General features: G+C 34.7%; 47 protein-coding genes and 2 pseudogenes (1 of these 49 running past the window's edge). 24 read left to right on the forward strand and 25 right to left on the reverse strand.

What is annotated here, in order from left to right; genetic code table 11:
- The coding region (locus AC1Q7L_RS00005) for a CinA family protein (RefSeq protein WP_492329365.1) at positions 1 to 454 on the forward strand (454 nt) is incomplete at its 5' end.
- A gap of 113 nt (positions 455 to 567) precedes the next feature.
- Here AC1Q7L_RS00005 and ccoG read toward each other — a convergent pair.
- From ccoG to AC1Q7L_RS00045, 8 genes and pseudogenes are all read right to left on the reverse strand, one after another.
- Positions 568 to 2,023: pseudogene (gene ccoG / locus AC1Q7L_RS00010) on the reverse strand (cytochrome c oxidase accessory protein CcoG).
- 62 nt (positions 2,024 to 2,085) lie between these two features.
- Positions 2,086 to 3,606 carry an FAD-dependent oxidoreductase gene (locus AC1Q7L_RS00015; protein ID WP_073174690.1) on the reverse strand — a complete coding sequence of 507 codons (1,521 nt, stop codon included), beginning with the start codon at positions 3,604 to 3,606 and terminating at the stop codon, positions 2,086 to 2,088.
- Positions 3,607 to 3,682: 76 nt separating this feature from the next.
- Positions 3,683 to 3,940: a GlsB/YeaQ/YmgE family stress response membrane protein gene (locus tag AC1Q7L_RS00020; RefSeq protein WP_073174689.1), complete on the reverse strand. Its 258-nt coding sequence runs from the start codon at positions 3,938 to 3,940 to the stop codon at positions 3,683 to 3,685.
- A gap of 190 nt (positions 3,941 to 4,130) precedes the next feature.
- A pseudogene (locus AC1Q7L_RS00025) lies at positions 4,131 to 4,973 on the reverse strand (transporter).
- A 23-nt stretch (positions 4,974 to 4,996) separates the two neighbouring features.
- A complete protein-coding gene (locus AC1Q7L_RS00030; RefSeq protein WP_139259964.1) occupies positions 4,997 to 5,959 on the reverse strand; it encodes a YihY/virulence factor BrkB family protein in 963 nt (320 codons plus the stop codon).
- Between the two features lie 151 nt (positions 5,960 to 6,110).
- Complete coding sequence (locus AC1Q7L_RS00035; RefSeq protein ID WP_073174687.1) at positions 6,111 to 6,578, reverse strand: PA2169 family four-helix-bundle protein; 468 nt, start codon at positions 6,576 to 6,578, stop codon at positions 6,111 to 6,113.
- Positions 6,579 to 6,875: 297 nt separating this feature from the next.
- Complete coding sequence (locus tag AC1Q7L_RS00040; RefSeq protein ID WP_073174686.1) at positions 6,876 to 7,283, reverse strand: hypothetical protein; 408 nt, start codon at positions 7,281 to 7,283, stop codon at positions 6,876 to 6,878.
- Between the two features lie 17 nt (positions 7,284 to 7,300).
- On the reverse strand, positions 7,301 to 8,575 hold the full coding sequence (locus tag AC1Q7L_RS00045; protein WP_073174685.1) for an NAD(P)/FAD-dependent oxidoreductase: 1,275 nt from the start codon (positions 8,573 to 8,575) through the stop codon (positions 7,301 to 7,303).
- 278 nt (positions 8,576 to 8,853) lie between these two features.
- Here AC1Q7L_RS00045 and AC1Q7L_RS00050 point away from each other — a divergent pair, with 278 nt between their 5' ends.
- The 4 genes from AC1Q7L_RS00050 to AC1Q7L_RS00065 all read left to right on the forward strand — a co-directional run bounded on the left by AC1Q7L_RS00050 (position 8,854) and on the right by AC1Q7L_RS00065 (position 12,094).
- On the forward strand, positions 8,854 to 9,849 hold the full coding sequence (locus AC1Q7L_RS00050) for an SDR family NAD(P)-dependent oxidoreductase (protein WP_073174684.1): 996 nt from the start codon (positions 8,854 to 8,856) through the stop codon (positions 9,847 to 9,849).
- Positions 9,850 to 10,697: 848 nt separating this feature from the next.
- Positions 10,698 to 10,754, forward strand: a complete 57-nt coding sequence (locus AC1Q7L_RS00055; protein ID WP_073174894.1) for a low affinity iron permease family protein — start codon at positions 10,698 to 10,700, stop codon at positions 10,752 to 10,754.
- A gap of 239 nt (positions 10,755 to 10,993) precedes the next feature.
- The gene (locus tag AC1Q7L_RS00060) at positions 10,994 to 11,590 is read left to right on the forward strand and encodes a Crp/Fnr family transcriptional regulator (protein ID WP_083536211.1); all 597 of its coding nucleotides are present in this window, start codon (positions 10,994 to 10,996) and stop codon (positions 11,588 to 11,590) included.
- 273 nt (positions 11,591 to 11,863) lie between these two features.
- Complete coding sequence (locus tag AC1Q7L_RS00065; protein WP_073174683.1) at positions 11,864 to 12,094, forward strand: hypothetical protein; 231 nt, start codon at positions 11,864 to 11,866, stop codon at positions 12,092 to 12,094.
- A 24-nt stretch (positions 12,095 to 12,118) separates the two neighbouring features.
- Here the strand turns inward: AC1Q7L_RS00065 and AC1Q7L_RS00070 are convergent, their stop codons facing one another.
- Positions 12,119 to 15,172: a DNA polymerase III subunit alpha gene (locus tag AC1Q7L_RS00070; protein ID WP_492305908.1), complete on the reverse strand. Its 3,054-nt coding sequence runs from the start codon at positions 15,170 to 15,172 to the stop codon at positions 12,119 to 12,121.
- Between the two features lie 7 nt (positions 15,173 to 15,179).
- Entirely contained in the window at positions 15,180 to 16,322 is a 1,143-nt protein-coding gene (gene dinB / locus AC1Q7L_RS00075) for a DNA polymerase IV (protein WP_073174681.1), read from the reverse strand.
- A 61-nt stretch (positions 16,323 to 16,383) separates the two neighbouring features.
- On the opposite strand from dinB, the gene AC1Q7L_RS00080 reads away from it, so the two are divergent.
- Together AC1Q7L_RS00080 and AC1Q7L_RS00085 are read left to right on the forward strand one after the other, a co-directional pair.
- Positions 16,384 to 17,160 carry an XRE family transcriptional regulator gene (locus AC1Q7L_RS00080; RefSeq protein WP_073174680.1) on the forward strand — a complete coding sequence of 259 codons (777 nt, stop codon included), beginning with the start codon at positions 16,384 to 16,386 and terminating at the stop codon, positions 17,158 to 17,160.
- A gap of 127 nt (positions 17,161 to 17,287) precedes the next feature.
- On the forward strand, positions 17,288 to 17,902 hold the full coding sequence (locus AC1Q7L_RS00085) for an alpha-ketoglutarate-dependent dioxygenase AlkB family protein (RefSeq protein WP_073174679.1): 615 nt from the start codon (positions 17,288 to 17,290) through the stop codon (positions 17,900 to 17,902).
- Positions 17,903 to 18,296: 394 nt separating this feature from the next.
- On the opposite strand, the gene AC1Q7L_RS00090 is transcribed toward AC1Q7L_RS00085, so the two are convergent.
- Positions 18,297 to 18,782 (reverse strand): DUF4385 domain-containing protein, encoded by a 486-nt coding sequence (locus tag AC1Q7L_RS00090; protein WP_492305907.1) that lies wholly within the window; start codon positions 18,780 to 18,782, stop codon positions 18,297 to 18,299.
- Positions 18,783 to 18,933: 151 nt separating this feature from the next.
- Between AC1Q7L_RS00090 and AC1Q7L_RS00095 the strand changes: the two genes are divergently transcribed.
- A complete protein-coding gene (locus tag AC1Q7L_RS00095; protein ID WP_492305906.1) occupies positions 18,934 to 20,262 on the forward strand; it encodes an exodeoxyribonuclease VII large subunit in 1,329 nt (442 codons plus the stop codon).
- A gap of 84 nt (positions 20,263 to 20,346) precedes the next feature.
- On the opposite strand, the gene AC1Q7L_RS00100 is transcribed toward AC1Q7L_RS00095, so the two are convergent.
- Positions 20,347 to 20,688 (reverse strand): DUF2511 domain-containing protein, encoded by a 342-nt coding sequence (locus AC1Q7L_RS00100; protein WP_073174675.1) that lies wholly within the window; start codon positions 20,686 to 20,688, stop codon positions 20,347 to 20,349.
- A 101-nt stretch (positions 20,689 to 20,789) separates the two neighbouring features.
- Positions 20,790 to 21,683 carry a cation diffusion facilitator family transporter gene (locus AC1Q7L_RS00105; protein WP_073174674.1) on the reverse strand — a complete coding sequence of 298 codons (894 nt, stop codon included), beginning with the start codon at positions 21,681 to 21,683 and terminating at the stop codon, positions 20,790 to 20,792.
- Between the two features lie 329 nt (positions 21,684 to 22,012).
- Between AC1Q7L_RS00105 and AC1Q7L_RS00110 the strand changes: the two genes are divergently transcribed.
- The 3 genes from AC1Q7L_RS00110 (at position 22,013) to AC1Q7L_RS00120 (ending at position 25,943) form a co-directional block, all read left to right on the forward strand.
- Positions 22,013 to 22,294, forward strand: coding sequence for a helix-turn-helix domain-containing protein (locus AC1Q7L_RS00110; RefSeq protein ID WP_073174892.1), 282 nt, complete (start codon positions 22,013 to 22,015; stop codon positions 22,292 to 22,294).
- 98 nt (positions 22,295 to 22,392) lie between these two features.
- On the forward strand, positions 22,393 to 23,844 hold the full coding sequence (locus AC1Q7L_RS00115; protein ID WP_073174672.1) for a DUF3945 domain-containing protein: 1,452 nt from the start codon (positions 22,393 to 22,395) through the stop codon (positions 23,842 to 23,844).
- Between the two features lie 20 nt (positions 23,845 to 23,864).
- Positions 23,865 to 25,943, forward strand: a complete 2,079-nt coding sequence (locus AC1Q7L_RS00120) for a type IA DNA topoisomerase (protein ID WP_492305905.1) — start codon at positions 23,865 to 23,867, stop codon at positions 25,941 to 25,943.
- A 46-nt stretch (positions 25,944 to 25,989) separates the two neighbouring features.
- On the opposite strand, the gene AC1Q7L_RS00125 is transcribed toward AC1Q7L_RS00120, so the two are convergent.
- Positions 25,990 to 27,111 (reverse strand): DUF4236 domain-containing protein, encoded by a 1,122-nt coding sequence (locus AC1Q7L_RS00125; RefSeq protein ID WP_492305904.1) that lies wholly within the window; start codon positions 27,109 to 27,111, stop codon positions 25,990 to 25,992.
- A 78-nt stretch (positions 27,112 to 27,189) separates the two neighbouring features.
- Positions 27,190 to 29,757, reverse strand: coding sequence for an AAA domain-containing protein (locus tag AC1Q7L_RS00130; RefSeq protein ID WP_492305903.1), 2,568 nt, complete (start codon positions 29,755 to 29,757; stop codon positions 27,190 to 27,192).
- A gap of 469 nt (positions 29,758 to 30,226) precedes the next feature.
- Between AC1Q7L_RS00130 and AC1Q7L_RS00135 the strand changes: the two genes are divergently transcribed.
- From AC1Q7L_RS00135 to AC1Q7L_RS00150, 4 genes are read left to right on the forward strand one after another with little or no spacing between them, the layout of a single operon-like run.
- The gene (locus tag AC1Q7L_RS00135) at positions 30,227 to 31,795 is read left to right on the forward strand and encodes a type I restriction-modification system subunit M (RefSeq protein ID WP_492305902.1); all 1,569 of its coding nucleotides are present in this window, start codon (positions 30,227 to 30,229) and stop codon (positions 31,793 to 31,795) included.
- Positions 31,795 to 33,369 carry a restriction endonuclease subunit S gene (locus tag AC1Q7L_RS00140; protein WP_492305901.1) on the forward strand — a complete coding sequence of 525 codons (1,575 nt, stop codon included), beginning with the start codon at positions 31,795 to 31,797 and terminating at the stop codon, positions 33,367 to 33,369. Before AC1Q7L_RS00135 ends, AC1Q7L_RS00140 begins: the two co-directional genes overlap by 1 nt.
- Positions 33,350 to 35,095, forward strand: coding sequence for a restriction system-associated AAA family ATPase (locus AC1Q7L_RS00145; RefSeq protein WP_492305900.1), 1,746 nt, complete (start codon positions 33,350 to 33,352; stop codon positions 35,093 to 35,095). Before AC1Q7L_RS00140 ends, AC1Q7L_RS00145 begins: the two co-directional genes overlap by 20 nt.
- A gap of 28 nt (positions 35,096 to 35,123) precedes the next feature.
- The gene (locus AC1Q7L_RS00150; RefSeq protein WP_492329366.1) at positions 35,124 to 36,128 is read left to right on the forward strand and encodes a hypothetical protein; all 1,005 of its coding nucleotides are present in this window, start codon (positions 35,124 to 35,126) and stop codon (positions 36,126 to 36,128) included.
- 163 nt (positions 36,129 to 36,291) lie between these two features.
- On the opposite strand, the gene AC1Q7L_RS00155 is transcribed toward AC1Q7L_RS00150, so the two are convergent.
- On the reverse strand, positions 36,292 to 36,597 hold the full coding sequence (locus AC1Q7L_RS00155) for a hypothetical protein (RefSeq protein WP_492305898.1): 306 nt from the start codon (positions 36,595 to 36,597) through the stop codon (positions 36,292 to 36,294).
- A gap of 523 nt (positions 36,598 to 37,120) precedes the next feature.
- Between AC1Q7L_RS00155 and AC1Q7L_RS00160 the strand changes: the two genes are divergently transcribed.
- The 4 genes from AC1Q7L_RS00160 to AC1Q7L_RS00175 all read left to right on the forward strand — a co-directional run bounded on the left by AC1Q7L_RS00160 (position 37,121) and on the right by AC1Q7L_RS00175 (position 44,604).
- The gene (locus AC1Q7L_RS00160) at positions 37,121 to 37,651 is read left to right on the forward strand and encodes a hypothetical protein (RefSeq protein WP_492305897.1); all 531 of its coding nucleotides are present in this window, start codon (positions 37,121 to 37,123) and stop codon (positions 37,649 to 37,651) included.
- A gap of 106 nt (positions 37,652 to 37,757) precedes the next feature.
- Positions 37,758 to 40,766, forward strand: a complete 3,009-nt coding sequence (locus AC1Q7L_RS00165; protein ID WP_492305896.1) for a SusC/RagA family TonB-linked outer membrane protein — start codon at positions 37,758 to 37,760, stop codon at positions 40,764 to 40,766.
- 11 nt (positions 40,767 to 40,777) lie between these two features.
- Positions 40,778 to 42,142: a RagB/SusD family nutrient uptake outer membrane protein gene (locus tag AC1Q7L_RS00170; RefSeq protein WP_492305895.1), complete on the forward strand. Its 1,365-nt coding sequence runs from the start codon at positions 40,778 to 40,780 to the stop codon at positions 42,140 to 42,142.
- On the forward strand, positions 42,142 to 44,604 hold the full coding sequence (locus AC1Q7L_RS00175) for an alpha/beta hydrolase family protein (RefSeq protein WP_492305894.1): 2,463 nt from the start codon (positions 42,142 to 42,144) through the stop codon (positions 44,602 to 44,604). Before AC1Q7L_RS00170 ends, AC1Q7L_RS00175 begins: the two co-directional genes overlap by 1 nt.
- A gap of 139 nt (positions 44,605 to 44,743) precedes the next feature.
- On the opposite strand, the gene AC1Q7L_RS00180 is transcribed toward AC1Q7L_RS00175, so the two are convergent.
- From AC1Q7L_RS00180 to AC1Q7L_RS00195, 4 genes are read right to left on the reverse strand one after another with little or no spacing between them, the layout of a single operon-like run.
- Positions 44,744 to 45,022, reverse strand: a complete 279-nt coding sequence (locus AC1Q7L_RS00180) for a DUF6520 family protein (RefSeq protein WP_073174664.1) — start codon at positions 45,020 to 45,022, stop codon at positions 44,744 to 44,746.
- A 20-nt stretch (positions 45,023 to 45,042) separates the two neighbouring features.
- Positions 45,043 to 46,542: a DoxX family protein gene (locus AC1Q7L_RS00185; protein ID WP_073174663.1), complete on the reverse strand. Its 1,500-nt coding sequence runs from the start codon at positions 46,540 to 46,542 to the stop codon at positions 45,043 to 45,045.
- A gap of 16 nt (positions 46,543 to 46,558) precedes the next feature.
- On the reverse strand, positions 46,559 to 46,726 hold the full coding sequence (locus AC1Q7L_RS00190) for a hypothetical protein (protein ID WP_156104456.1): 168 nt from the start codon (positions 46,724 to 46,726) through the stop codon (positions 46,559 to 46,561).
- A 17-nt stretch (positions 46,727 to 46,743) separates the two neighbouring features.
- Positions 46,744 to 46,980 carry a hypothetical protein gene (locus AC1Q7L_RS00195; protein ID WP_073174662.1) on the reverse strand — a complete coding sequence of 79 codons (237 nt, stop codon included), beginning with the start codon at positions 46,978 to 46,980 and terminating at the stop codon, positions 46,744 to 46,746.
- A gap of 277 nt (positions 46,981 to 47,257) precedes the next feature.
- Between AC1Q7L_RS00195 and AC1Q7L_RS00200 the strand changes: the two genes are divergently transcribed.
- Positions 47,258 to 48,961: an AraC family transcriptional regulator gene (locus tag AC1Q7L_RS00200; protein ID WP_073174661.1), complete on the forward strand. Its 1,704-nt coding sequence runs from the start codon at positions 47,258 to 47,260 to the stop codon at positions 48,959 to 48,961.
- Between the two features lie 46 nt (positions 48,962 to 49,007).
- Positions 49,008 to 49,853: an RteC domain-containing protein gene (locus AC1Q7L_RS00205; protein WP_073174660.1), complete on the forward strand. Its 846-nt coding sequence runs from the start codon at positions 49,008 to 49,010 to the stop codon at positions 49,851 to 49,853.
- Between the two features lie 49 nt (positions 49,854 to 49,902).
- Here AC1Q7L_RS00205 and mobC read toward each other — a convergent pair whose 3' ends face one another.
- From mobC to mobA, 3 genes are all read right to left on the reverse strand, one after another.
- Complete coding sequence (gene mobC / locus AC1Q7L_RS00210; protein WP_073174659.1) at positions 49,903 to 51,900, reverse strand: conjugal transfer protein MobC; 1,998 nt, start codon at positions 51,898 to 51,900, stop codon at positions 49,903 to 49,905.
- A 125-nt stretch (positions 51,901 to 52,025) separates the two neighbouring features.
- On the reverse strand, positions 52,026 to 53,279 hold the full coding sequence (gene mobB / locus AC1Q7L_RS00215) for a conjugal transfer protein MobB (RefSeq protein WP_073174658.1): 1,254 nt from the start codon (positions 53,277 to 53,279) through the stop codon (positions 52,026 to 52,028).
- Entirely contained in the window at positions 53,276 to 53,710 is a 435-nt protein-coding gene (mobA, locus tag AC1Q7L_RS00220; RefSeq protein ID WP_073174657.1) for a conjugal transfer protein MobA, read from the reverse strand. The genes mobB and mobA overlap by 4 nt, the downstream gene beginning before the upstream one ends.
- A gap of 635 nt (positions 53,711 to 54,345) precedes the next feature.
- Here mobA and AC1Q7L_RS00225 point away from each other — a divergent pair.
- Genes AC1Q7L_RS00225 through AC1Q7L_RS00235 form a run of 3 tightly spaced genes read left to right on the forward strand, consistent with a single transcriptional unit; the run spans position 54,346 to position 56,145 of the window.
- Entirely contained in the window at positions 54,346 to 55,113 is a 768-nt protein-coding gene (locus AC1Q7L_RS00225; protein ID WP_492305893.1) for a ParA family protein, read from the forward strand.
- Positions 55,114 to 55,117: 4 nt separating this feature from the next.
- The gene (locus AC1Q7L_RS00230; RefSeq protein ID WP_073174655.1) at positions 55,118 to 55,513 is read left to right on the forward strand and encodes a DUF3408 domain-containing protein; all 396 of its coding nucleotides are present in this window, start codon (positions 55,118 to 55,120) and stop codon (positions 55,511 to 55,513) included.
- A gap of 11 nt (positions 55,514 to 55,524) precedes the next feature.
- Positions 55,525 to 56,145 (forward strand): hypothetical protein, encoded by a 621-nt coding sequence (locus AC1Q7L_RS00235; protein ID WP_073174654.1) that lies wholly within the window; start codon positions 55,525 to 55,527, stop codon positions 56,143 to 56,145.
- Between the two features lie 32 nt (positions 56,146 to 56,177).
- On the opposite strand, the gene AC1Q7L_RS00240 is transcribed toward AC1Q7L_RS00235, so the two are convergent.
- Complete coding sequence (locus AC1Q7L_RS00240; protein WP_139259962.1) at positions 56,178 to 57,212, reverse strand: hypothetical protein; 1,035 nt, start codon at positions 57,210 to 57,212, stop codon at positions 56,178 to 56,180.
- A protein-coding gene (locus AC1Q7L_RS00245) for an AAA family ATPase (RefSeq protein ID WP_073174652.1) crosses the window boundary here: on the reverse strand, positions 57,209 to 57,671 show its 3' end. It continues 1,361 nt past the right edge of the window; 463 of the gene's 1,824 nt are visible here — the last part of the coding sequence; its start codon lies beyond the right edge, outside the window; it ends in the stop codon at positions 57,209 to 57,211. The genes AC1Q7L_RS00240 and AC1Q7L_RS00245 overlap by 4 nt, the downstream gene beginning before the upstream one ends.

The raw sequence follows: 57,671 nt of genomic DNA on the forward strand, positions 1-57,671 counted from the left end.
CGCTGGTGCGATGCAGCTTGCGTTTTCGGAAATGACTAATTCAAAATTATTTTATAAAGGCGGTATCACGGTACATACTCCTGATAAAATAGTGAAGCTTTTGAAGGTCGAGGCTTCTGAGATCAAAAATTCTAATTGTGTATCCAGCCTTATTGCTGACAAGTTGGGACTGTATGCATCCACAATGTTTGAAAGTGATTGGTGTATTGCTACATCCGGATACTGTACACCGGAAAGACATTCGGTATTTGAAATTTATGTCTATTACTCGATTCTGTATAAAAGACAGGTTGTCTTTTCAGATAAAATAGAGTTCAATAATTATAAAAATAAACTTAGCCCTCTTTCTGTAAAATTATATTACACGGAAGAGATTTTACGAAAATTTCTAAGCCATTTGAAACTGACCCTTATCCTAAACAGTAGAGAAACTAACGACAGATCAACATTATAAAAAGAAGAAATAAGTATAAGATCCAAGCCTGACTTTTAACTTACACCCTTTGCAAGACAGTCTTCAATTTTAAAGAATATGGTCTTAGAAAGTTCAATCCGTATCAATTTATTTTAAAATTGCAGTTTAAATGGACCTTCAAAATACGTTTCATACGTATCCAGGAGATTTCCTTCCTGATCATAAACTCCAAGTTTCAGATTTTGTTTTGACAGTTTTATCTGTTTTTCGGGAAAGCTTATGTTAATGGTTCCTTTCACAATTTTGTCACGTTCGACTATTATTTTACTGGAAGCGCTGAAGGTAATTTCACCATTTGCTGGTTCTAATATTCGAATACTGACTATTTTTTTGTCATTTGTCTTATTTAGAAAAGTAAAGTTATAAGTATTCATAATTTTTCCGTCGCGCACGAAAAAGGTACTGCCTGCGGGTTTAATAAATTTGGCTTCCATATCGGCACGGTTGTAAAGAAGATATCCCAATAAAAATTGTAAAGCAACTAAAAGAATAACAAAACCTTTCATTCGTGCATTAAATTTAACAGGCTTACCAGTCTCTATTTCTTTTTCTGAAGCATACCGTATTAGTCCTCTTGGTAATCCTACCTTATCCATCACTTCGTCACATGCATCAATGCAAGCTGTACAGTTGACACATTCAAGCTGCTGACCATCTCTGATATCAATCCCTGTGGGGCAGACCACAACACATTGATAACAATCAATACAATCACCTTTTCTCGCTGCTCTTCTGTCTTCACCCTTTCTCCATTTCGCTCTGTTCTCCCCTCTGTTAAAATCATAAAAAACATTGATCGTTTCTTTATCTATCAGTACTGCCTGTAATCTTCCATACGGGCAAACCAATGTGCATACCTGTTCCCTAAACCATGCGAAAACAAAAATAAAATGCAGCCGATAAGAGAATTATAATTATGAAATTGGTCGGATGTTCAAAAGGCCCCTCCTGAACAATCCTGAAAACCTCCTTATATCCTACAATATACATAAACATAAAATGGGTGAAAATTAAAGAAAGTAAAATGAAGATAGACCATTTCAAGCTTCTTTTCCCTATTTTTTCAGCATTCCACTCCTGCCGGTCAAGCTTCATCTGTCTGTTTCTATCACCTTCTATAGCATATTCAATTTTTCTGAAAACGTTTTCCAGAAAGATCGTCTGAGGACAGATCCATCCACAGAATATTCTCCCAAATGCAATTGTAAATATAATAATGCATATTAATGATACGATTGCGCCCAAAGTGAGTATGAAAAAATCTTGAGGGTAAAAGGGCTGACCGGCAATAAAAATCTGACGGTTAAAAACATCAAATTGTAATGAGGGGTTACCATTTATCGTGATAAATGGGAGTGTAAAATAAAATAGCAGTAAACAATAGGCTACTAAATTCCTGTAATTGGTATATCTGCCTTTAGGCTTTTTGGGAAATACCCACTTTCTTTTACCGGATTGTTCCATTGTACCAATGGAATCCCTGTAAGTTTCCGGCTCTAATACCTGTCCCTCGCCACCTTTAAAATCTGATATATTATGATCTTTCATGTGCTGTTTTTTATTTGATTACGGCTGAAATAAATGTTCACCAATGTTGAGGTAATTGTCAGCTATTGAATTTCATTATCAATTTTTTTTAAATCCGACATGGCGGGTCCGTTGAGCAATTTGCCTTCAATATCAAAACGTGATCCGTGGCACGGACAGTCCCAGGAAACTTCGGAAGGATTCCATGCCACATTACAGCCCGTATGGGGACATATGGGGCTCAGCAGATGTAATTCATTTCTATCATCGCGATAGGCCGCATACGTATTGCCGTCATGCTTGATTATTCTTCCCTCACCACTGCTTATCTCATTGAGTTCAGTAATTTTATCTGCCGAAAATTTATCTTTTACAAAATGCATAGAAGCATTGACCACTTCATCGAGAATGTTTCCTGCGCTAGCTATAGGCTTGATCCGTGCCGGAGACAGGAGTTTGGCTAACTCTGTTATTTTATTCTCCATTAAATCGGGAATAATCAGTGAGCTCATCGATCCGAAAGTCATTCCATTGCCTGTGAAACCTGTAGAAATATAAATATTGTCTTCACCCGGCATTTTTCCAATATAGGGTAAGCCATCTGCAGACTGATAATATTGAGATGACCATTTTGCCGTAACTTCTTTATATTTAAAATTGTTATCTACATATTCCATGAGATCTTCAAAATGTTTTTCGGTATCATTTTCATCACCGGTTTTATGGTCGAAACCTCCCACAATTAGGAAGTAATTATTGTCTGATTTATGATAACGGGCATAGTGATATGGATCATAAAGATCGGCAGTTTGCGCCATGGATTTTACAGGGTTGGCAAGCTTCAGGGTAACTGCATAGCTTCTATAAGGAGCCAAAAGAACACTGAAACGGTTGTTTCCTGGGGGAATATGGGTAGCCCAAACTAAATTTTTTGCCGTGAATATTGTTTGATCGTTGGTTGTAACCGTAACGATTCCGTCTTTATTTTTTAAATCTGTAACTTGTGCTCCTGTGATAATTGCTCCGCCTTGTTTAATGTATTCTTTGAGTAACTTATTGATATATCTGAGCGGGTGAAATTGTGCCTGACCTTTAATTTCAATGGCTTTTTCAAATTTCAGGGTAAATGGAATGCTGTAAACCTGTTGAGTATTTATTCCTACTTGATGATGGGCTTCTAAGATATCATCCAATTTTTTTGATTGCTTTCCATCAGTACTGAAAAGATAATAATTACATTCGTTAAAGTCACAAGAAATATGGTATTGCAGAATATTATGTTTGATATACCGCACTGTTTCTTTTGCGGAATTGGCCAGTAATACCGCTGAGCTTTCCCCAAAATTTTTAATGATTTCGTCGTAAGATGAATCAAAAAAATTATTGATATGTGCAGTGGTTCCACCGGTTGTTCCAAATCCAGGATTTTCTTTTTCAATGAGAAGACAATTACGACCTCTATTTTGAAGTTCCTTTGCTAAAGTCACTCCTGTTATTCCTGCACCAACAATGATGGTGTCAAAGTCATTTGCGGTATAAGTCTGTAACGCTTCTTGCTCTATGTTATACTGCCATAAGCTTTTATTATTACCGTCTCTGTTCATAATAATTTTTTTAGTGATTGGTGTAAAAGAAAAGTGCCGGCATACTTTTAATGAACCGACACCCAAGTGTAAATAATTATCTTTTTTTAGTAAAGGCTCCATAAATGATCAGAACAAGAATGGCTCCTAGAACAGAGATTCCTATAGTTCCCAAATCCCAGGGATTTCCATCATCCCCAATTCCGAGTACCCCTGCAATAAAACCTCCTACCAATGCGCCCACTATTCCAAGAATAATGGTTATAATCCATCCTCCGCCTTGGTTTCCAGGCATTAAAAACTTGGCGATTGCCCCTACTATTAATCCAAAAAGGATCCATGCTAAAATTCCCATAATATATTTTTTTGTGATAGTAATGTGGTTTGTGTTAGCAGGCAGAGAACCAAATGTATACCAATTAGATCCATCAACAGCAGCGGAAAATTAATAATTATTATACTATGATTATGGTCATAAATGAGTCGAATTATAACGGAAACTTTGCGATTTTCAAAGAATTATAAACGCTTTAAAATAATAGAATTTAATGACGGTAAGAAGCACCGATGAAATAATGTTTCGCTGCGGTATCTTGTATTCCATAATTAATTCCGATATCTAATTTAAAGTCTTTGACAACTTCCATTTGAATTGCAGCATTAATAAAATTGGAAAGCTCATGGGCTTTAAAATTATAGGTGTAATAAGTTTCAGCTATCCAGTCTATTCCTTTTGATAATGGATGACTAATTGTCAATGTTTGCAGGAATTCAGTATGCATTTCCGGTTGATCCAGATCCTTAAGCCTATCTACTTCCACCTGTAGACCCAATTTCCATTTTCCAGGTAACTTATAGGACATAGGTACAATTAGTCCACTTTCCAGGCAGCTCTCTTCATCATATTTTGAAGTAGACAATTTGACCTAGGGAATGATTGCCAGAGCAAAGTCACCATGGTCGTTTCCTATTACATTCTGTTTGATCCTGAATGTAATATCACCTATTCCGTCAGTTTTTACTACAGAATTTGAAATTAGGTCTGTTTCCTTTTGCCGGCCGTAGGTTTCGAAACCAACCTGTATGGCTGTGCTTCCCGTAATTCCAATTTTTAAGTTGGCCTGATTGATTAGTAATGTGCTTGTTTTCAGAATGTCTGATTTTTCTTTTATCAGCCTTATTACATCCGTTTCATATTGAATATGCCCTGCATCGATTGTGTAGGGAGATTCGGTAACATCCGGACGGTCAGTTTCCATTTCTCTCATATGCTCCTTTGGTACAGGATGAAAGAGTGAATAGTTCAGATGCTTTTGCTGGGCAAGGCACACTGCTGGCAGGTATACAATACTAAACATTAACTTTAAAAAAAAGTAAAAACTATTCATGGTTTTTATTTTAAGTTTCGAAACTAAATCGTCGAATCTTTCACCGTTTTATCAGGAGTTTTTTCAGCAGTTACTATATTTTTCGAATCTTCTTTAGATACTATTTGTGGACTCCATTTTGCATGTTTTGAAGGTTTAAGTTGATGCCCCATTTTTTTAGCGTAGACTTTAGTAAATTCTGCACCAAAGAAAATGATCTGACAGGTGTAATTGATCCACAACAAGAGTAAAATAACGGTCCCGGCGGTACCAAATGCAGAACTCGGATTGAACGTTTCAAAATAAAAAGTGAGGATATACTTTCCAAGTGTAAACAGTGCAGCTGTTACTGCAGCTCCAACCCACACGGATTTCCATTGTAACTCAACATCCGGCAGAATTTTGAACATGGCTGCGAAAAGAAATAGTGTAACCAGAAAGCCTACAACAATATTAATAATATTCACCAAAACCAGGGTTTCCAACCCGAAACGGTGGATAACCCAATCGTTAGCAAGACCGATGAAAGAACTTAGCAGCAAGGTAATGAGCATAAGAAATGCAATGACAATAATCATCCCCAGAGAATTCGCACGGTCGAGAAGATATTTTTCCCAAGCCTTTTTTGGAGTTGCCACGATATCCCACAGCTTATTGAGGGATTTTTGAAATTGGAAGAAAAGTGAAGTTGCCCCAAAAACAAGCGTAACGATTCCAATGATTTTCATAACGATGTTCTTTTTATCCACCATGCCGGCTACGACCATTTCTTCAAGACTTTTACCAACATCTTTCCCCATCATGCTCCCGATAAGTTTAGTGATTTCTCCCCGTACCGCTTCTTCACCAAAGAATATACCCGTGAGCCATATCACTATGATTAAGAGCCCAGGAATCGAAAAAATGGCGGTATAGGCTAAGCTGGCAGCCTCGGTTCCCAGATCCCGTGCACTCCAGTCCTTGTATGTACCTTTAAGTATTTCCCAAAAATTATTAATTGCTTTCATGATGTATAGTATTACCGGTAAAAATCAGGTATATAATTTTTACTTACCAATTTGAAACTAACAGAATCAAAACGTTATTACATGGATTTCACTTCCGATTCTTAAATTAGTCTGTGAAAATTATGATAGAACTTGTTAGATACGAAACAGATTATTCATCTTTCTTTTTATAATGTTCAATGTTATTGAACTGATGACAAGAAATGCGCAGTTGTCTCAGCTGTTCCGCAATTATCTTTGAACTTTCGCTACAAAGATCACCGCTTTTCAATGTATTATCGTATGCTTCAATGGCATGTTTTTCACCAAAAACTACATTCTCCAAGGTTTCTTTATCACTATTACTTGTCGGTATGGAATTTTTAATATCGATCCAGGTCCGGTGTAGACTACCAGCCAGTGATGATGTTTCTTCATCAGGATTTCCACCTCTTTCAGTAATGAGATTAATAATTTCATTCTTCATTATTTTTGACTGAGAGATCATTTTATCATACTCACCCTTTAGATCAGAATAGCTTTCCCAAACTTTTCCTTCTACGCTTTCAAAACCTTTAATTCTGTCATTGGTAATATGAAGTAATTCATTAAGTGCTGAAATTGTTTTATTATTTTCCATACTGATTATTTTTGAATGATTGAACAATAAATATGCCTATACTATTTGGTTTGTGGTATGTTATGACTTTATTTTTATAAAATTCACAAACGTATAATGTGTAAATCCATTAGATCTGGGATTTAATTATTTGAACAGCAGTTTATTAATTATTGTCATACACAAAAAAGTGTTATTTTTAAAAACACAGTATTAAAATGTTAATGATAATTTGCTGTCTACTGAAGTATTTATAAGCCTTATTCATATATTTTACATGGTAAAAAAATTACCCCTGCGAGCAGAGGTAAATGAGTCTTACTTAATTTTATCATAGATAAATTTGGTAACCATTGCACCGAAAATATAATATCCGACGGTCATAAATTTCTTTTTATTATTCTCTGCTACAGGATGATCATTCAAACCCATTTTTTGAGGAAGAACAATGGCTCCTATTCCGGCTGCAATTCCGCTTGCGAAATTATGATTTGTTGCTGTGGTTCCATAGTAAATAGCGTTGCTCACAATGTCACCAGCTAAAGTTGCTGCATACAATTTATCAGGATCAGAAATTTCAAGTGCTGTAGAATCGGTTACTTTTTTTAAAGCTTCTTCTCCCACCTCATTGATATGGGGTACGTTGTCAAAATTTTTTCTGACGATTTCGTGGAGTAGGTTAAGTGCGATGGCTCCGCCTAAACCTGCTAACATTTTCTTAAGCATAATATGTATTTTAAAAGTTAATTTTTATTATTCTGACCATTTTTGCCAGGTTGCAAAATCATTCTTATAGAAGGATTATTGGTTATAAATAATCTGAACCATTCCAAGGCAAGTCTTACTCTGTTTCTAAAGCCTGTCAATGGAATGATGTGTATAAAAAGCCAGGTAAGCCATGCGAAAAAACCTGTATAAGAGAACTTAGGCAGATCAACCACAGCTTTATATTTTGAAATAATGGCCATGCTGCCTTTGTCTTTATACACAAAAGACTGTAAAGGTTTCTGATGATGGAGTTTTATAAAATTTTTAGCGGCTAATTTTGCTTGTTGAATAGCAACCTGAGCAAGCTGAGGATGTCCTTTAGGATAATTTTTATCTGTTAACTGCAAACAGATATCTCCTAATGCCCAGACATTATTAAACCCTAAAACTCTGTTGTATTCATCAACTAATAATCTTCTTCCTTTACCTATACTCGTTTCGGGAATTCCCAATACTTCACGGCCGATTACCCCGGAAGTCCAGATGAGTGTTTCTGTTTTTATTTTTCTTCCGTCTGATAGTATTACGTTTCCCTCAACGTAATCTTTTACTGAAACGTTCAGAAGAATATTAACGCCGAGTCTTTTTAAATTATCATAAGCGGTTTTTTTTGCAGCATCGCTCATAGGAGCGAGCAATGAGGGGAGCGCATCGATCAGATAAAGATGGGAGAGATTAAGTTCAATTTCAGGATATTCCTTTTCTGCGACAAAAGCACCCATCTCTGCGATCATCCCTGCCAGTTCAACTCCGGTAGGTCCACCCCCTGCAATCACGATATTCTGTAACCTTTCTGCTTTATTCTCGTCATTGTTTCTTGAAGCTTTTTCAAGGTTCAGCAGTAAATGATTTTTGATATATAAGGCTTCATTAATGGTTTTCATAGGCAATGCACACTCTTGTACATGATCTAGCCCAAAAAAATTAGTTTCGGTTCCCAACGCAAAAATGGCATGATCATATACTATTTTACCGTTGTCAGTCTCTATAATCTGAAGATTTGTATCAATACTAAGAAAACTTCCCATATAATAATGAACATTATCGTAATTTGAGAATAACTTTCTGAATGGATAACTGATGTGTGAAGGTTCAATAAATGCAGTAGCTACCTGATAAATTAAGGGAGGAAAGAAATGGTAATTATTTCGGTCAACTAATGTGATGCTAAATTCATTCGATTTAGCAACGGCTTTGATGAAATTAATACCTGCAAAACCTCCTCCTATGATGACAATATGTTTTTTCATAAAAGGATATTTTTGTGATTGGTGTATTAAAATGCATCCAATAATAAGACCAATTACATTAAAAAGTGGATTTGTGGTACTTTTTATAAAAACGGAGATACACAAACATTGATAATCCTAATTAGAATTTATAAACCGATTGATTCTAAATATCCGCCTTTGCTAAAATCACTATTATTCTTGCATGTAAAAATTTGGATGAATGTAATGTGTTTTAAAAATTGCACATCTGGCATAATACATGTTCTATTTGTTACTGAATCTAAAAAAAAGAAGACATGAGAAAAGAAGAACAATTTCAACAGACTTTATTGCGAAAAACAGTCGTAATAACAGGCTCTAGCAGTGGAGTAGGAAGAGCTGCTGCAGAGGCTTTTGCATTGGAAGGATGTAATATAGTTATCGTAGCCAGAGGACAGAAAGGTATAGATGAAGTGGTTGAGCTTTGCAAAGGAATGGGAGTAGAGGTACTAGGGATTTCCGCCGATACATCCGTTGCTGCAGATATAGAACGAGTAGCAGATGAGACCTTGTCAAGATTTGGCAGAATTGATATTTGGGTAAATAATGCGGGGGTAATGGCGAGTGGAAAATTTGAAGAGATTCCAATGGAGATCCACGAACAGGTTATTAAGACTAATCTATTTGGATATATGCATGGCGCTTACAATGCCATTAAAATTTTCAAAAAACAAAATAAGGGAATATTGATAAATAACGTTTCTATAGGGGGCTATATGCCTGCACCGTACAGCTCGGTGTACTCAGCAACTAAGTACGGGATCAAAGGGATGATGGATGGTCTTCAAGGTGAGATTTCAAACTACCAAAATATTCATATCTGTAATTTGTACCCTCAACTTCAAAAATCTACTGGGAATCTTCATTCTGCAAAATATTCTGGGTTCAAAATGGGTATACCACCTATTGCTTCAGATCCACGGGATACCGCTTCAAAAATGGTTGAATTAGCTAGGAAACCGAGAAAAGATTTATTTCCTGATTTCAGGTCTTATGCAATTACTACAATGTACAGGCTGTTTCCCAAATTAGTAATCAATACAGCATCAGCTGGCGTACGTTTAATGATGAAAATTAAAAAGGGTCCTGAGGTACCAGGGAATATACTTGAGCCTTCTCAAGACCCACTCAAAATATATGGTACCCCTCCTTTAAATACTTCCAAAAACTTTAAGGTGGCTATACTAATTGGAATTGTAGCTGGCTTTGCCATAATAGGATTAAAAAAAGGTATCGTAAATAAAAGCAGTTAGTAGTATTGAATAATTATATCTTGAAGTTTTACAGAAATTAACTTAAGGAAATATAAGTAATCATGCTATAGTAAATAACGAAAGATAAAATATGTTTTGTCCGATTTCGGATAAAAAGGGCATTGATGTTTTTTATTTCCATTTCATAATTAATAATATATCTCAAAGCCAAGTTAATTGCATAAGAAAAATTTCGAAACCCAGTAGATTTATTGAGACTTTAAATTGATAATTTATGTCTGAATTTAATTATTCATTAGCTAGAATAAATTCTTGATTAGTAACCGTTTTAAAATGTAACCCGAGTATCATCTTTAAAATTGGTGATAGCAATATTGACCATTTTAGAATCAAAAGTTACTTCATGCCAGTTCTATATTTTCAGGAATATTGACAATTCCCTTTTTAGACCAGAACAGACATTTAGGAAAATATTTAATTGCTCTGTTGTCTTGATGGTTGGGCATTTCAGATTTGCTATATAAAAAAATAGCAATCTTTTAAATTCATCAATGTGTAAGCTTAGGGAAAAAGTAAACAGCCAGCTATCTAAAAATAATGTCGACTGCTTTTTCATACGACGGTATTAACCATATCAGGTTCAACGAGATTCTCTCAATTCTGTAAAATAGAATACCCTTAAGGCGTATGCAGATATTAATATAAATTGATAACGAATTGATAAAATACATGGGGTGATAAAAAGTTGAATTATGGAAAGAATCTATCTGACAGGCTTGTAGATGGGCGGTCTGTTTTACAGGCAGTGCAGCTCGCTTTTATAGAAGCAAGTTTACCAGTATTTATTTAGTCAGTTACCGTTGTTCAAATTTTCAGAAGTCTTGCAAATGGTTATTAATACGGGAAATACTATTATCACCTTTCTGATGGTATTTTTGATCTAAAAAAGACAGAATAACGATTCAAAGCAATCCACATCAAACTCAATAAACTGATTGCGACTTTTGAATGGCAAGTGGTAAATTATTTGGTATTCAAATTCTTACAGAAGATGAACTTGATGAACACTATAAATTTTATGAAAGAATTGCGACAGTTCTTCAGTGGTCTAAAATTTGTATATGAAGTTATTGCCAATTTTTACTTAGATATTCATTCAAAACCATAACAAAATATAGATAATATGATCATTGATGAAAATCTTTTGCTCGAAAATGGAGCAGTTTACGAGGATTATCCCGCAAAGGAAATTATTTATGAAATGGGAAGTATTCCCCATTATTATTTCCAGATTGTTAAGGGGACAGTAGAACTAAATAATTACCATGAGGATGGAAAAGAATTTACTTTTAATATCCTCTCGGAGGGTCAGAGCTTTGGAGAGTCTTTATTGTTTGGAAATAAAAACTATCCTACGAATGCCATCGCAAAGACTAACTGTAGAATCTTGAAATTGTCAAAAGCCAATTTTCTGAGTATGCTGAGTGCAAATACAGAATTAATGTTTAAAATTTTCCGTTATCTTTCAGATCGTCTTTTTTACAAATATGTAATGCTCTTCAATAACTCATCCATTGATTCGGCATCGAAAATAAGATCTTTAATGAATTATTATAAAGAAAGTTCATTAAAGCATAGTCCTTATTCTTACCAGGTTCCGTTTACCAGACAGCAAATTGCCAATTTAACTGGTTTGCGTGTCGAAACAGTAATACGCACCATTAAAAAAATGGCAGATGAAGATCTTCTAAAACTAGAGGGGAGACATATTCTGTATTGAAAAAATTTAGAAACAGCCTTCCATCAATGAAGGTTGTTTTTGTTTTATTGAAATTATAGCCGGAAGTCTATCATAGTTTTGTTTCATTCTTACTAATAATTTTAGGTGCAGTCAACAATTGATACAAGGAGAACGGATATTCAGGTGGTAACGGAAAATGGACTTTCTGTAATTTTTGCATAATTATTATTTATTATAGTGGATGCTAGAAATGATTCAAGTCATAATTTTTAGTCAGGATTGTCAGTAATTTACTGTATAAAATAAATTTATATGACATTTAACGAGGCAATACAATATAAAAATGAGGCTGTAAAAAATGCGGATCAATCTGTTCTGGAAAACTATTATATTATTGTTGTTCCAGCTAATACTGAAGAAAGTACTAAATATATTGAAGAGTATTCGAAACAGCCCGGTAAATTCAAAGATGAGAGTTGCAAGAAGTATTGTTCAAATGGAGAATATTTAGTGGTTAGTTTTAAAAAAAAATGTGAATCATAAATTACAATAGTTGATAATTATTCTTCAAAACATCTTCTGCCTTGGTAGCCCTATTTCATGTTCCTGTGGATAAGGCTTTCGCCAGGTCATACTGATATCTTCATGCAGATTACGCTGAGCTTCCAATGATTTTTCTTTATCCATAGAATATCTTGGATCCGGAATAAAAGGCATTTTTGCCATTTTATGAATAGTAACAGTAGGGAAGTGAAAATCTACTTCTACCGTTCCTAGTAAGAGATAGCAGCCACCACCCTGAAAAGGATATTCTTCAAGGCAGTTTGGAAAATGAGCGGTGTCAAAATATTCTCCTTGAGCATCGACCCAGGTACCGAAATACATCGTTCCTTTTTTGGTAGGAACATGTTTTCTTGAAATGAGATAAGCGAGCATTTTAATTTGTTTTTTGTGAAACCCTGTAAGGTCTTTGGCCATTACACTGCCTCTGTACCGGGTTTGTAGCAAATCAAAAGGACTGAAAGAAACGGGAAAACCTAATATCTCTATTTCATCAAAAGCATCCTCAAATGGGTTTCTTTCTATAGAAGGAAGCTGATAATCTTTCTGAGGCTCCTCAAGTAAAGTCAGATGCCTAAAGTAAGCCTTATGAGTTCCCAAAAGAAATCTTGATTCGATCAGCAGTTCATGTTTTTGTTTTCCGGTAAAGCGGAATGCACCTATAAAGATTAAAATTTGCAATGTTTCGATGCCCATAGGAATTCTCTTAATAAAATCTTCCAGGGAAGTATAATTTCCATTTTGAGCTCTTTCTTTAGGAATCAGCTGTGCTAATTTTGTTTCCAGTCTTTCAATATGCATCAATCCCAAATAAACATCCGAACCATAAACCGTTGTCTGATATTTACTTAAATTGACACAAGGATTATGGATGGCAGCTCCCGACATTCTGGCTTCATGAATATAGACTTCAGTTCTGTAAAACCCTCCGCCGTTATTAATGGCAGAGACCATAAATTCGATAGGATAGTAGACCTTGAGAAATAAACTCTGATAACTTTCCACAGCATAAGAAGCAGAATGTGCTTTACAGAATGAGTATCCTGCAAAAGATTCGATCTGCCGGTATACTTCCATGGATAACTGTTCAGGGTGCCTCAGCTTTTTACAGGATTCAAAGAAGTTATCTTTTACTTTCTGTAAAGCTGATAAAGAACGGCCTTTACCACTCATGGCCCGTCTTAGTACATCACCAGCAGGAGCAGATAATCCTCCGAAATGCAGTGCGATTTTAATAACATCCTCCTGATATACCATAATACCGTAAGTTTCCCCCAGTTCTTTTTCAAAAACCTCATGGAAGTACTCAAATTTTGTGGGATTATTATGCCTGAAAATATACTCCCGCATCATTCCGCTTTGAGCCACGCCGGGTCTAATAATGGAAGAAGCAGCGACCAGCACTTTATAGTTGTCGCATTTCAGTCTTCGGAGTAATCCTCTCATAGCAGGAGATTCAATATAAAAACAGCCAATCGTTTTTCCGGAACTTAAGAATTCATTGCATCGGGCTTCGTCTTTTGAGAGAGAAGTGTCCCGGATATTAATATCAATTCCTCTTTTTTCTTTTACCAGCTTTACCGTGTCATTAATGGTACCTAACCCTCTTTGTGAGAGAATATCAAATTTTTCAAGGCCAATCTCTTCAGCAGTGTACATATCGAACTGTACGATCGGAAAACCTTTAGGAGGCATTTCGAGTGCTGAATAATTAGTAATAGGTTCTTCTGATATCAGAATTCCACAGGAGTGCATGCTTCTCTGGTTAGGAAACTTTTCTAAAAGCTTTCCGTAGTAATGAACATGTCTGGATACCGAATTAATATCATGTTCCTGGATGGGTTTTGTTGCCAGTGTATCGAGTTCCTCTTTCGGAAGGCCAAATACTTTTCCTACTTCCCGGAAAATAGAACGGTATTTAAATTCAACATTGGTTCCACAGAAGGCAACATTGTTCTTACCATATTTATCAAAAATATATTCAAGGATAATATCCCTGGTCTGCCAGCTCCAGTCTATGTCAAAATCCGGAGGCGTTTTGCGGTTGAGGTTTAGAAACCGTTCAAAATACAGATCCAGCTCCAAAGGACATATGTCAGTAATTCCGATGCAGTAGCTGACAATGGAATTGGCTCCACTGCCTCTTCCTACGTGCATAAATCCCATTCGGTTGCTGTATTGGATAATATCCCAGGTGATGAGAAAATAAGCACAGAAATTAAGCTGGTCAATGACCCCCAATTCTTTATCCACTCTTGTTTTCGCCTGTAGATTATCATCGGAATATCTTTTAGAAAGTCCCTGATATGCTAACTTTTTTAAAAGCTTAGAATCATTTTCTTTGCTGTCTGTGAAATGCTTTTTGTTTTTAGGTGTTGAAAAATCAAAATCAAAATGACAGCTATTGACAATATACTTTGTGTTTTCAATAATCTGTGGCTCATGGTAAAATTGAGCCAGAAGCTCTTTTTTATCAGTAAACATTTCGTTGTCTTTACAGTAATCAGCTTCTGTAAGCTTACTGATCAATGTATTGTGATCAATAGCCCTTACTATTTTATGAAGCTCATATTCTTCAGGGGTGGTAAAGGTAACCGGATGAAGAATAACCATTTTATGAATGAACTGTTTTAATTCCGGTTTAATCAAAAGATTTAACTGGTTCTGTCTGATGCCTATAAATTCATGATCTGCTAATTTTTCAGGAATATTCTCCAGTGGATAAATAACAAAAGTATCTGTAAAATCAGGATTTGCTTTAGGAATTTCAATGTTTTCACAGTTATATGTGGTTAAAAGCCTGTTGACTTCTGCAATGCTTTTTTGATTTTTGGCCAGGCAGATATAATACAGTTCATCCTGAAGCCTTATTTCCACTCCGACGATCGGTTTGATATTATGATCCTGACAAAGTTTGTAGAAATCATAGATCCCGGTAATGGTATTGATATCTGTAAGAGCCAGGGTTTTAATATTAAAATGTACAGCCTGCTCAACCAGTTCTTTAATAGAAATGGTTCCATACCGAAGGCTATGATAAGAATGACAATTCAGAAACATCTTGTATTTATTTTAATAAACCTGAGGCTCTTCCTACACTTGAAGTTCCAAACCTGTTTTTGATTTTATCCATTGTCTGATACAGTGATATCAACTCTTCAGTATCTTCAAAGAGATCCATTTGATGGCATCCGTGAACCAGTCCGCTAAACTTTACGCCTACCAATCTTATTCTCATCCGTCTGGTATATACTTTTTTAAATAGTTCCAAAACATACCTGAGCATGGTATGGTCAGCTGAAGTGTAAGGAATCCTGCATTGTTTGGTTTCCGTATCAAAATTCGCATAGCGGAGTTTTACCACCACTACTGATACCAGCCATTTCTCAGCGCGGAGCTGATAACAGAGCTTTTCAACCATTCCGGAGAGTATACTTTGAATACCTTGAATATCTATGCTATCCTGAGCAAAAGTATCTTCTGTAGAAATAGATTTTCTTTCCGAATAAGGGACCACAGGATTTTCGTCAATTCCGTGTGCTTTTTTCCAGAGTTCATTTCCATTTTTACCAATCAGCTGCTGAAGAACGTCAACAGGCATTTCTGAAAGGGTCTGTATGGTTCTGATGCCTAGCCTTGACAGCAGCTGAAAGGTAACGTCGCCGACCATAGGAATCTTCTTTACCGAAAGTGGGTTCAAAAACGGTTGGATGTCAGGCTGCTTTACTTCCAGTCTTCCTGTCGGCTTCGATTCTCCGGTTCCTATTTTAGAGACGGTTTTATTGGCAGACAACGCAAAACTTATAGGTAATCCTGTGTTTTTCTGTACGTTTTCTGCGATTTCATATGTCCACTTATAGCATCCGAAAAACTTATCCATTCCAGAAAGATCCAAATAAAATTCATCGATACTTGCCTTTTCCACAACAGGAACTTTTTCCTGGATAATTTCCGTTACCATATGGGACATATTGGAATACATTTCCATATCTCCCTTTATAACTTTAGCTTCGGGACATAACCGTAAAGCCATTTTAATCGGCATGGCGCTTCTTACTCCGAAAAAACGGGTTTCATAAGAGCAGGACGCCACTACACCACGGTCTCCACCTCCTATGATGACAGGCTTTTTCTCCAATTCGGAGTTTTTCAGCCTTTCACAGGAAACAAAGAACGTATCCAAATCCATATGTACAATTGCTCTTTCCATGTGACAAAATTAGTCACGTTTTGAAACAAATTTTGTATTTTTGTTGTCTAAAATTGTAACAATGTCAAAATTCTCTGATAACATCGTGTTTTTGAGAGGAAAGAAAAATATGACTCAGCAAGAACTTGCAGATCTATTAATTCTTACCCGATCCAGATATGTCGCCTATGAATATGGCAGGACAGAACCTCCTATTGAAATATTGCTTAGAATTTCAAAATTCTATAACATAAGCATCGACTTATTGTTGACTGTAGATGTCAGAAAATTTTCTATCGAGGAACTCATGGAGCTTCCTGAGAATAGGATTGTTCTGCCTATAAAGGTTGATCAAGATGGAAACAATCAGATTGAGATTATCCCCCAAAAAGCTTCTATGGGCTACTTGAATGGCTATGGAGATCCAGAATATATAGAAGGTTTGGAGACCATATCATTACCTTTTTTAAAAGGGGGTAAGTTCAGAGCATTTCCAGCTGACGGAGATTCAATGCCCCCCTATAAGAACGGAACCTATATCGTAGGAAAATATGTAGAAAATCTTTCGGACTTGAAAACGGACAGAACGTATGTTTTTATTACCACCAATGATGGTATCAGCTACAAAAGATTTCAGTTTCATGAAGCAGATGGGATATGGGTAAAGGCTGACAATCAATTTTATGAACCGTATAAAATTCCATTGCCTGAAATTAAAGAAATCTGGGAGTTTGCCTGTAGTATTAATACCAAAGAATATGAGCCTGATGAATTTGCAGAACACCATATTCAAAATTTTATCACAGAAATTAAAACTGATATCAGACAGATCAAAGAAAAAATGGGAGATAAGAATTGAATTTATTTTGAGTACGCGGTATAATTAAAAAACTTCCCCGAAGGGAAGTAAAAACACAAATGATGAAAAAAAATTATTCCGTAGAAACGGAATAAGACAAAGTTAAATGATTTAAAGAAAAATTACAATGAGTCAGCTTAGTTTATTTGATGCAGAAGAGTTGTATGAGTTTCCAAAAGACCTTTTGGAATACAGAGAGAGTTTTCTGAGTAGGGAAGAAGCCGATCTGCTTAAAAACAAATTGTTGGAAACTGCTCCCTGGGAACAGCGTACTCAAAAAATGTATGATAAGATTGTGCTTACTCCAAGATTGACCGCTTGGTATGGGGATTCAAAATATAATGATTCTGAAGCAGAGAAAAAGCCAACCAATCCATGGACTCCTGAATTGTTTTCATTAAAACAAAGAATTGAAAAGGAATTTGGCTGCCAATTCAATGGGGTTCTGTTAAATCTATACCGTGATCATAATGACTCCGTTGCCTGGCATCGGGATAAGGAAAGCCGATATGGAAAACGACCTGTCATCGCATCCATCAGCCTTGGACAAACCAGAAACTTTGATTTCAGAAAGAAAGACCATCATCAGAGCAAATACAGTTTACCATTGCCTCATGGTTCCTTACTTATTATGAAAGGCGATCTTCAGGAAAGTTGGGAGCATCGGATCGCTAAGTCTACTGTTCCAATGAAAGAAAGAATTAATCTCACATTTCGATTCATCCGAATGTTAGGTCAATAATATTTAAATGTATTAACTTCCAACTTAACGTCTTGTTTGCAAAGAGAAAATTCATGCTCTCCGGCAGATATAAAATTAAAAACCAACCCTATGTCCATTACATATTACGATTTTAAAAATCTATCAAAGGAATCTCAATATAAACTTGTTAGTGCTGAGGGAGTTGTAATCAGTGAAACTCATAAGAATAAACTAAAGTTTATATTGTATAAATTATCATCCTTTTCAGTTGAAATTGTTTATAATGTTAGCAATGAGAAGATGGAAGGTTTAAATGTATTTCAGAATAACGCAGCGTATGAAAAATAGCATCTATAAATTATTACAATCGTTATAACCCAGTTAAAGTCCTGCTGTTTCAAAAAAGAGAATATAATAAAGTTGTCAAAACAATTTATCCATACTTCTCTTTCCATATTTTTTTTAATTGGGTGTATTTTTGATTTTTCTCTGCTTCTTTCCATTTTTTATAAAAAATATCCGCAGCTTTAGCTTTCTCTGGGTCACCCGTTCCTTTTTCCAACTGCTGATATCCTTTTTCAGCATTGTATTTTTTGCCTCCTTTAAAATTAAAGTACCGCCTTGCCCTTGTAAAGCCCATTTGAAGATATTTTCTTGCCATATCTGCTCCGACAAAGTCATCCTGTTCCAGATAATCCAAAAATATAGAAAAGATCATTTCTGAACTTACTTTGGCAATTTCTGTATTTTTGAAAAGCCAGTGTTTTCCTATTTCTGATTTATAAGGTTCACAGATCAAAACGCCCTGTTCACCTTTACCAACTTTATATTTCTCAGGATACAGACGGTAGTCTATATCGGACTTCCAGGCATAGTTGTCCTTATCGAAATTGAGGTAAGTTGGTTTGTCGCTGATCATTTAAATGAAGAAACAAACATGATGCCCTTGACTTGTTATTGTCTGTTATTTAATGAAATCCTTTATGGTCCAATACACTTTCAGTTCTTCAATAGCATTATCTTTGTGTGAATTTTGATTTAAAATATGATTATCCATGGAAGGCAATGAAGTGAGTTATCCAGTTTATTCTCCGGCGTCGGTAATAGGGATTTTCAGCAATGCGCTGAAGCTTAATGCGATGGTAAACCTCATTTATCTCAAAGGAAGATATTCCTATGGTGCAGGTAAGGCTTATGGTAATTATTACTATGACCAGCTTTTCTCGGAAGGGGATAATGTATCTATTGGAATCCGTATCTCTTCGCTGCTTAGAAGCAAGATCATAAACAATGAAATCTATATTTTGAGAGGCTTTATTGAGAAAAGTATCAAGAATTCATCTATTGAACTCCGTTTTGTGGTTGATGAGATCGTCCAGCAGGAGGAAAAATCGATATCGGAAGATGAACTGGAACGATATGGTCTGATCCAAAAAAAGTTGGAACAGGGATCAAAGAACCTTGAGACAATGATCAGAAATAAAATGCTAAAAGATGAAAAAATCAGAATCATCAACATTTATGGTAACAATGCTATTGTCCAAAAGGATTTTTACGAAGGGCTGGATGTTTCAGTAAAGTACTTCGATATTTCAGATGATAGCTGCAATATCACTTCCTCAACGGCCATTATCTCAAAACTAAAAGAAATTTCAGCATTGGATTACGATATTGTAGCCTTGGTAAGGGGAGGTGGTGATCGCCAAAGTATGGAAACTTTCAATAACATCAGCCTCTCAGAGGTCTTCATTACAATGGCTCCTATAACCGTAACAGCAATCGGCCATACCGTCGATGAAACATTACTCGATAAACTTGCCGATAAAAGATTTCACCTTCCCCACGATTATGGTGCCGGACTTCATTCCATCACCGAAAAGTTATCACATGAAAGATCCAATTCTAGGGCATTATTAATCGATGAGGTCAAAAAAGATGTGACAAAGCAGTTTTCGGAGCAGGTGGAAACCCTGGAAAAACAATTGAAGAAGAAAAATGAGGAATTTACAGAGGCTCAAAAAACCTATAAAGAACAGATAGAAACCCATAACAAAACTTTTGCGGATCAGCTAAAGGTCAGAAATGAAGAATTTCAAAAGCTTCAAAAATCTTCTACTGAACAGCTGGAAGGTATGCAAAAGAGTTTCCACGAGCAACAGAAACAGCGACAGCAAGAAATGGAAAACTACAAAAAAGAGATGGCAGTTTTATACGAAAAGAATGTTCAATCTTCAATCAATGAAAGAACGGCGTCTTTAAATACCACAGTGGAAACTTTGAGACAGGAAAATGCCAGATTGAATCAAGAAGTTCATAGCAGTAAAAATGATTACGTTAAAATTATCATCGCATTTTTATTGGCACTGGTAATTGGTTTTATGCTTGCAAAAATTCTTTAAAAGATAGGAATATATCCTTTTTACCTAAGCTGAGTGATCGGGTAACCTCTTAATGAATACATAGATAATGACGGATTGTCATTATTATTTATTCGCACAGAGTGTAAGGCCCTGCGTTACAAAATCTCCGTAAGAAATTTTTAATCCTTTCCAATTAGGGTCATCCAACCAGATCTCTTCAATCTTACTGATAGACGGATCATTATGTGAAGCGCCTTTTGCAGAACCATTTAGCGCATAGACCTTACCATTGCTCGCCCTGCCATAGATCTCTTTGTAACCTGAACAGTAGACCTCTAATTCATTAACGGAAAAAGGCCATTCTCCTATATAGTTCTGTTTGGTAAATGTAAGGGTGTTTCCTGCCTGAGGTGAATTGCAGGAGAAGATCAAAATAAAGATTGAAAATAGAATAAGATTTTTCATGGAACAGTATATATTTCTGACAAATGTAGAAATGTCAGCATTCAGATTTTTACGGAATTCCGTAAAAATTAAAAATTCTCAAGATCATACACTATAATGAGTTATTCCGGCTGAATGATAACGAATCTTACGAATGGGAATTCATTTTTAATATGGTCACGAATACGGTGTATGGCCTCTGTGATCTCTTCTGTATCCAGATGATCTTCGAAATCGATGATCAGCATCAGTACAACTTCTTCAGGTGACTGGTACGTAGAGAGTATACTTTTTGTTCTGACGACAGCAGTATCTTTTTCAGCCAGTTTAGCAATCTTTTCTCTTGTTTCAGGTGCTATGCCTTCACCCATCAGCAGGCTCCTGCTTTCCCTGGCCAGAATAAGCGAGACAAAAACCAGTATTAAGCCTACGATTACCGATGCCAGACCATCCAATGCTGGAATTTGTAACCAATGGCTGATCCCCATTAATATCATAACAACAAGCAGACCGGCAACTGCGGCACCATCTTCAAAAACTACAAGAAAACTTCCCGGATCTTTGCTTTTGATGATTGCATCCCACCATCTCAACCCGTTGCGGGTCTTGTTAAATTCTTTTACAGCGATAAACAAAGAGGTCCCTTCGAAAATAAGGGAAAGTATCAATACAATATAATTCCAGAATGGATCTTTCATCACCTCGGGTTCCATAATGTGCAAAATTCCCTGATAGATGGATAAAGCACCTCCTAAACCAAATATAAGAATTGAAACCACGAAGGACCAGAAATAGAGCTCCTTGCCGTACCCAAATGGATGAGACTCATCTGCGGGCTTCCTGCTCCTTTTGATTCCATATAAAAGCAGCAGCTGATTCGCGGTATCTACTGTTGAATGAATTCCTTCGGATATCATTGAAGAACTATTGGTAAATGCCCCTGCAATAAACTTTGTCAAAGCGATCAGTAGGTTAGCGGCAAGTGCACTGTAAATTGATTTGCGATTATTGGCCATTAATGATGGATATTAATAAGAGAACAATAAAATTACTTCAATACATTAAAACAGATAGATTCCCTATACGAGCTGATGTACTTAAATCATTAATAAAATTATGGCTTTTGTTTCAAAATAAAAAATATCTGAACAGATACTTAGAATTGAATTTTGAATTAAAACAATTTTATCTCTTCCATTATTATCTCATGGATCAACATATCGATCATTTTTAAAAGCTATTTAAAAAAATCAGTAAAAATCTTTTCGTTACTATGAAAAAGTAGTGATTTTATATGATTTCTGTTGATCAATTTTACATCACCAACAATCATAAAATCACCATTATGAATATTGAAAGAACAGAATTTATAGCCTGGATGGAGAGAATCATGGAAAGATTTGACCTACTGAAAGAACAAATGATTAAGAACCAATCCAGGTTTATAGAAGTAGACGGAGAGCAGCTTCTGGATAATCAGGATGTTTTACAGCTTTTAAAAATAAGTTCCCGATCATTACAGCGGTACCGGACTGATAAAAAGCTGCCTTACTATACCATCAGTGGAAAGTTGTACTATAAGCTTTCGGATGTCCATCAATTGATCAGAGAATGTTTAAACTCTTGATAGTAACAAGACATCTACAGCCAAATCATTCACCACCGTTCCAACCTTCAGGATTCTCTTAATTGAGCCTATATCTTGGTTCCATTAAATGAAATACAATGGAAAATGAATTGATAAACCCTCAGGAACCCAATGAACTCAAACCGGCAACAGACACACTCCTTGTCCTGAACATTCATACCAACCAGGTTGAAATGGTCAAAGGAATTGATCAAGATGGAAATCTTCAAAAGGTTCCTCCACAAGAAAAAAAGGATAATGAGCCGCTGATCAGAGTTGATAAGCACGGCGATCTATTTTCCAACTTCTTTTCCAATTTTTACCGGCAGCTTAAAAATCCCACGCATTTCAACTTTTTCAAAGTTTCAGAATATGATGCTGTTAATACCGCTAACGATCTTCAAAAATATGTCGATCAGGCATCACCCGAAGAAAAAGAAAAGCTGAAAGACTATGAAGTTTTACCTCAACACAACAACAATCCAAAAAATCAAAATATAATGGACAACAACACAGACAATCAAGAATATCGTTTTAAGCCTGAGCAAATCGACTGGAAAACGATGGAAAAGTTCGGACTTAATCAGGAGAAGCTTGAAAAAATGAATGCGATGGATTCATTACTCAGAGGTTTTAAAACCAATACATTAATTCCCATCACCATTAATCTGGGAACGGCAGTGAGCAAAATGGATGTCCGGTTATCCCTTCAAACAGGAGATACAGGACAGGTTGCCGTTCATTTGCATGGTATCCGAAAAGAACCTAATCTTAACAGTAAATTCTTAGGTCATCAGTTCAGTGATGAAGATAAAAAGAATCTAAAGGAAACCGGGAATATGGGCAGGGTAGTCAATCTGGTTAATCCTAAAACCGATGAAATCATTCCATCTGTCATCAGCCGTGACCGTTTAACCAATGAATTGGTAGCCTATAGAGCGGAGTACATGAAAATCCCTGATGAAATAAAAGGAATTAAGCTTGATGAACATCAGAAACAAACCCTACTGGAAGGAGCACCATTGTATCTTGAAGGCATGACCTCTAAAAAAGGTGAACTTTTCGATGCCACCGTACAGTTCAATGCGGATAAGCGGTATGTGGAATTTCTGTTCAATAATAATCAGAATCAACAACAAAGTCAATATCACCATAACCAACAGCAACCCCAACATACGGATCAAGAAGCGCCCAAAATATTCAGAGGAAAAGAACTGGACGATTCACAATATGAAAAGTTCAAAGCCGGGCAAACCGTGTACGTTGACGGTCTTACCGATGCTAAAGGTAAAGCCTATCAAGGTTATATTACCTTCAACAAAGAGACTTCCAAAACCGATTTCTCCTTCAATCATCCTAATAAACTTAAAGAGGAGGCAAAACCTACAGAAGATCATAAGACCCAAACTGCTGTGAACACCCAAGGTAAAACCAATGAAGCTACTAAAAGTGTGAAGGAGGCTTTAGAATCAAAACAGCAGCAGCCTGTTAATAAGCAGCAGGAAGATCAGCAAAAAAAGGTTAGAAAACCAAGAGGACAAAAACTATAATAATCATCTAAATCCATCATATGAAAGCAATCATCGCAGAAAAACCGAGTGTCGCAAGAGAAATTGCACAATTATTAGGAGCCCATGAAAAGAAAGATGGTTATTTATCCGGTAATGGCTATTGTATCACCTGGGCATTAGGACATCTGATCGCATTAGGAATGCCGGAAGATTATGGTATAAGAGGCTTTAACAAAGCCTCTTTGCCTATCTTTCCCAAGCCCTTTATTCTGACTCCCAAAAAACTAAAGAAAGCAAAAGGCTATGAGCCTGATCCTTCAGCTTTAAAACAACTCAACACCATACAGCAAGTCATCAATCAATGCAGCAGTATTATTGTCGCAACAGATGCAGGAAGGGAAGGAGAGTTGATCTTCCGCTATATCTATCACTACATACAGTGCAATAAACCTTTTGAAAGACTCTGGATAAGCTCCCTTACCGAAAAGGCAATACAGGACGGATTTAAAAACCTTCAGCCAGGCGATACCTTTGAAGGTTTATATCAAGCTGCTAAAGCCAGAAGCAAAGCGGACTGGCTGGTAGGAATCAATGCCACCCAGGCATTAACCATCGCAGGAAACCAAGATGTTTATTCATTAGGCAGAGTGCAGACACCGACCCTTGCTTTAATCTGCCAACGGTTTCTTCAGCATCAAAACTTCACCAAGCAAAAGTACTTTCAAATCCAGCTGAATCACAGAAAAGAATATACAGACTTCATTAGCCTTTCATTATTACAATGGGAAGAAAAAAAACAGGCAGAACAAATCCAAAAATCTATAGAGCGGGAGGGAAAAGCTGTTGTAGAAGATGTATCCATTACAACAGTGCAGGAACAGTCTCCATTACTTTTCGATCTCACGGAATTACAGAAAGAAGCCAACCGAAAATTGGGACTTTCTGCCGATGAGGTTTTACAGATTGCCCAAAGTTTATATGAAAAGAAATTCATTACCTATCCCAGAACCGGCAGCAAGTATATTCCTGAAGATTTATGGCCTGAAATTCCTGAACTGGTCAGAATCCTCAATGCAACCCATCATTTCAAGCCACCCATATCAACTTTAAAGTTCGGAAATTTCAATAAGCGGATTGTCAATGATCTAAAAGTTACCGACCATCACGGATTACTCATAACAACCAAAACACCTTCCGCACTTAGCGCTACGGAAAAAGCCATTTATGATATGATTGCTTACCGTTTATTAGAATCCTTGTCCCATGCCTGCACCAAACAAGTCAGCCACATCATCATCAAAGTACATCATTATGAATTCCAGATCAAAGGCTCTACAATCCTAGAGAAAGGCTGGAGAGCCATCAAAGGAATTCTATCTGACAATGAAAATTCCAATAATAAATATGAAGTCCTTACTGAGCTTCCGGAATTCAAAATAGGAGATGAGCTGAAGATATCAAAAACCGAACTACTGGAAAAAGTAACGCAACCTCCCAAACTTTTTACTGAAGCTGACCTTTTATCAGCCATGGAAAATGCAGGCCGATCTATTGAAAACAAAGAAGAACAAAAAGCACTCTCCAATATCGGCATTGGAACCCCAGCCACCAGAGCTTCCATTATCGAAACGCTGCTCAGCAGAAACTATATCACTAGAAAAAGCAAAACATTAATTCCCACAGATAAAGGCTTGCAGGTTTACAATCTTGTCAAAGACAAAAAAATAGCCAATGTCCAAATGACCGCAGAATGGGAAATAGCACTGGATAGAATTGAAAAAGGTGAACTCAGTAAAAACCAATTCATCAACGACATCCAACACTATACAACTGAAATCACCAACGAACTTTTATCACTTCATATTCCCCAAGAAAATATTCCACAATTAATATGCCCCAAATGCCAACAACATCATCTTATGATCAAAGAAAAAATTGTCAAATGCCCAGATGAACAATGCGGTTGGATTCTCTTTAGAACCATATGCGGAGTACAACTTAGCATAAAAGATCTTGCTTTACTATTAACTCAAAACAAAACATCACTCATTAAGAATATGAAAAGCAAAAACGGTAAAAAGTTTGATGCTTATTTAAGTTTTGATGATAAAGTAAATTTGATTTTTAAATTTTGTTAGATGATTAAAGATCATATTTTTAATCTTATTGTTTCTGAAATCGATTTTAAGCTAATTCCTTGCACAAACTTTTGTACTCTTGAAATGAATTTGCAAACTCTTGGGCGAATTCAAAATTACTTATTTGATATTCCTCATTAACACCACTACTGGAAGAAATCCTCAGCCTTGCGTATTGAACAACAGGTATCTGATAATTGCTCTTGAATCTTTTGTCGGGAGTTCCGTTTTTATTGACTTTCGCCCATGTTTTTCTAATAACTTTTGAATCACGAGGAACACTGCTGGTTTCGGTAAAACTTACAGAAGAAAATGTAACATTAAGTTCATCAAGCCCAATAATTGCAAAGTTCTGATCATTTTTATACATCAGTATAAATGTTGGATAAAAATATATATCCGCTCCATTCACATTTTGAAAATATATAGCTTCATAGTTTGATGTGATGATGGGAAGTGATTTAAAACCAATTCTTGCATCTTTTCTGTTGACCAACGTGCTGGCGCTAGATCGGGCAGCCACACGATCCTGAAAATGCGCTCCGGTAATATCCCATATTTTATGTGCTGTAGTTAGATTTTTAAAAGAATGCTGTAATTGTTCATACTTTCTCTTAGAGGGATCATCGAACTGTATGTCTATATTAACAGCCGAGTTATCAATTACAATCTTGGTTTCTTTAAGAGCTTCTTTTTGTGCTTTAATATCCTCATTTATCTGTTGTACAATATTTTTGTTTACCAACCCATATATAAAGATATAACTTGCAACTTTCTTGGTCTTGGTAAAGGTTAACGCTTTTTTTATTTTCTTCAGATCCGTCTTCAATTCCGCTTTTTGCTGTTGAGCCATTAAGATAGATTCTTTGATACCTGCCATATTTTGAGATGTTATCTCGTGAATATCGGCACTAAAAATGTTATCTGATAACTCAGTGTAAAAAGGTTGTGGATCAGGATAAGATTGCAAGGAAGTCCTTGATGATGAAGAACCGGAAAGCCTGTATGAATTTGAAAAACCTGAAAAATTGGTATTAAGTCTCGTGCCTGACGAACTCAAATTTACACTCATACCTTTAACCCCAATACTCGTAGAAATTCCTCTTTTGCTGAAATTCAAATGTACACCGGGAATTATTTTGATTCTCTTTCTGTATGACCAAGCCATGATATAGTTTTTAAGATGATTGCAATCACAAATCTAAACTACTACAGACAGAAAAGTTTACGGAAAACCGTAATCTCATCAGGAATTATTCTTCGCTATTTCATTTAGTTTGCTAATCAACCTCTCTTTCTCACCACTTCCTGTAGTGGAAAATCGTACAAAAGGTATTCTATACTTCTCTAAAATCTCATTCTTCATACGATCTCTTCCAGCTTGCTTGCTTTCCGTTTTATGATACTCATAACCATCAACTTCAATAGCCAATGCAAGGTTTTTCCCCAGCTTATTATAGATCAGAAAATCAAGGTGTGTAGCATGATGTCTTGCGTAGCGTTCTTCTTCAGCACTTAATCTCGAAAAATCTAACAGTAAATTTCTTAATGGATGATGCAGAATAACGCCATATTTTGAAAATTGATCGTTGGATAACACTTCCGTTATTAACGCATACATTAGATTTTCACTGTCGAAAACAGATTCCTTTTTTTGATATGATAAAAGTGTTCTTCTTTTTTCTTCATACCCTTTGTACAGGTAGTCAAAAATAGAGTGTACCTCACTATTTATTGTAGTGAAATTATTGTAATCAATATAACGGATCAGATCTGAGATATTCGTGTCATTGTCACTTTCATTTCCGTTCACCAATAGAATCAGCTGATCTTTGGCTCTGGAAATGGCTACATTCAGACGGTTAGGATTGTCGGTGAATTCTGAGATTTCATTATCTACAGTAGAGAGAATGATTACATCATTTTCTCTTCCTTGAAATTTATCCACCGTATCGGCTTTGATATCTGTTCCGTGAAATGTTCTTTGCAGTGCTAAGGTCTGATTACGGTAAGGCGTTACAATTCCCAGATTCACACCCTCCAGCTTTTGTTGTGGAATGATTTCCTGAATAATGACATCAATCTGTCGCTGATTCTCTCTTTGGCGAGCATGGTTACCTTCAGCTGTTTTATATACCAGTAAAGGTTCTCTTTCCGTCTGTCCTTCCGAAAGGATGATCAACTGATCGTTATAAAACTTACGGTTACAAAAATTAATGATTTTAGGATGACAGCGATAATGTTCTTTTAACAGTGTTTTAGGTACTTCCGGGAATACTTCTGTGATAGAAGAAAGCAGGCTATGACTGGAATACCGATAAGGTTCCGGAATATCATAGTTCTTAAAGATCTGATCTGTATTTTCTACTGTTTCCGAATCCACTACATTGGGAAGCTGTTTTAAATCTCCAACAATGACAGCCCGTTTTGCGCAGGATAATGCGAGTACACCCGTTGCGAGATCCACTTGTGAAGATTCATCAACAATCACATAATCGTAGACTACGTTTTCAGCAAGACTTCTTCTCAATGAGTAGGTTGTACTCATAATAACAGGATAATCTTTAATAAACTCTTCTGATTTAAAACGAAGATCCCATTCGGTATATTCTGAACGTTTTTCTTCTTTATATTTTTGGTAGAGTTTGTTTTTAAACAGCTGCATTGATCCTTCCGTATATTCTTTCATTTTATCATGGAAGGAAAAATGCTGTAATGTATTTTGCAGTTCCTGCTTTCTGAAATCAAGCTCTGAAATTTTTACTCCATAGTATTTTGCCTGGACAATTCTGATCATTTCTTCATACGATAAGGTATAAAAAATCTTATCTCTTACCCCATACAGAAAAGGAAATATCAGTTTACGCCACCAGTAAAATTTCTTGCCTGTTTTCTCATAGTCTTCCAAGGTAACCCATAAAGAAAGCAGCTGATCTGAACTGACATTCTTTTTAAAACGGATTTCAGTTGCCAAAGTGACATCATTTGTAAAATGCTGATGTTCTGTTTTGATCTTATCTATTTCGAGTGTAAGTAAAGCCAGTTCATTCTTAAGTTCCAATTTTTCAGCAAGTTCAGCAAAAAGAAGTGGAGTAGATTGAATAAGAGATTGTTCCTGTTCTTTCTCTAATCTAAAACCTGATAAATCCGGAATTTCAGTCTGAGCATCGATAAATTCTTTTTTATTCTGACTGCTTCCCAATAATGCCGCTATAAAAGAAACTCCCTTACTCTCCAGCTTCTCAAAAACATTTTTTGTTGCCGAATTATTGCTTGAAACCACAGCCACACTCTGATTATTCATTACCGCATTGGCAATAATATTAAGAATAGTCTGTGTCTTTCCTGTTCCAGGAGGACCTTCAATAACGCTTAGCGGATTTGAAAACGCATTGTCAACTCCTGCTTTCTGACTTAAATTAAAACCAAAAGGAAAGATTTCAATAGGAGAGGTGTGGTAATTCTTATCGGGTTCTTTCCCGTTAAGATAATTGTAAAGAATAGAAGTTTCGGGGATAACAGATATCCTCTTATAGCTATTGGCCAGAATATTATTGTCTGGTTCTATCTTTAAACCAACGCTTTCCGCGATCGCCTTTATGTAAGAAAAAATATTTCCTGCTCTCTCACTTTGAAGAGCAGATCTAACAATCTTAATTCTGCTTTGAGGATAAGAATAAGCCCTACCATTACTTTTATACACCACTACACATTTATTGTCATCAAAAGAGTAAGATTCTATTTCATCAGTTCTGTCTTTGCCATCGATATTGATAGTCTGTTTTTTGAGGATATGTGAATATTTTTTTTGCATGTGCTATTAGTTGTTTACAAATATAATAACTTGACATCAAATTTTTCTGGTAAGAATTAGTTATACCTTAGAGAAAGAAAATGTCATTGGATATAAGAAAATTGAGAAATACTAATTACATTTAAAACTAATAATTATTGAAAAGTCTCTGAAATCGTGATATAGCAATTGACGGAATTTATCATTCTAGAGAAATAAAAAGTAAATATTTAGATTTAAGTAAATGATTATTTTGAATTAATAAAAGATTTAAAATTGGATGAGATTGAATTAATAAGCCTAATAAATGTTACTGAAAATTTTGCAGAACAATCTTAAATAAAAGTATGTAAGTCATTTTAGTTTTGCTTTTGTTTTTTAATCTACAATTAAATGGATCAATAAGGTCTGTAAATACAGATAATCGGTATATTTGTAGGCTATTTAAATTTCTTGAATCAAGGAGTTTCAAATTTTAATCTAACTTTTTATGCTACATAATAACCCAATATTAAAGGCTTTAATTGACCGACTTTGGAATAACTTCTGGAGTGGAGGTATTAGTAACCCACTTACTGCCATTGAACAAATTACCTACTTGATTTTTATGAAACAAATGGATGATTTGGAAGTCAAACGCGAACGAGATGCTGAAATTACAGGAATAACTTATGATTCCAAATTTGTTGGAAAATACAAAGTGCCAGGTAGTAATGAATTTGTAGACAAACAAGACTTGCGTTGGAATAACTTTAAAGGTATGCCAGGGGAAGCCATGTTATTGCATGTTCAAACCAAAGTATTTCCTTTTTTAAAAGAATTTGATGGTGGTACTAAATTCACTAAGGCGATGGCTAATGCTGTTTTTATCATGCCAAAGCCCTCCTTATTAAAAGAAGCTATTAAAATCATTGAAGATATTTTTTTAGAGATCAAAAAGGATGCTGTTAAAGGCGGCCATGCATTTCAAGATATACAAGGTGATGTGTATGAAATGTTGTTGGGTGAAATTGCCAGTGCAGGTAAAAATGGACAATTTAGAACACCTCGTCACATTATTAAATTGATGAATGACCTTGTGCAACCACAATTGGGACAGCGAATTGTTGACCCAGCTTGTGGGACAGCAGGTTTTTTATTGGGTGCTTATCAGTATATTTTGACAGATCTGGTACGCAAAGAAAACCCAATTGCTTTAAAGCCAGACGAAGACGGCTTTATGCGTGCGACAGTTGCAACTACTTTGAATGAAAATTTAAAGCATATTGTTGAAGATTCTTTATTTGGGTATGATATTGACACTACCATGGTGCGTTTGGGATTAATGAACTTGATGATGCACGGTATTGATCAGCCCAATATTGACTATAAAGATACCCTTAGCAAATCATATAATGAAGATGTCCAATTTGATATTGTGTTAGCTAATCCACCTTTTACCGGAAATATCGATAAAGGTGACATTAATGAAATCTTAAAACTGAATACTACAAAAACTGAATTACTTTTCATTGAGCGTATACATAAAATGCTTAAAATAGGTGGAACCGCTGCTATTGTGATACCTCAAGGCGTATTATTTGGTAGTGGAAAAGCTTTTGTAGAATGCCGTAAAATAATGGTAGAAAAAAGTGAGTTAAAAGCTGTGATTAGTATGCCTGCTGGTGTTTTTAAACCTTATGCAGGGGTCAGCACGGCAATTTTAATTTTTACTACTGGTAGTCAAACAAGTAATGTTTGGTTCTACGACATGCAAAATGATGGGTATACTCTAGATGATAAACGTAATAAAATTGAAAAAAGTGATTTATTAGATATTGTTCAGCTGTATCATAAAAGAATTAATATACCAAGCACTGACGAGCAGCGTGAAACTAACTACTTTACAATAGCAAAAAAAGAAATAGTTGAGAACAATTATGATTTAAGTTTTAATAAATACAAACGTGAGGTCTATCAGGAAATAAATTATGAAGAACCAAAAGTAATATTTGAAAAACTAGAGGCTATTGAAGTTAATATTATTAAAGGGATTAGTGAATTAAAAGATTTGATTTAATGAAGTTTGAAAAATTAGAAAAATTAATAACCATTCTTTCTGGATATGCTTTTAAGTCATCATTTTTTAATGACACAGAAGACGGCTTACCTTTAATTAGGGTTCGAGATGTGAATTCTGGATTTGCTGGAATATATTATTCAGGAAAATATGATGAATCATTTGTTATTAAAAATAATGATATTCTGATTGGATTAGATGGCGATTTTCGATGTATAACATGGACAATGGGCAAGGCTTTGCTAAATCAACGTGTTTGTAAAATTGTTCCTGATACAAAGTTAATAAATGAAAATTATTTACTTCATTTTTTGCCTTCTGCCTTAAATAAAATTCATCGAAATACAAATTATACAACAGTAAAGCACTTATCAACAAAAAGTATAAAGGACATTAGAATTCCTTTGCCCTCATTAAAAGACCAGATACGTATTGCAGAAATTTTAACACAAGCAGACTCCTTAATCAAACAAAGGAAAGAAAGTATTTCGCTTTTAGATGAACTTTTAAATAGTAATTTTTTGGAGATGTTTGGAGATCCTATTAAAAATGAAAAAAAGTATAACTCAGTAATATTAGAAGAAATTTGTAACAACATTTTTTTAGGTCTTACTTCTAAGGTAGATTATGTTGATGAAGGGGGGTATCCTCTCATTAGAGCAACTGATATCAATTCGGGAAAATTATCTTTTGATAATGTCAAATATATTTCTGAGAAACAGCATAAATTAATTACAAAAAATAGGATTACTAAAAGAGGTGATTTACTTGTAAGCAAATCAGGTTCATTAGGAACTTGTGCGATTGTTGATAGCGATAGAGAATTCACAACGTATGAAAGTATAATCACAATTCAACCCAAAAAAGAATTTTTAAATAATTATTACCTAATTTATTTATTAAGAAATCAGAATTTTAAAACTAAGATGTTAGGGCGTAAAGTTGGGGGAACAGTTGGACATTTAAATCTTCAAATGTTTAGAAATATGGTTATTAATTTACCACCTATTGAATTCCAAAACAAATTTGCCTTAATAGTTGAGAAAGTAGAATTTCTAAAAAAGGAGTATGAGGCTATTTTGAGGGAGTTAGAAAATTTGTATAAGGTTTTGAGTCAAAAGGCCTTTACAGGTGAGTTGAATTTCAGTAAAGTTAGTTCAAAAATATATAAAGAAGAAATAAAAACACCTGTTGCTGGTTCTGTAGAGCCGCAAATTGAAGTTGAAAGCCTTCCAGTTTTTCCAGAAAAAGAGAAACAATTCAAAGATATACAGCTTGATAAATATTATGAAATTCCAACGGAAATAATTGCAAAGTATGGAAGCATTGAAGGTTATCAGCAAGACTGGGAATTTTTACTTAAAAAGTTTTTTTACAATATCCCAGTAGATTTATCTAAACTTGAAGATATCTATCATAAATTGTATTATCAGCGTGGTGATGATTTCGAATTTGAAGATTTGAAAGAGTTTATTTTCGAAGAACTGTCAAAACCTAAATCATTTATAAGACAAAAATATAATTCAGAAACTAAACAACTAGAACTAGTAATAAATGAAGTTAAAACGTCTTAAATTACATTCTCAATTTAGAAGCTTGCAGGCAGGTTTTGAAATAGACTTTCTTAATGAGTCTAATTCAGCAAAGATGTGGGATTTTATGCCCTATTGTTTTGTAGGTAGAAATGGTTCAGGAAAATCAAATATACTTGAAGTTTTAGCAGAAATTTTTTATCACATTGAATGTATCTATTTAGATTTTAGACCCGATGGTTTTAATGGAGAAGGTAAACTCGATACGGGAGGATTTCTTGCTGAAAGTTGTAATCCTGATGCCTTTGAATTAGAATATTATTATTATATCAAAGGAGATTATTCCAGAAAGCATTATAGTTCTTCTTATAATATTGGTTATGACGCACATATAAAGATTGAAAAGAAAAGTAATGAATCTCCAAAAGTCTATTGGTTGAATAGAGCAGAATGTGTTAAAAGTGGAAATATATTATTGGAAAGAATAGAGGTTAAAGATTTTTTGCCTGACTTTATAGTAGCTTATTCCTCTGGTGAAAATCAAATAATTAATCTTCCCTTTTTTAAAATGCGATTTATACAATATGATGAATATTTGTACCGATTAATTAAGGATTTCGATTACATTAAGCCTGAAAGTCGTTTCGTACATTTAGACGAATACTACAATCAAGCCGTTTTGTTGTCCATTTATTTATTACGTGAAAAAGAATCTCTCTTACAGTTTAAGAAAGAATTAGGACTTGATGATATAAAGTCTTTTAGGCTTATTATTAAACAAGATCAATTTGAAAAAGTTCACAATGATGTTTTAAAAACAATTCCACAACAGGATAAGAAAGATAAAACTAAAATTACTCGTGAATTGACTTCTTTGATTAGTAAATCAATTGAACGTTTAAAAGCGTGTTGTACAACATCCTATTTTAAAAATGATACCAAAGAACTTATATTAGATTATTTTGTCGATAAAGAATGCAGAGAAGCTTTTAAATTTCATTTTGCAGATGATGCTTTCGAGTTGTTTAGAACATTCCAAGTTTTACTTAATTTGAATAATTATAAAACACCAAAAAAGGTAAAACAAAAAGTTTATCATTCTAAAAATATTTATATTAATCAGGATGTAATTCCTTTACCTTATGATGAAGAACGAATCTTTAGATTTAAAAATGTTATTTTAAAAAAAGATAAACTTGATGAAGTAATTTACACCAAATCTTTATCAGATGGTGAATATCAATTTATTCATTCCATTGGATTATGCTTGTTATTCAGAGATACTAACTCTCTGTTTTTATTAGATGAACCAGAAACACACTTTAATCCTGATTGGCGCTCTAATTTTATTTCGACATTAAGAGATTGTTTAAAACAAGATGAAGCAAGCTCATTAGACAATAGAAGAGACCTACTAATTACTTCTCACTCACCATTTATAATATCTGATTGCCAACCTGAAAATGTTATAATTTTTGATAAGCAAAATAAAAAAGTAGAACATCAAACGGCCAAAGACAAAGGCATAAGAACTTTTGGAACCTCAGCTAATATTTTAACGGAAGAGATTTTTGGTAAAAAAGAGTCTATCTCCAAACTTTCATTAGAAATTATTGAAAGAATTAAAAACATGCCCTTAAACAGCCCCGAAGAAATATTAGCTGCAAAGGAAGAAGCAAGAATATTAGGAGAATCAGTAGAAAAAGTATTATTGTTTAGAGAATTGATTATCAAAGAAAACGAATTAAATAAGCACAATGATAGGTAGTTACAAATATTTAATGAGTTGTCACATCATGTTAAATTACTTTGTTATTCGGTTCTTTGAAAGAATTGAACATGAAACAGGCACATTTGATAATGCTTTTTTTGATCAAGACTTTTATGATATTGTTAGAAGACACCCAAAAATAGTAAAGCAACCTCTAATCAATATTTATAATATTTTAAGAAGACTCAATCAAGTTACAAGAACTTCTATATGTAATCAAATAAAAGACAGCAATAATATAGAATTAATATGCTCTGGTGGATATTCGCCAGTTTTATTAGATAACGATGTTAAAGGTTTAAGGAAATTATTGAGAGATTTTTTCTTGAATTTGTATGATCAAGTATTAGATGGAAATGCATTCCGTGAAAAATTTAACACAACACTTTTAGAACATTTTAATGAATTTAGAAGGATTAATAAAAATACTACTCTTTGCCCAACCTGTGGAATTGGAGAATTAAAAATGGCAGAAAGTAAAACGCGTGACCAGTACGACCATTTTTTACCAAAATCTTTATATCCATTTTCCTCAGTTAATTTTGAAAATTTAATTCTTTGCTGTAAGGAATGCAACTCATTCGATGTTAAGGGAGATAAAGATACTATAGCAATATCAACTGGTCATTTATTTTATCCTTTTGATTTTAATCATCAAAAATTATCTGTATCATTCCGAATAATTACTGATAACGTAAAACCGGAACAGATAATTTGGGATATAAATTATTCAAGCCCTGAAGGTAAAACCGGCGAAATACAATCCTGGAGAACTATTTATGATATTGATGCTAGATATAGTGATTTTGTTAAAGGTAGAGTAGAAAAATGGTATAGGTTTTATTGGGAATATATCAATGACGCTGATATGGCTCATATACCAGAAGAAGATAGAAAACTTGCCTGTCTTAAAGCTTTAGAATTAGATGAAAAATTAAGACTTTCATTTATTAGAAAGCCAGTTTTAGATGGTTTTTTAAGGGATTCTGTTTTAGCAAGAGCACAAATTGAAGCTAATGTATATGTTTAAAAGATAATGCAAACAAAGTTGCTGTTTCGCTCAGTGAGCTTTGAAAATATTTGATTTTTTTAAAATAAAGATCCGGCTAATAAAAAAATATGAAGCAACAAGATACTCTTCAAGAAGTTCAAGTAAATTTGTGAAAAATTATAAAGTAAAATCTCAATTCTAGTTACGATTTCTTTTTTATAATATTTTCTTTAAATTGTTTAACATCCTTTTCACTAATTTTATCATATTTATCACCAAAGTCCTTCATATTGAAACCCATAGTTTCAACAATCATTATAATTGTAGGCATTGTAGATCTTTTTGTCCCACTAAAAGCATTATTGACTGTGGCTTTTGTAAGATCTGAATTGGAGTTTAAAGAAATTTTTTCATAACTAGAAACAATATCAAACTTATCATCTTTCGTCTTTAAATAAGTCTTATTATGGTTAAGCAACATGCGTAAAGTAATCGCAGTTTTTATCATTATAATTTTCTCACTTTCCCTAATCATATATGCAAGTAACCACTTACTAAAAATTATTTCGGTATCGTTTTGTATACCGAAATAATTTTTAGTATATTTGTATTATAAGTTACAACATTAGTAACTTTGCGATACTTCAACAAAATATTAGAAGCTATTGCTTAGGATCTCGCCCGAAAACTGGTAATTTTTAACACACGAGACGATAAGCAAGAAGCTCACGACCTAGGCGTGGGCTCTCTTATCTGTGTGTAAGGTATACCAGTACCTCAGGGTGGATATTGTAGAGTCCCATGCCGTTTTTTATTAATGCAGTTCTGCTTTTCTACAATTATCTTTTATTCTAAGCCGCTTTACATAATAGAGGTATACTGATACAGTACAATGGGGTGTACAATCCATTGCGGCTTTAGGGCTTTCACGGGAACACAAATTCATTCATATTCACATTTGACCTTGTAGTGAGGAGCATTATGGTTTCTCCTACATGATCTTTAAAACTACTATTACATTAAAACAACCATTGAAAAACAAAAAAACAGCTGCTGGATCAGTTGGAAAGAAACGTAGAAAACTATCGTGTATTGAAACATTCTTTCAGACCCATGACCTTGTTACAGCTAAACAGATGCTCAGTTCCATGATGCAATATGCAGTAAACGGAAAAGACTGGCTAAAGAAAGATCCTTCTGTTATTTTACAATTTCATCAATCATTATGCATATTCATACGTAAAGGTTATATGATCAGTAAAAAGACAAAGAAACGGAAGGTAAATGCAGCGTCATACATCAGCTCTCCAATGATGAAAGGTTATATGTCTGAGAAAGAATATGAAAACCCAACGTTGGTTTTCAAAAAAGCCTTTAAGGAATACAGCATTCAGGAGTATGATTATTTTATATCCGGCATAGTCTATTTCTCACAGGAGATCTATCGATACGGACCGGAAAGCAATCTGGTAAGACCTTATATCAATCTGACAAAGATGCTGGATGCAGCTTATCTTATGTTGGAAAGAGGAGTACAAAAAAAAATGATAACAAAAAAATAAAATAAGAAACAGAAACTAATAAAAAAGCCCTTTCCCACAAGTCGACTAAAACATCAGGAAAGAGCATGATTAAGTTATTAATTAAATTAAAAACCTTTACAAATCTATGAAAAATTCCTATTACAATATAGGAGGTATTTTCTTTGGGCTCATGTTGACCGCAGTAAGCATGACTACAAAAGCCCAAACACGCACCATTTCCGGTACCGTTACCGCATCAGGTAAACCTCTCTCAGGAGTTGTAATCTCTCAAGAGGGCAGTGATCAGGTAACCATGACCAGCAACAACGGAACCTATACATTGGAGGTTTCAGCAGAAAATACCATCCTATTGTTCAGACACCCTGATTATGCAGAAGAAAAATTCACCCTTACTAATCAGACCGTCGTTAATATCAGCCTAGAACAAAAAGTAAAGGGAATCGAAGAAGTTATTCTCAACGCTGGCTACTACAAGGTAAAAGACAAAGAAAGAACCGGTAGTATCGCCAAAGTTTCAGCAAAAGATATAGAAAATCAACCTGTCACCAATGTACTGTCAGCAGCACAGGGAAGAATGGCAGGAGTGAACATTATTCAGGCCGGCGGAACAGCAGGCGGAGGATTTGATGTTCAGATTCGGGGAAGAAACAGTCTTCGGACAATTCTTAACAGCCCTGTTAACGGAAACCAACCTCTTTACGTGGTGGACGGAATTCCGTGGAGCTCAAACTTGACATCCAGTTACTCCGTGGGAATTCTTCCTATGAGTTCTCTAAACCCATTGAATTCAATAAGTCCGGATGATATAGAGAGCATAGAAGTTTTAAAAGATGCCGATGCTACGGCTATTTATGGATCCAGGGGAGGGAATGGAGTCATATTAATCACTACGAAAAAGGGAAGAACCGGTGCTATAAGGCTGACAGTGGATACCAATTACGGCATCAGCAAAGTGGCTAATCAAATGAAACTGATGAACACTGAACAATACCTGAAGATGCGCAGGGATGCCTATGCCAACTACAACGTTGCTGTTCCTGCAAATGCCTACGATATTAATGGAGTTTGGGATACGGACCGATATACAGACTGGCAGAAAATACTGATCGGAAATAATGCCGAGTCGTCAAGTATCCAACTGTCTGTAAGTGGGGGAACTGACAGGAACCAATTTTCTGTCAGCGCCTCACATTCTAACCAGTCAACTGTCTTTCCCGGAGATTATAGATATAAGACCAATATTCTTAATTCTAATTATAGCTATACCACAGAAAACAAAAAGGTTTCACTGTCGTTCAGTAATATTCTCTCGAGTCTATCGAATAATGTAATCAGCAATGATCTGACCAATAAATCATTGAACCTGGCTCCTAACGCGCCTGCGTTATACGATGATGCAGGAAATCTAAACTGGCAGAATAATACATTTAGCAATCCTTTAGCATCATTAAACGGTCGTTATGAAAATAAAGTGTTACAGATTAACCAGAGTGTTAAAGCTGGATATGAGGTTTGGAATGGTTTGAAATTCACCCTTAATGGTGGCCTTAATATTCAATCTTTAGAGGAATATAGCTTAGCTCCAAACACGATGTATAATCCTGCCTTTGCATCAGGTGCTTCACCTGCACGTTCTTCATCTTCAAGAGGAACCAGCAACTTGATGTCATATATTTTAGAACCTCAGGTAAACTGGTCTAAGGATTTAGGAACAAGTAAACTGGATGTTCTATTAGGATATACTTACCAGAGTAATAATTCTAAATCTTCAGCAATTACAGCCTCAGGATTTGCCAGTAATTCCCTGCTTTACAATCTCGCTGCGGCATCGCTTATTACGCCAAGGGATTTCACTGATATTGATTATAAATATACTGCTGTGTTCGGTAGACTTAATTATCGATTGATGAACCGGTACATCATCAACCTAACAGCAAGGCGGGATGGCTCAAGCCGTTTCGGACCTAATAACAGGTTTTCAAATTTTGGAGCAATTGGAGCAGCCTGGTTATTTTCTGAAGAATCTTTTTTTAAAAATTCCAAATGGCTCAGCTTAGGAAAATTAAGAGGTAGTTACGGACGTACTGGAAGTGATCTAATAGGTGATTTTCAGTTTACTAATTCTTATTCCGTTGCTCCCACTTCATATAATGATGTTCCTGCATTATATCCTTCCCGTCTTTTTAATCCTGACTTTACTTGGGAAAAGACCGATAAACTGGAAGCGGCGATAGAATTATCACTGTTTCGTAATTTGATAAATCTTACGACAGCCTATTACAGGAATCGTTCGTCTAATCAGCTGGTAGGGATTCCTTTAGCTTCTACAACAGGATTTTCAAATGTTCAGGCAAATCTAAATGCGACAGTGCAGAATTCAGGATGGGAGATTGAAGCGTCTTCCAGTCCACTTAAAGGTATGAACTGGAAATGGAATATCAGTTTCAACGTATCATTCCCCATGAGCAAGCTATTATCATTCCCGGGGCTGGAAGGCTCAACCTATGCAAATACTTATGTCATAGGTCAACCTACATCAATTGTAAAAGTGTATCAGTATGAAGGTATTGATCCGGTAACAGGGCAGTACATGTTCAAAGACTTTAATCAGGATGGTAAAATATCTTCCCCTGAAGATCAGATGGCCATCAGAAATTTAGGAACCAAATACTTTGGTGGTCTTCAAAATCAGATATCATACAAAAATATCAGTCTTTCGTTTTTATTACAGTTTGTAAAACAGAATTCCTGGAATTATTACCGAACCATGACAACACCCGGAAATATGAATAACCAGCCTGCTGAGTTTGCTAATGTTTGGTCATCTACGAATCATGATGGTATCATAATGCCTTATTCACCGGGGACTATTACTGCGACAAATACTCTTACTTCCAATTTAAAAAACAGTACAGCAGCAATCAGTGACGGTTCATTTATACGGTTGAAAAATGTTCAAATCAACTACAGGCTTCCAAAAATAAGTAAAGTAGTAGGTGAAGCCCGAATATACATCCAAGGTCAGAACTTATTGACTTGGACCCACTATATAGGATTAGATCCTGAATTTACAGTGAACGGTTATTTACCGCCTTTAAAAACTGTTTCAATGGGCTTTCAGTTAACTTTTTAAAAATGAATCTTATGAAAACAAATAAATTTATAATCAGTATCGTTATCGTAACATTATGGTCTTGTGAAAAAAGTATTGATGTTGATTTTCCCAATACCCAAATCGATGTAACACAGGTATTTGAAACTGTTAGTACAGCAGATGGTGCATTAAGTAATCTATATGCGGAATTGTACAGTTTTTCGGTATTAAATGGGGGAACGGCAGGAAGTGGTGCTTTGCTTGGTAGCTATACGGATGACCTGAACTGTTATATGGCAGCTTCTTTAGGCGGAGCACCGGACATTTTTAATAATCAGCAGCTGCCATCTAATTCCGTTATTAAAAATTCCTGGGCTAATTCCTATAAACAGATTTATCTTGCCAATTCTATTATAACAGGTGTTGATGCTTCGTCAGGTATTGCAACGAAAGATAAAAATCGAATAAAAGGGGAAGCACTATTTTTACGATCTCTTATCTACTTTTATCTCACTCAGATATTCGGGGACGTACCGTACACAACAACGACAGATTTTACCATTAATCAAAAAATAGGTAAAATGAACGATAAAGAGGTGCTTACTACTATTCATAATGACCTCATGCTCTCAATTGATTTATTGGATGATAACTATCGTAATACAGATCGGATTTATCCCAATAAAAAAGCAGCTGAAATGATGCTGGCAATAGTCTGCATGCAGGAAAATAAATGGTCAAAGGCAGAAAATTTACTGAAAGACATCAAAATCAACAGTTTATATGCTTGGGAGCCTGATGTTTCAAAAACATTTAAAAAATCAGGTAAGCACATACTATGGCAATTTAAGCCTTTACAGGCAAACCTGCCTACTAATGAAGCATCGATGTATTACTTTACGACGGCTGCCCCAACAGGGTATGCTTTGTCAAGTGATCTGGTCAATGCCTTTGAAACATCGGATTTAAGATTCCAGAAATGGGTCACAAAAATCACTGTTAATCAGAATGTTTTTTACCGCTGTAATAAATATGTTAATGCAGTCAACAATTCCGATGAATATTCTATAGTATTTAGAATGGAGGAAGTAAACCTTCTTTTAGCAGAAGCTTTAGTGAGGCAAAATAGAAAAGAGGAAGCCCTTCCATTGCTTAATGCTGTGAGACAAAAGGCTGGTAATTCTAATCTGGGACCTTTATCAAATGAGCAAATTCTTGAAGAATTATTGAATGAAAATAGGAGAGAGTTCTTTGCTGAGAAAGGGAATCGCTTTTTGACCTTAAAGCGATTCGGTCGGCTTGACCAGCTTAATGCAGTTAAACCTAATTGGCAGAATTTTCATAAAGTATGGCCAATTCCCCTGAATGATCTTCTGCTTAATCCGAATTTAAATCCTCAAAATCCTGGGTACTGATGAAGGCTATTTTAATCTGTGTGAGTCTAATATTCTTTTGTTTATTGCACTCACAAAATAAAGAACAGAAAATTCCTGATTCATTACAAAGGCACTATTACAATGTGAGTTTTCCCAGGATATCACCTAATGAGCAATATATAACTTTTAATAAAGCTTATGACAGAAGTTCGGATACGATGGTACTTATCAATAGAAATAATAGAGATTCAGTTATTTTTGAAAGTGGGAAAGTTCTGGCTAATTCTATCAATTTCAACTCAAATAACAATTTGATGATGTGTCATGGTAAAAACTTTCAATTACTTATTTTACCATCCTTACACATGAAAGTTTGGGAAAATGTTACCAATTATTATTGGCTTCCACACGATAAGTTAATATTTATATTGCAGGATAGAAAACTTAAGATTCTTAATGAGAATGGGGAAGAGAATAGTTTAATAAATGATGTAATCGGTGTAAATAAAATAGATGATGTATTGTATTTCGTCACGGAAGATGATAAAAAAAATTACAGTCTTTATGAATGGAATCTAAAACAGAACAAAAAAATATATTCCTCTCCTAACTCCAAAATGGAAGTTAAGTATCGCGATCAGGATGGTCTGTTCATTTTAGAACAGGATGAAAACAAGAAGAAAGCGCTACTTATATACAGAAGCTCAAAGGATGATAAACTATTTCTCTGCAATGATTTTATAGATTCTGTTAATTTTAGTCAGATTTCAAAATTAAACGACGGAAAATATTTTATTCATTTCTTTCCTGAACTTAAATCCAAGTCTAAAGATGAGGTGGAGGTGTGGTATGGGAACGATAACAAAATCCAAACAAAATTTTACAATGATTACATTGGTAAATATTTTATTTGGTCTCCCAAAGAAGAATATTCTTGTGAGATTTTAAATGAAAGGCTAACCCATCATGCTTTCATAGGGAACAATAGATATTTACTCTCATTTGATCCCTATTATCAACATGATTACACGAAACGTTTTCAGACATTCAATTTACACACGTATGATACGCTGCTTGATAAATATGATTTTATGATTGATTCCGGCTCAATGGTATTTAGTGATGATAATGGAAAATGGATTTTAACATATCAGAACAAAGAAAAATGGATATTGTATGAAGTAGGAACTTTAAACTTTTATGAGATACAATTGGATACGCATGAAAATGCTTATTTTTCCAAAGATGGTAAAAGAATTCTTTTTGAGGGAATGGGGGAGTTATTTGAATATGACATACAGAAAAAGAAGCTGAATAAATTTCCTCTTAAATCAGGTTTCAGAGCTAAAATAAAAAATGGAACAATGCAAAATGTTTCATCCTCTTATAATATTTACCGTAGCAGTTATGATTCAAGTAATCCCGTTATCATTGAACTTTATGATAGGGATAATGTAAAAAATGCTTGGATGTCTTTTAATGGTAAAATGGCAAAAGATATTATTAAGGTCACAGATGATGATATAACTAGTGTAGATTGGAGCGGGGGAATGAAAAAATTACTCTATGTGAAAAGTAATATCAACAAACCTCCTCAACTGATTTTAAAAAAACATCAGAAGGAAGAAATTGTTTACGAAAGTAATTCTCTTGACAAGGAGGCTAAAAATATTTTTTCCAAGACTATATTATATAAAAATAGCCAGGGGCAGTCATTGCAGGGAATTCTATTGTATCCAGTCAACTTTAAAGAGGGTAAGCAATATCCTATGATTGTTACGATCTACCAAAAACTCAGATATATGAAAAATAAGTATCTGGTTGACGGTATTGGAATGAATCCCCCAACAGAAGGTATTAATGTGCGTAAGCTGTTAAGAAAAGGATATTTCGTATATATGCCTGATGTAGTTTTTGATTCCCGCGGAACTGGTAGATCTGCCTTAGATTGTGTCACCAGTGCTATGAATGCTCTTCAAGGTTATAGCTTTATAGATTTTAAGAAAGTAGCATTAATAGGACATTCACATGGAGGATATGAAACCAATTTTATCGCTACTCAATCCAACCTGTTTGCAACCTATATTTCTGGGGCCGGAAACAGTGATTTGGTTAGATCCTATCATTCATTCAATTATAATTTCAATAGACCTTTTTTCTGGCAATTTGAAGATGGACAGTATGAAATGCCGGGCTCTTTTGTTGAGAATAAAATGATATATATTGACAATAGCCCAATTTACCATGCTGAAATGGTTCAAAAACCAATTCTTCTCTGGACCGGCAAAAAGGATTATAATATTTTTTGGGAGCAGACAATGGAATTCTATTTAGGACTTAGACGAAATCATAAAAAAGTTGTGGCACTTTTTTATCCTAATGATGAGCACAGCTTATCAAAAAATAATAATCGCATTGACCTATACAGTAGGATTTCCGACTGGTTAGATTTTTATCTGAAGAATAAAAGTGTCAAATGGATAGATAAAATGATGGAATAATAAAAGCTGTCTCTAAAACAAGCGCCGTGTTTTGCAAATATATAAGTTAGATTAAGTAGGTAGTTTAGATTTAGAACCTTGCTATAATCACTGTGCGGCAAAACTTTCCGTAAGCACTTTATTTAGAGACAGCTATTGTTTAGTTTGGTTGAGTATGGGTCAATTTGTTTGGACAAACCGTTCCATTCAATTGATAGAGATCTTCAGAACCCATACCAATATCTGCTGTACAGGTGAATGACCCTGAAGTGTCGCAGTCCTTTAAGCTGTTAACACATTCCGGTATTTCACCTTCTCTGAACACATAGCCTCTAATAATGGCTAAATTGTCATTTTTTTCTAAATGGGTAGCGAACGCGCTACCTGCTCCTGCAAGCAGTACAAATGCTGGTAATAGGAGTGTTTTTAAATTTTTCATAAGAATGATTTTTGATGTGCCTACTGTTCCAAGGGTTTTCGGCTTTCCCCTTTATTGAATTGTTTTGTTATGGTCTGCGCAAAACGATAACGACGCAATTCTATACCTGACAATATGTAAAAGAAATTATCAGTAATTAAAATTTGGGATAATCTGTTTTTTCCTCTGTTTTCAACATATATACTGCCCCAATAACCCGCAGGCTCGGTAGTATAAATATCAACTATTGAGTTTTTTTTCCATAGGTCATTAGACTCATGTTTACCTTTTAGATTTGAAATGTTAAAGATTAAACCCTTATGAACTTCCATATTTTGATTCACAACCATTGGAGGTGCGATCATCTTTTTTGTGCCGTCACTTAAAGTTTTGATTCTTATCTGTGCTTTCGTAATAGTATCGATAGTTTTCATACGTGAATGAAGTTGTAAGTTAGAGTCCACTTCTAGTATTTGGTTCCTATAGTAAAACATATAATAAGCTTTGCCTGTGCTATTATCAAATAATAGTTTTCCATCAACATCGAAACCTCCATCTTTTTTCGCCGTCAGTGGAAAATTGCTCATTTTAGTGTGATGTTCATTTTGTGTTGACAACGCCGCAATTAATGTTTCATGTTTTGAATTATCTGTGCTCAAAAAAAATGAATTCAGAGAAGTAGCTGTAAAATGATTAAAAAAAATATCTCTGTAACTAATCTCTTCAATTGGCTTATCTAATGAATCTAATGCTGATCGATAAATTATCGGGACACTGCCATCGTATGCGAACAGGCTATTGTACTTAATAGAATATTTTAGTTTACGAAAACGATGTTTTGTTGAAGGAGTTATTGCAATGGTATCGAATTTTTTAAATGATTTGTCAATTTTAATAATTCTAAAAGGACTGGTCAGATTTGCGAGATACAAGTGATTTTCATCATTTCCAGCAAAGTAATATGAGTTAACATTAAGATCAATTGATCCCTCTTCAATGATTGGATGGTGAGTAAATCTTCTTGTGAAATTATTCTCCTTTTTAATGATGTACTCTGATGTAAAAAATAAAATTATCACAAATAGGATACTGAACAGATTTGTGGATGCCAGCAAAATATATTTTCTCTTAGAGTCTTCCTTTATTATAATTGAAATTACCCCTAATAAAAAGCAAATCAGGTTAAAAATCAGATGTTCAGTCCATCCCATTTTTTCCAAGATTCCTCCACATGAGCAAGGGACAAAGTCACTGTAATTTAAAATGAGAAATATATAGATCGTAAATGCTGACATTAAGGCAGTTGATAAGTATAATCCGGTTAATCTACTGCTTGGGAAAATTAATAACAGTACAATAATTAACTCTACGATAATAACAGCATACGAAATAATACCTGCATAAGCACTTAGTAATGGTGACTGAGCAATCTGAACTTGAAAGTTTTCAAAGTCAAGCAATTTGCTCACACTTGCATAAACAAACAATAGAATAAAAAAGCAGGAAACAGTTTTAATAAAGATAGTTTGGAAGTTTTTCATGGCATTTTTATTGTGTTTAACAGACCTGAACCAATCTCCATTTGATTTTCCACCCGCAATATTCAGGCATTGGTTCCCCTTTGAAAAGAGTTATAGTAGTTTTGAAATTCCCCATACTTTCCCAGATGCCACTCTTTGGACATGGTAAGCCTGTAACAACTGATATGGAGGTATGAGGAATCATAGCTTTATATGTCGTTTTTAATCCTTCGTAGGCCGCCAATTATCGCCGTCTCTCACAGGAGGATCTTTAGGTTCAGGATTTTCAATCAAGTCAATAGATTTTGCAGAATCCTGTTTCATTGCAAAAATGTCTGCTGAACGTTCTGAACTTACAATCTGTTCGTTATTAGAGATCATGTCTTCATCTCGATGGCTACAGTTTTGCATACAAACTGCTGCGATCATTATGCTAAAAAATGGGATAAACTTTTTCATGTTGATAATATTAATTTGGTTATCCCGGCCGGATTATATTAGAATTCTGATGTCAAAATTATCCGGCTTATGAGGTAAAAAAAACTGTTCTATGGTTTTATTTTAAAATTAACACGGATCAATTTTAAAATTGAAACATTTGAAATATTGTTTTAATTACTTGATTATTAGGTTGTTATTTTTGTTTTATCCTTGCGGGTATTCAATTCCTTTAATTTTGATTTATTTAAAACATAAATGATTATTTTTGATATGGTGAGGTTCTAAATATCAGCATATGAAAAAGTTTTATTACTTTATCGTCTTATTTTCTGCATTTTCACAATTTTTATTTTCACAACAGGAAAAGGAAAAAACTTTCAGTGAGATCAGAAAACCATATGAAAAAATGGTAATAGATGACATTAATGCAATGCCTTATGTAAAACTGTACATTGAGAAAGCAAAAAATGAGAGTAATTTTTCAAAATTGATTCAAGGGTATAGAGACGGAAGACAGTTTGACTACAAAAACAAAATGAAGTACGCTGACAGTGCCCTAACCGTTAGCTTGCAGCATGGAACTCAAGATGATATCAGTAAAGAGTACTTAAGCAAGGGAATCATCTATTATTTTTATCAAAAGAAATACAAGTTAGCTTTAAATGAATACCTTAATGCTTATAAATATTCAAAAGGTTCAAAAGATGAATACCATAGGTACAAAGTCCTCTATCATTTAGGAATTGTAAAAAGTCATTTGGGCTACTATGATGAAGCAATGAATCATTTTCTGGACTGCGCTGCGTTTTACAGGTTAAGGTTAAATGAAAACCATCATGAAAATGAAAGGTTCAACTATGAGAAGGCATATTTGAACTGCTTACATCAATTGACCGTACTCAACAGATATCTTAATAATTTTTCCAAGAGCGACAGTTTAAGCATGTTAGGTTACCGGTTAACTGCCGATGATAGCGATTTTGCTTTGGAAAAAAGCTATTTTCTCAAATGCATAGGAATTTCCAGATATCACAAAAAAGACTATGCAGGTGCCCATACTTATTTACAAAAATCCTTACCCACTATTCTCCACAGAAACGATTTCGCTTGGGCTTCTGTAGTCTATTTTTATATGGGTAGAACTTATGAAGCGCAGAATAATATCGAAAGTGCAGTGAGATGCTATGAAAAGATAGATTCTATTTTCAATAGACATGATTTTATATTACCGGAGGTATATAAGAGTTATCATTATCTTATTGATCAATATAAAAATAAGGATGTCAATAAACAGCTTTACTATACCAATCAACTTTTAAAGGCTGACAGTTTAATCAGCAAAGATTTTCCTTATTTATCTTCAAAACTTCATAAAGATTTTGACAGACGAAAGCTGATTGATGCAAAAGAAGAAATCGAGAAGTCCAGCGGAAAAAAAATTGTAATCGCTCAGATTTTGATTATTTCAGGGAGTCTACTCCTTGTATTTTTTGGTGTGCGACACAGAAAAGATCAAAAAATTAAAAAACAATATAATCTACTACAAAAGAGAATAGCGGATGGAACTTATAATATCAAAGATATTTTAAAAGAAGACCTGACAGAATTTTCAATAAGAAAAACCTCTCTTACTCCAGAAATGACTATAGAGATTAAAGAAAAGCTTCAAAAGTTTGAGCAGGAAGACCAATTCATAAAGAAAGGACTTACACAGAATAGTATTGCCTTAAAGTTAGGAACTAATTCCCATTATCTCTCTGTTTATATCAATGAGCAAAAAGGGATGAATTTTAATAAATATATGGCTGAACTGCGAATCAATTATATTACAAATTTACTTAACACTAATACTAAATATCTAAATTATACCATCGAAGCTTTGGCTGAAGAGTGCGGTATAGCTGCACGGCAAAATTTTTCAAATTTGTTTTTCGATATCAACGGTATCCGGCCAACAGACTATATAAGAAATCGAAAAAAGGAGCTGGGTATTAGTTGATTAAGTCCTGCTTTAGCGAATTTTTGTAAATTCCTGAAAAAAGGACATGGTAACAAAAACTATTTTTAAAAGAACTTCACAGTTATTGGAAGATCTGGATGTAAAGATTAACGAAGTCTACGCAGATGGAAATGATATGATCAAAATTTCTGAAAAGGCTTTACTCATCATTGACGAGTCAATAAGGAAATTGAAACTTCTGGTTTCCAACCATCATTTTGATCATATTGCCGAAGAAGTACTTTTTTTTAAAAAGCTAAAACCACAGTTTATTTCAAAATTTATTTATTACTCTTCGGTACTGGATATTGAGGCCCATAAGCCGGCTGCAGGAAATAAGACATTAAAAAAATATTATGAGGCAGAGCAGGAGAAGTTAAAAAACTTCTATTTGGAACATTCCGAATTTTACAGTTATTATAAACGGGAAGCGACCTATCTTGATCATAAAATATTTATCCGGAACTCCTATGATTTGAAAATGAAGCTATCATCAGGTTTTTACAACTATGATCCTAATTTTACAACATCACACGATCATATGATCGCCAGATTTATTTCCAATCAGCAATTTGATCAGTATTTAAAAAGGCAGATTGAAGGCTCTAATGAAGATACAGCATCAAAACTACTTTTTCCTCTTAGCTGGTCAGGATCGAAGGTTGGTCTTATAGAACTGATCTATGCCCTTTACCAGATGCGTTGTTTTAATGGGGGCAATATAGAATTAAGTGAAGTCATAAAATTTGTTGAAAAGTCATTGGATTGCGATTTAGGCAATTTCCATAAAACTGTCTTTGAGATCCGTAACAGGAAACAGGGACCCACCAAATTCCTTCAACTAGTTGGAGACAATCTCAATCAGCATTTTATGACTAATGAAGCTGATTAACGGAATATCAAATTAAACCTCAAATCATACTGTATTTGAGGTTTCTATTTTAATCATTTTTGATTAAATACTGCAAATCAGGATCATTTTTTATTCGATCCATCTCATTCGTGACGATGTTGAGAATATCAGTCTTAATTTCTTTGTAATTATCTTGAATGTGTTTGGTCATCGAATCATTTCCGTCTTCGTCAATAAAGGATCGGATCAGCGGTATCTTCTGATTGTTTTGCGTTTCTTGAGAAAGTTTTACAGTATCTACAACAATCTCTGCATGAAAAATCTTCTGTTCTATCCTTTCATCAAAATTATCTGATACAGCACCGACAAAAAATCCCTGGGTCAAGGTAGAAATCTTCGAAGCTGGAATAAGACTGTCCAATTGGGTAGAGATAGAGGTTGAAGTATCATTTCTATTGATGGATATACTTTGTCTTTTTTGCAATACTTTTCCAAAGCGTTCGGATAATGTTTTTGCTGTTTCCCCAACCACTTGACCGCTGAAAATATTGCCGACCGTATTCTGAATAACTTTACTTTCCTTATCTCCATAATCTCTTGTCAGTTGTGAAAAATCTTGAAACCCAAGACATACAGAAACTTTATTACTTCTGGCAGTAGCAATTAAATTATCCAAGCCTCTAAAATAAATAGTGGGAAGCTCGTCAATAATAACAGAACTTTTTAACTGTCCTTTTTTATTGATCAACTTAACAATTCTTGAATTATATAGTCCAAGAGCAGCAGAATAGATGTTTTGACGATCAGGGTTGTTGCCAACGCACAATATTTTAGGTTCATTGGGGTTATTGATATCTAATGAAAAGTCATCTCCGGTCATTACCCAATACAATTGTGGTGAGATCATTCTTGATAAAGGAATTTTTGCAGATGCTATTTGTCCCTGTAGCTGATCTTGTGCACCTCCTTGCCATGCATCCATAAAAGGAGAGAGGTAGTTCTCTAATTCGGAATAAGATGTTAATATCGTAAAGACCTCTTCATATTTATTGTTTAACAGTTCAATGGCATGCGGAAAAGTACAGTATTTCCCATCCTCATAAATTTTAAGAAACCATATGATTGCAGCCAATAATATAATGGGACTTTCGACAAAGAAGTCACCCTGTTTCTGAATCCAGCTTCTATTCAGGTTCAGCATAATGGTATAAGCAGCTTCATAGGCATCTGAGATATCCGTCATAAAATTAGGATTTAAGGGATTACATCGATGGCTTTTTCTGGGGTTGTCAAAGTTGATGATATAGAATTTAGGTTTTACCTTATAAGTATCCGAATGGTTCAGAAGATGATTGTACGCAATAGTTGACAAGTCATCAAATTTAAAATCGTAGATGTACATCGAAAATCCTTTTTCGATATGCTGTCTAATATAATTATTGACAACAGCATAGGATTTTCCTGAGCCTGGTGTTCCTAAAACAATGGTCGCACGAAACGGATTGACTATATTAATCCATCCCTGATGCCAGTTTCCCTGATAATAAAATTTTGTGGGAAGATTAACTGAGTATTCATTATAGAGTAATTTAGTCTCCTGCTGAAAACTTTCATTCTCACTGTTAAAAACATCAGTCATTAAGTTATGCTTCAGAAGGCGGCTTATCCATACCCCTGCCTGCATTAGGAGAAGGTATCCGGATCCAGTAGATAGGATATAAAGTATAGGAGTAAAACTGGTAGTAGATTGTAACAGGATTGGGTTTAAAAAGAATAGTATAAAACCAATAGAAAAAACAACACTAATTTTTTTCCAAGTGACCTTTTCATTTTTGACTCCCTTTGTGCCGAGGCAACTCAAAGCCAATAAAACTATCGTGAACAGCTTAGAATAAATAGGATGAGAAAAAAGCCCTGTCTTATTAAAATTATGAAGTATTTTATTGATGATTTCAAGCGTCCATCGTTGCTGTGCAAAAAAAACATAACAAAACCAATAGAGATGCATTAGTACTAGAATAATGCTGACCGCTCGCATAAATGCCATGATTTTGGCAAGCCCTCTTAAATCGTCTTCACCCTGCATATTACATTTTAGAAGCATAAATACAGGATTACGTATTCTCTAACTATAAATGCGCCGTTGCGTGCATCTATTGGCTGAATTTGGCTCTTTTAGCATAGTTATAAGACAGTTTTTGCAAAAGAAGATTATTTTTTTCTTCTTTTTCTTTGTCGCTTTTTCATTTGAGATGCAAAAATTTGTTCCTCCTGATCCGTATTTGTATCTGACGAAAATAAGCTGAAAAAGAATCCGTCAAAAACTCCGTTGACGTTATCTGTAAGAAATTGTCCAGTGCATATTTCCTGAGATAAATTAGAGTGATCACTATGATCAGATTTTGTTTCACGCTTTATTTCTAAATCATTCCATAGTTTATTAAAGGAATTAGCTGCGAGCTCTTTATCTAACTGTGAGCCATTCCAGACTAATTTGGAGTTATGGTCTATGAATGTAATTCCATATATTCTTCCCTGATTATTTTTTCTAATAACCGTATCAATTCCCTGTTCCAAAAGTTGAGTCTTAAAAGAAGCTTCCGATTTACTCGTGCTGAGTGCGGTTTCTATCGTTCTTTTAAGAATTAGTTTTGAAGGGTCATTTTTCATTTTCACTCTAGATTTCTCAATGAGCACCTGAATATTTTCTACTCCTGCATGCTTACCAAAAAGCGATGATTTAAAAGGATTGCTTATTTTTTTTCCATTTTTATCCGTAGCAAAATAGACGATTCCTTTTCTCATTTTTCCATGCAGTTCTCCGCTAACCTCTTCACTGGAAATATTGAATTGAGAGAGTAAAGCATTATAAGCACCCATACTTTGAAAGCCATAGGTTTTAGGGATATGCCTTATTACAGATGATAGTTGTGCTTTGATATTCCCATTAGTATAATCTACAGGTTTAAAAATAGAGCTTTGATTTAAATTCCTATTCTCACCAGCAACTTTCAAGTTGTATTGTTTTTCCAGTTTTCTGCAGGCTTCCATTGATCGGGGGTGATCATAGCGATCTGATATTTTCTTCCCATCGATCTGGACGCAGGTGGTGACGATATGAATGTGAGTCCTATCAATATCTGTATGTTTAAAAACTACATAGGGTTGGTTACCATAACCCATTTCCTGCATATATTGCTGAGCCATTTCTCTATAATCTTTATCATCCACCTTATCGTTAGGATCAGGATTAAGGGAAATATGTCTTACCGGTTTTTCAGTTTTGTTATTGGCAATCAAGTACGGTTCAAAATACTGATGGAAAAATTTAACCGAATAAGGTCGATCCCATAAATCAGGAATCTTATTAGTCAATAAAACAGTTCCATTTTCGTTGTCTACTTTTTGCTGATTGTAGGTAAGGGCGCCCCAAAGATTTTCACCTTTTCCAATTTTTGCAATCATTTTTCAGGATTTTTTTGAATATGATTTTGCTCAAATTCTTTCGTGAGTTCTATAATCTTCTTGCAAATTAATGCCAGATCTTGGGTATGCTTTTCCAATTTAAAGAGATAGAAAGACGCTTTTTTTTCAGTAAAATTTTGATACAAAATTTTTATAATCTGATTATAATTGTTTCCAATCGATTGAAACTGGTAGAAGAATTTTGTGAGTTGGGTATGATAATCCATTGTTGAAATATCCACTTTTACAATCTTTAATTCTTTCTGAAACAAGATTGTCGTAATAAATTTTGCTTTATTTTTCATTCCAGAAGCCTCATATAATTTTAAAAACATAATATTTTCTTCATCCGTAAGCCTAAACACATATCTGTTTTTACTTGGATTCAGCTTTGGCTTACGCCCTCCTTTATTGTTTTTAGTTGTATCCATATTATCCAATTTAATGTTAAGAAAATCACGACTTTGGAGTGGTTTTTAAAGCCCCAGCCAGGGCAAGTTGTTTTGAGGCACGAAAAAAGTTATGAGGCACTCAAAACATAACTTGCCCCTTTCGGGTGAAAGGAAATATTTTGAATAGAATAGATTGATAGCAATATACTATTCAGATACTACCATTTCAAAAAACTCCTCAATCTTCTGAAACAAAGTAAACCACTATCAATTAGAGAAACAGTATAGTAAACAAAGCCAAAGACGGACGGGTTCTGCCAAAAACTACCATTATAAAAGCACTGAAATAGAAATGTTTTTTATTTGCATCAGATTGAGGGCAGGACTTCCTAACTGCAAATCTGATAGAATTCTTTAACTCTGGAAATCCTGCATTCTTGCCGTCAGGAATGTCAGGTTTCGGGATATCATTTTTGACAGATAGAAGTCAGAAATTCAATCTATCAGGATTGCAAGATAGATGAGATTCATTAACTAATGCTGGAAGCCAATACAGCTTTCAGTGGTCATAGCCAACATTCGTGATGGCGAAATATCATGCTTGAGTTTATTACGGTTTGATGGCTTGCTATCCTTCAGTCTTTCAACTTTGGATTAACTAAAATTCAATTATAATGAAAACAAAAAAACAACCCACAATTATTGCTTTTTCCACTCAAAAGGGAGGCGTAGGAAAAAGCATATTTACAACATTAATGGCAAGTATCCTTCATTATCGAATGGGATATCAGGTTGCTGTCTTTGATTGTGACTTTCCACAGTACAGTTTACTCCAAATGAGAGAGCGGGATTTAAAAATGGTGATGCAGAATGAGATTTTAAAAAAGATGGCTCACAAGCAATTTAGGAGTATTAATAAAAAAGCTTACCCCATTTTTCAGAGTAAAACTGATCAGGTTTTACAAGAGATAGATATGTATGTTGATGGCTCGGAAATAACTCCTGATATTATATTTTTAGATCTACCGGGAACTGTGAATACTGCTGGTATTTTAAAAACATTGACGAATGTCCATTATATTTTTTCTCCTATTACTGCAGATCGTCTCGTATTGGAAAGTACGCTAAGTTTCACCGATGTTCTGACCAATGTATTAATGAAAGAAACTCAAACAGGAATCCGAGCTATCCATCTTTTCTGGAATCAGGTGGATGGAAGAGAACGGACGTTACTCTACAAAAATTACAGTAAAGTGATTTCAGATTTAGGACTGCCGCTTATGGAAACAAACATTACAGACAGTAAAAGATTTCGAAAGGAAGGAGAGACCATTACAAAGACTGTTTTCCGATCGACTTTACTGCCTGCAGATCCTAAGTTGTTAGCTCAGTGCAGGCTGGATCAGTTTATAGAAGAATTTTTAAGAATTGTAAAACTATAAGAGTATGGAACATGACAAAAATAACAATGAAGATAACGGTATCGATGAACAATATCTGATGTCCATTATGGCAGGAAGTCCCAAGAAAGAAGTTTCTGTACAAAATGCAGATCCCCAAAAGGAGAAAGCTATAACAAAGAATAAGTTGAAGAGTCAGAAAAGTAATGATATAACTTATATGGAGCAGTTTCTTACTCATCATACAATGACTAAGCGTGGTGATAAAAGTATCTATATCCGTTCTGAATATCACGAACGCCTCTCACGCATTATTCAAATCATCGCCGATGATCAGATTCCTCTGTATGCTTATCTGGATAATATACTGGCTTATCATTTTGAAATGTTTGAAAAGGAAATTACTGATGATTTCAATAATAAATACCGTCCAATCTTTTAATCTATCCTCTTATGGAACAAATTATCATCATCGGTTTATTAATCATTATTGTTTTAGTTCTTGTAGACAAAAAAATTTCAATCAATTTCCGTGGAAAAGATAATGTTACTAAAACTAAGAATCTACCATCTATTATGGGAGAGACAATACAAAGAGAAAGACAACCATCGTCAATCGATACGAATGAGAGACAAAATGAATCTACTTTACAAACAGAAGATAATTTTGAATTAGAAACCAGAGAAGCCGAATTTGACACTATGGGTCAGACTAAAAATCTCGATGATATCCTAGTCAAAAATGATGAATGGGAGCAGGAGAATGAAGATTGGAAATATGAGAACTCTACTATTGAAAGCGGGTTTGCTACAGGGGTTACCTTTCAGGAATTGAGTACTGTGGGTCAGCTGCTGCAACAGGACGTGCTGAAGCCTGACTTAGAACGACAAGCAGTACATATAATTCAAAAAATTCAGGGAACCGAGCTTTTTGATCTGTTAGAGAATTCATTAGGAGATGCTTCAAAAAGAATTGCCATTTTGTTGAGAGAGAGCATTTCGAATGATGACCAAACCGTTTTTTCCAAACGTAAAAATTCTGTAGATGGTTTCGATATAGGGGAGTTTATTTAACTCCCCCTTATATCTTTTTCATTTATTTTTTATCAAACAGTAAGTCCAAATTCATCTGCAATATCCCTGACCAGTTTTGAGTGAATTCTCTTATGGCTATTCAACGGATCTAAATAATTGCCTATCACTAATTCCTTTATTTCCTGTTCTGAGGTAAAGATCTTTTTACCTTTGATCTCAAAAGTTTCATACAAATCCTTGATGGTTGAATTGCAATAGATGTGTGCATTTCTGATCACACTTTCTGCAATATCTTTATGGTAGGAATATCGATCATTTAAAGCAAAGATTTCAAGATTTCCCTTTGCTTTTATAACGTCAGGATCCGTGTCTTTTTTGGAGTTGCAAAGTACCATTTCCAATGTGAAGTTTTTTTTGGAAACGAGGAAATCCACAGCATCTACTTTTGTTCTGAACTCATATGTATTCTCGATAGACTCAAGGAACGGATGAATATTTTTTTTGAGCGTAAATTCCTTCTGTCCTTTTAATGCGCCTGAATTGCAAAGCGCACAACTTGGTATTAAATTATAGAATGAAAGAGCCAGATAAGGGTGTCTTCCTTTATTAAAAAAGTGATCAAACTGAGGTCTTGACTTTAGTTTTTTACTTTTAATTGTGAATGTAAAGTTGGCATTGCAGTAGGGACAGGTATTCATATTCAAGATTGCTGCATGATCATAGGCAAGTTTTCCTTTATTTTTTGAAATAAAGGATTTGCTGTTATTGTCATAATTGAATATCTGAAAGATCTGAGCCTTAAACCAAGCTTTTGCGTCACTATCTTTCGTTGCTGAACCATCAGTTTTAGTAGGGTGATTTGTTATATACAATTGCTTTGCGGTATCAATAGATGCTTTTAGAGAAGTCATTATTATTTCAAGCTGATCAGGTCTTCCTATCATTACTGTATCGAGATTTGCTTCCAAAAATGTCATCACAGGCTTCAGTTCATCATTGGGCCATTTTTGCAGTTGATCTCTGATATCAAACTCTTTTTCGATCACTTTATAGTAATCCTTGGCCATAAGATCTAGCTCTGTCAGGCTATAGGGAACCTTTATCATTTTTTTTTGTTTTTTATTTTCAGCTTTACTTCTTTCATTCTCTCTTCCAAGATTGCGAGTTCCTCTTCAAGACCGAATTTCTCGAACCACATATCGGTCAATTTTTTACGTAAGATAGGCTCTCCAATACTGTCAATAATTTTTTTATAGTTGTCGTTAGGCTTTGAAACCTTTTTATTATTGAGATAACTGATAATCTTATTGATCTTATCTTTTGCATATTCGCCTATTAGCATTCCATCCATGTAGAATGAATCGGAGAAAAGCGTATGAATGTTGGCCGCAAATGTATTTTCATTATGATTTCGCTTGCTCAGAAATGTTGACTTTCCATTTTCCGTTTTATCAACAAAAAGAATTTGACATTTGAGGAGGTCTGAGGTTAAAAATGGGGTATTCGATGTGAATATCAATTGTATATTCTTATCAGCAAAAATGCTGCTTAAAAAATCCATAGCA

This window comes from Chryseobacterium sp. GW823-FHT05E08, from assembly GCF_058795655.1.

Coding starts and splice junctions, on each gene's coding strand:
- AC1Q7L_RS00015 (WP_073174690.1), bottom strand. CDS start 3,606: ATGAACAGAGACGGTAATAATAAAAGCTTATGGCAGTATAACATAGAG.
- AC1Q7L_RS00020 (WP_073174689.1), bottom strand. CDS start 3,940: ATGGGAATTTTAGCATGGATCCTTTTTGGATTAATAGTAGGGGCAATC.
- AC1Q7L_RS00030 (WP_139259964.1), bottom strand. CDS start 5,959: ATGAAAGCAATTAATAATTTTTGGGAAATACTTAAAGGTACATACAAG.
- AC1Q7L_RS00035 (WP_073174687.1), bottom strand. CDS start 6,578: ATGGAAAATAATAAAACAATTTCAGCACTTAATGAATTACTTCATATT.
- AC1Q7L_RS00040 (WP_073174686.1), bottom strand. CDS start 7,283: ATGCTTAAGAAAATGTTAGCAGGTTTAGGCGGAGCCATCGCACTTAAC.
- AC1Q7L_RS00045 (WP_073174685.1), bottom strand. CDS start 8,575: ATGAAAAAACATATTGTCATCATAGGAGGAGGTTTTGCAGGTATTAAT.
- AC1Q7L_RS00050 (WP_073174684.1), top strand. CDS start 8,854: ATGAGAAAAGAAGAACAATTTCAACAGACTTTATTGCGAAAAACAGTC.
- AC1Q7L_RS00060 (WP_083536211.1), top strand. CDS start 10,994: ATGATCATTGATGAAAATCTTTTGCTCGAAAATGGAGCAGTTTACGAG.
- AC1Q7L_RS00065 (WP_073174683.1), top strand. CDS start 11,864: ATGACATTTAACGAGGCAATACAATATAAAAATGAGGCTGTAAAAAAT.
- AC1Q7L_RS00070 (WP_492305908.1), bottom strand. CDS start 15,172: ATGTTTCTGAATTGTCATTCTTATCATAGCCTTCGGTATGGAACCATT.
- dinB (WP_073174681.1), bottom strand. CDS start 16,322: ATGGAAAGAGCAATTGTACATATGGATTTGGATACGTTCTTTGTTTCC.
- AC1Q7L_RS00080 (WP_073174680.1), top strand. CDS start 16,384: ATGTCAAAATTCTCTGATAACATCGTGTTTTTGAGAGGAAAGAAAAAT.
- AC1Q7L_RS00085 (WP_073174679.1), top strand. CDS start 17,288: ATGAGTCAGCTTAGTTTATTTGATGCAGAAGAGTTGTATGAGTTTCCA.
- AC1Q7L_RS00090 (WP_492305907.1), bottom strand. CDS start 18,782: ATGATCAGCGACAAACCAACTTACCTCAATTTCGATAAGGACAACTAT.
- AC1Q7L_RS00100 (WP_073174675.1), bottom strand. CDS start 20,688: ATGAAAAATCTTATTCTATTTTCAATCTTTATTTTGATCTTCTCCTGC.
- AC1Q7L_RS00105 (WP_073174674.1), bottom strand. CDS start 21,683: ATGGCCAATAATCGCAAATCAATTTACAGTGCACTTGCCGCTAACCTA.
- AC1Q7L_RS00110 (WP_073174892.1), top strand. CDS start 22,013: ATGAATATTGAAAGAACAGAATTTATAGCCTGGATGGAGAGAATCATG.
- AC1Q7L_RS00115 (WP_073174672.1), top strand. CDS start 22,393: ATGGAAAATGAATTGATAAACCCTCAGGAACCCAATGAACTCAAACCG.
- AC1Q7L_RS00120 (WP_492305905.1), top strand. CDS start 23,865: ATGAAAGCAATCATCGCAGAAAAACCGAGTGTCGCAAGAGAAATTGCA.
- AC1Q7L_RS00125 (WP_492305904.1), bottom strand. CDS start 27,111: ATGGCTTGGTCATACAGAAAGAGAATCAAAATAATTCCCGGTGTACAT.
- AC1Q7L_RS00130 (WP_492305903.1), bottom strand. CDS start 29,757: ATGCAAAAAAAATATTCACATATCCTCAAAAAACAGACTATCAATATC.
- AC1Q7L_RS00135 (WP_492305902.1), top strand. CDS start 30,227: ATGCTACATAATAACCCAATATTAAAGGCTTTAATTGACCGACTTTGG.
- AC1Q7L_RS00140 (WP_492305901.1), top strand. CDS start 31,795: ATGAAGTTTGAAAAATTAGAAAAATTAATAACCATTCTTTCTGGATAT.
- AC1Q7L_RS00145 (WP_492305900.1), top strand. CDS start 33,350: ATGAAGTTAAAACGTCTTAAATTACATTCTCAATTTAGAAGCTTGCAG.
- AC1Q7L_RS00150 (WP_492329366.1), top strand. CDS start 35,124: ATGTTAAATTACTTTGTTATTCGGTTCTTTGAAAGAATTGAACATGAA.
- AC1Q7L_RS00155 (WP_492305898.1), bottom strand. CDS start 36,597: ATGATAAAAACTGCGATTACTTTACGCATGTTGCTTAACCATAATAAG.
- AC1Q7L_RS00165 (WP_492305896.1), top strand. CDS start 37,758: ATGAAAAATTCCTATTACAATATAGGAGGTATTTTCTTTGGGCTCATG.
- AC1Q7L_RS00170 (WP_492305895.1), top strand. CDS start 40,778: ATGAAAACAAATAAATTTATAATCAGTATCGTTATCGTAACATTATGG.
- AC1Q7L_RS00175 (WP_492305894.1), top strand. CDS start 42,142: ATGAAGGCTATTTTAATCTGTGTGAGTCTAATATTCTTTTGTTTATTG.
- AC1Q7L_RS00180 (WP_073174664.1), bottom strand. CDS start 45,022: ATGAAAAATTTAAAAACACTCCTATTACCAGCATTTGTACTGCTTGCA.
- AC1Q7L_RS00185 (WP_073174663.1), bottom strand. CDS start 46,542: ATGAAAAACTTCCAAACTATCTTTATTAAAACTGTTTCCTGCTTTTTT.
- AC1Q7L_RS00190 (WP_156104456.1), bottom strand. CDS start 46,726: ATGATTCCTCATACCTCCATATCAGTTGTTACAGGCTTACCATGTCCA.
- AC1Q7L_RS00195 (WP_073174662.1), bottom strand. CDS start 46,980: ATGAAAAAGTTTATCCCATTTTTTAGCATAATGATCGCAGCAGTTTGT.
- AC1Q7L_RS00200 (WP_073174661.1), top strand. CDS start 47,258: ATGAAAAAGTTTTATTACTTTATCGTCTTATTTTCTGCATTTTCACAA.
- AC1Q7L_RS00205 (WP_073174660.1), top strand. CDS start 49,008: ATGGTAACAAAAACTATTTTTAAAAGAACTTCACAGTTATTGGAAGAT.
- mobC (WP_073174659.1), bottom strand. CDS start 51,900: ATGCAGGGTGAAGACGATTTAAGAGGGCTTGCCAAAATCATGGCATTT.
- mobB (WP_073174658.1), bottom strand. CDS start 53,279: ATGATTGCAAAAATTGGAAAAGGTGAAAATCTTTGGGGCGCCCTTACC.
- mobA (WP_073174657.1), bottom strand. CDS start 53,710: ATGGATACAACTAAAAACAATAAAGGAGGGCGTAAGCCAAAGCTGAAT.
- AC1Q7L_RS00225 (WP_492305893.1), top strand. CDS start 54,346: ATGAAAACAAAAAAACAACCCACAATTATTGCTTTTTCCACTCAAAAG.
- AC1Q7L_RS00230 (WP_073174655.1), top strand. CDS start 55,118: ATGGAACATGACAAAAATAACAATGAAGATAACGGTATCGATGAACAA.
- AC1Q7L_RS00235 (WP_073174654.1), top strand. CDS start 55,525: ATGGAACAAATTATCATCATCGGTTTATTAATCATTATTGTTTTAGTT.
- AC1Q7L_RS00240 (WP_139259962.1), bottom strand. CDS start 57,212: ATGATAAAGGTTCCCTATAGCCTGACAGAGCTAGATCTTATGGCCAAG.